Origin of the sequence: Streptomyces sp. NPDC060028 (assembly GCF_042736725.1) — a bacterium.
Taxonomy (GTDB): Bacteria; Actinomycetota; Actinomycetes; order Streptomycetales; family Streptomycetaceae; genus Streptomyces.
Window position 1 is genome coordinate 1 of record NZ_JBHWVJ010000060.1, and the last position, 47,174, is coordinate 47,174.

General features: G+C 71.7%; 39 protein-coding genes and 2 pseudogenes. 13 read left to right on the top strand and 28 right to left on the bottom strand.

Going from position 1 to position 47,174, the window contains the following annotated elements:
• Positions 1–200: 200 nt before the first annotated feature.
• From ACFWBF_RS25935 to ACFWBF_RS25965, 7 genes and pseudogenes are all read right to left on the bottom strand, one after another.
• Positions 201–884, bottom strand: a complete 684-nt coding sequence (locus ACFWBF_RS25935; RefSeq protein WP_385606084.1) for a hypothetical protein — start codon at positions 882–884, stop codon at positions 201–203.
• A 453-nt stretch (positions 885–1,337) separates the two neighbouring features.
• The gene (locus ACFWBF_RS25940) at positions 1,338–2,522 is read right to left on the bottom strand and encodes a zinc-dependent alcohol dehydrogenase (RefSeq protein ID WP_385606086.1); all 1,185 of its coding nucleotides are present in this window, start codon (positions 2,520–2,522) and stop codon (positions 1,338–1,340) included.
• Positions 2,523–2,672: 150 nt separating this feature from the next.
• Positions 2,673–3,937: pseudogene (locus ACFWBF_RS25945) on the bottom strand (aminotransferase class I/II-fold pyridoxal phosphate-dependent enzyme).
• A 39-nt stretch (positions 3,938–3,976) separates the two neighbouring features.
• Positions 3,977–6,184: a prolyl oligopeptidase family serine peptidase gene (locus ACFWBF_RS25950; protein ID WP_385606088.1), complete on the bottom strand. Its 2,208-nt coding sequence runs from the start codon at positions 6,182–6,184 to the stop codon at positions 3,977–3,979.
• A gap of 40 nt (positions 6,185–6,224) precedes the next feature.
• Positions 6,225–8,006 carry an N-acetylglutaminylglutamine amidotransferase gene (locus tag ACFWBF_RS25955; protein ID WP_385606090.1) on the bottom strand — a complete coding sequence of 594 codons (1,782 nt, stop codon included), beginning with the start codon at positions 8,004–8,006 and terminating at the stop codon, positions 6,225–6,227.
• A 247-nt stretch (positions 8,007–8,253) separates the two neighbouring features.
• Complete coding sequence (locus ACFWBF_RS25960) at positions 8,254–8,958, bottom strand: DUF6766 family protein (RefSeq protein ID WP_385606092.1); 705 nt, start codon at positions 8,956–8,958, stop codon at positions 8,254–8,256.
• 82 nt (positions 8,959–9,040) lie between these two features.
• A complete protein-coding gene (locus ACFWBF_RS25965; RefSeq protein WP_385606094.1) occupies positions 9,041–9,496 on the bottom strand; it encodes a hypothetical protein in 456 nt (151 codons plus the stop codon).
• 405 nt (positions 9,497–9,901) lie between these two features.
• Here ACFWBF_RS25965 and ACFWBF_RS25970 point away from each other — a divergent pair, with 405 nt between their 5' ends.
• Entirely contained in the window at positions 9,902–10,180 is a 279-nt protein-coding gene (locus ACFWBF_RS25970) for a GlsB/YeaQ/YmgE family stress response membrane protein (protein ID WP_385606096.1), read from the top strand.
• Positions 10,181–10,295: 115 nt separating this feature from the next.
• Here the strand turns inward: ACFWBF_RS25970 and ACFWBF_RS25975 are convergent, their stop codons facing one another.
• Positions 10,296–11,531: a peptide ligase PGM1-related protein gene (locus tag ACFWBF_RS25975; RefSeq protein WP_385606098.1), complete on the bottom strand. Its 1,236-nt coding sequence runs from the start codon at positions 11,529–11,531 to the stop codon at positions 10,296–10,298.
• Positions 11,532–11,581: 50 nt separating this feature from the next.
• Complete coding sequence (locus tag ACFWBF_RS25980) at positions 11,582–12,478, bottom strand: SDR family oxidoreductase (RefSeq protein ID WP_385606144.1); 897 nt, start codon at positions 12,476–12,478, stop codon at positions 11,582–11,584.
• A gap of 216 nt (positions 12,479–12,694) precedes the next feature.
• Between ACFWBF_RS25980 and ACFWBF_RS25985 the strand changes: the two genes are divergently transcribed.
• Positions 12,695–13,903, top strand: coding sequence for an amidohydrolase (locus ACFWBF_RS25985; RefSeq protein ID WP_385606100.1), 1,209 nt, complete (start codon positions 12,695–12,697; stop codon positions 13,901–13,903).
• Between the two features lie 73 nt (positions 13,904–13,976).
• Here the strand turns inward: ACFWBF_RS25985 and ACFWBF_RS25990 are convergent, their stop codons facing one another.
• The gene (locus ACFWBF_RS25990; protein ID WP_385606102.1) at positions 13,977–14,456 is read right to left on the bottom strand and encodes an MSMEG_6728 family protein; all 480 of its coding nucleotides are present in this window, start codon (positions 14,454–14,456) and stop codon (positions 13,977–13,979) included.
• A 322-nt stretch (positions 14,457–14,778) separates the two neighbouring features.
• Between ACFWBF_RS25990 and ACFWBF_RS25995 the strand changes: the two genes are divergently transcribed.
• From ACFWBF_RS25995 to ACFWBF_RS26010, 4 genes are all read left to right on the top strand, one after another.
• Entirely contained in the window at positions 14,779–15,108 is a 330-nt protein-coding gene (locus ACFWBF_RS25995) for a plasmid stabilization protein (protein ID WP_385606104.1), read from the top strand.
• A 144-nt stretch (positions 15,109–15,252) separates the two neighbouring features.
• The gene (locus ACFWBF_RS26000; RefSeq protein WP_385606106.1) at positions 15,253–15,705 is read left to right on the top strand and encodes an SRPBCC family protein; all 453 of its coding nucleotides are present in this window, start codon (positions 15,253–15,255) and stop codon (positions 15,703–15,705) included.
• Complete coding sequence (locus ACFWBF_RS26005) at positions 15,698–17,287, top strand: phytoene desaturase family protein (RefSeq protein ID WP_385606108.1); 1,590 nt, start codon at positions 15,698–15,700, stop codon at positions 17,285–17,287. Before ACFWBF_RS26000 ends, ACFWBF_RS26005 begins: the two co-directional genes overlap by 8 nt.
• 158 nt (positions 17,288–17,445) lie before the next feature.
• Positions 17,446–17,838, top strand: coding sequence for a hypothetical protein (locus ACFWBF_RS26010; RefSeq protein WP_385606110.1), 393 nt, complete (start codon positions 17,446–17,448; stop codon positions 17,836–17,838).
• 66 nt (positions 17,839–17,904) lie between these two features.
• Here ACFWBF_RS26010 and ACFWBF_RS26015 read toward each other — a convergent pair whose 3' ends face one another.
• The gene (locus tag ACFWBF_RS26015; RefSeq protein ID WP_385606112.1) at positions 17,905–19,020 is read right to left on the bottom strand and encodes a glutamate--cysteine ligase; all 1,116 of its coding nucleotides are present in this window, start codon (positions 19,018–19,020) and stop codon (positions 17,905–17,907) included.
• 186 nt (positions 19,021–19,206) lie between these two features.
• Positions 19,207–19,586, bottom strand: a pseudogene (locus tag ACFWBF_RS26020) (DUF3626 domain-containing protein); the annotation flags it as partial.
• Between the two features lie 84 nt (positions 19,587–19,670).
• Between ACFWBF_RS26020 and ACFWBF_RS26025 the strand changes: the two are divergent.
• Positions 19,671–20,000, top strand: a complete 330-nt coding sequence (locus ACFWBF_RS26025) for a DUF6185 family protein (RefSeq protein WP_385606114.1) — start codon at positions 19,671–19,673, stop codon at positions 19,998–20,000.
• 94 nt (positions 20,001–20,094) lie between these two features.
• Positions 20,095–20,796, top strand: a complete 702-nt coding sequence (locus ACFWBF_RS26030) for an AAA family ATPase (RefSeq protein WP_385606116.1) — start codon at positions 20,095–20,097, stop codon at positions 20,794–20,796.
• A gap of 16 nt (positions 20,797–20,812) precedes the next feature.
• Here the strand turns inward: ACFWBF_RS26030 and ACFWBF_RS26035 are convergent, their stop codons facing one another.
• The 4 genes from ACFWBF_RS26035 to ACFWBF_RS26050 form a co-directional block, all read right to left on the bottom strand.
• On the bottom strand, positions 20,813–21,007 hold the full coding sequence (locus ACFWBF_RS26035; RefSeq protein WP_385606118.1) for a hypothetical protein: 195 nt from the start codon (positions 21,005–21,007) through the stop codon (positions 20,813–20,815).
• 66 nt (positions 21,008–21,073) lie between these two features.
• A complete protein-coding gene (locus ACFWBF_RS26040) occupies positions 21,074–22,126 on the bottom strand; it encodes an alpha/beta hydrolase (RefSeq protein WP_385606120.1) in 1,053 nt (350 codons plus the stop codon).
• A gap of 111 nt (positions 22,127–22,237) precedes the next feature.
• Complete coding sequence (locus ACFWBF_RS26045; protein WP_385606145.1) at positions 22,238–24,712, bottom strand: penicillin acylase family protein; 2,475 nt, start codon at positions 24,710–24,712, stop codon at positions 22,238–22,240.
• A 173-nt stretch (positions 24,713–24,885) separates the two neighbouring features.
• Positions 24,886–25,695 carry an SDR family NAD(P)-dependent oxidoreductase gene (locus ACFWBF_RS26050; protein ID WP_385606122.1) on the bottom strand — a complete coding sequence of 270 codons (810 nt, stop codon included), beginning with the start codon at positions 25,693–25,695 and terminating at the stop codon, positions 24,886–24,888.
• Between the two features lie 163 nt (positions 25,696–25,858).
• Here ACFWBF_RS26050 and ACFWBF_RS26055 point away from each other — a divergent pair, with 163 nt between their 5' ends.
• Entirely contained in the window at positions 25,859–26,479 is a 621-nt protein-coding gene (locus ACFWBF_RS26055) for a TetR/AcrR family transcriptional regulator (protein ID WP_385606124.1), read from the top strand.
• 166 nt (positions 26,480–26,645) lie between these two features.
• Here the strand turns inward: ACFWBF_RS26055 and ACFWBF_RS26060 are convergent, their stop codons facing one another.
• The 3 genes from ACFWBF_RS26060 to ACFWBF_RS26070 form a co-directional block, all read right to left on the bottom strand.
• Complete coding sequence (locus tag ACFWBF_RS26060) at positions 26,646–28,952, bottom strand: Rv1355c family protein (protein ID WP_385606126.1); 2,307 nt, start codon at positions 28,950–28,952, stop codon at positions 26,646–26,648.
• A gap of 68 nt (positions 28,953–29,020) precedes the next feature.
• The gene (locus ACFWBF_RS26065; RefSeq protein ID WP_385606128.1) at positions 29,021–29,722 is read right to left on the bottom strand and encodes a hypothetical protein; all 702 of its coding nucleotides are present in this window, start codon (positions 29,720–29,722) and stop codon (positions 29,021–29,023) included.
• A 61-nt stretch (positions 29,723–29,783) separates the two neighbouring features.
• Positions 29,784–29,906: a hypothetical protein gene (locus ACFWBF_RS26070; RefSeq protein ID WP_385606130.1), complete on the bottom strand. Its 123-nt coding sequence runs from the start codon at positions 29,904–29,906 to the stop codon at positions 29,784–29,786.
• A 241-nt stretch (positions 29,907–30,147) separates the two neighbouring features.
• On the opposite strand from ACFWBF_RS26070, the gene ACFWBF_RS26075 reads away from it, so the two are divergent.
• The gene (locus ACFWBF_RS26075) at positions 30,148–31,755 is read left to right on the top strand and encodes an alpha/beta hydrolase (RefSeq protein ID WP_385606132.1); all 1,608 of its coding nucleotides are present in this window, start codon (positions 30,148–30,150) and stop codon (positions 31,753–31,755) included.
• Positions 31,756–31,908: 153 nt separating this feature from the next.
• A complete protein-coding gene (locus ACFWBF_RS26080; RefSeq protein WP_385606134.1) occupies positions 31,909–34,602 on the top strand; it encodes an ATP-binding protein in 2,694 nt (897 codons plus the stop codon).
• Here ACFWBF_RS26080 and ACFWBF_RS26085 read toward each other — a convergent pair.
• Complete coding sequence (locus ACFWBF_RS26085; protein WP_385606135.1) at positions 34,597–35,577, bottom strand: GNAT family N-acetyltransferase; 981 nt, start codon at positions 35,575–35,577, stop codon at positions 34,597–34,599. The two genes, ACFWBF_RS26080 and ACFWBF_RS26085, sit on opposite strands and share 6 nt — an antisense overlap.
• Positions 35,578–35,722: 145 nt before the next feature.
• Entirely contained in the window at positions 35,723–36,682 is a 960-nt protein-coding gene (locus ACFWBF_RS26090; RefSeq protein ID WP_385606136.1) for a LysR family transcriptional regulator, read from the bottom strand.
• Positions 36,683–36,771: 89 nt separating this feature from the next.
• On the opposite strand from ACFWBF_RS26090, the gene ACFWBF_RS26095 reads away from it, so the two are divergent.
• Entirely contained in the window at positions 36,772–37,695 is a 924-nt protein-coding gene (locus tag ACFWBF_RS26095) for a zinc-binding dehydrogenase (RefSeq protein WP_385606137.1), read from the top strand.
• Between the two features lie 549 nt (positions 37,696–38,244).
• The gene (locus ACFWBF_RS26100; RefSeq protein WP_385606138.1) at positions 38,245–39,333 is read left to right on the top strand and encodes a BTAD domain-containing putative transcriptional regulator; all 1,089 of its coding nucleotides are present in this window, start codon (positions 38,245–38,247) and stop codon (positions 39,331–39,333) included.
• Positions 39,334–39,461: 128 nt separating this feature from the next.
• On the opposite strand, the gene ACFWBF_RS26105 is transcribed toward ACFWBF_RS26100, so the two are convergent.
• The 7 genes from ACFWBF_RS26105 to ACFWBF_RS26135 all read right to left on the bottom strand — a co-directional run bounded on the left by ACFWBF_RS26105 (position 39,462) and on the right by ACFWBF_RS26135 (position 46,967).
• Positions 39,462–40,115 carry a cutinase family protein gene (locus tag ACFWBF_RS26105; protein WP_385606139.1) on the bottom strand — a complete coding sequence of 218 codons (654 nt, stop codon included), beginning with the start codon at positions 40,113–40,115 and terminating at the stop codon, positions 39,462–39,464.
• A gap of 160 nt (positions 40,116–40,275) precedes the next feature.
• Positions 40,276–40,629 carry a UBP-type zinc finger domain-containing protein gene (locus ACFWBF_RS26110; RefSeq protein WP_385606140.1) on the bottom strand — a complete coding sequence of 118 codons (354 nt, stop codon included), beginning with the start codon at positions 40,627–40,629 and terminating at the stop codon, positions 40,276–40,278.
• Complete coding sequence (locus ACFWBF_RS26115; protein WP_385606146.1) at positions 40,626–42,116, bottom strand: ATP-binding protein; 1,491 nt, start codon at positions 42,114–42,116, stop codon at positions 40,626–40,628. The genes ACFWBF_RS26110 and ACFWBF_RS26115 overlap by 4 nt, the downstream gene beginning before the upstream one ends.
• A gap of 11 nt (positions 42,117–42,127) precedes the next feature.
• Positions 42,128–43,804 carry an FAD-dependent oxidoreductase gene (locus ACFWBF_RS26120; RefSeq protein WP_385606141.1) on the bottom strand — a complete coding sequence of 559 codons (1,677 nt, stop codon included), beginning with the start codon at positions 43,802–43,804 and terminating at the stop codon, positions 42,128–42,130.
• 136 nt (positions 43,805–43,940) lie between these two features.
• Positions 43,941–45,296, bottom strand: coding sequence for an erythromycin esterase family protein (locus ACFWBF_RS26125; protein WP_385606142.1), 1,356 nt, complete (start codon positions 45,294–45,296; stop codon positions 43,941–43,943).
• Positions 45,297–45,405: 109 nt separating this feature from the next.
• On the bottom strand, positions 45,406–46,551 hold the full coding sequence (locus tag ACFWBF_RS26130; protein WP_385606147.1) for an RNA polymerase sigma factor: 1,146 nt from the start codon (positions 46,549–46,551) through the stop codon (positions 45,406–45,408).
• On the bottom strand, positions 46,548–46,967 hold the full coding sequence (locus tag ACFWBF_RS26135; RefSeq protein ID WP_385606143.1) for a YciI family protein: 420 nt from the start codon (positions 46,965–46,967) through the stop codon (positions 46,548–46,550). The genes ACFWBF_RS26130 and ACFWBF_RS26135 overlap by 4 nt, the downstream gene beginning before the upstream one ends.
• Between the last annotated feature and the right edge of the window lie 207 nt (positions 46,968–47,174).

Below are 47,174 nucleotides of genomic sequence, written 5' to 3' on the forward strand. Positions count from 1 at the left end.
CCACACACCACCAGAAGCTGCCAACCAGTCAACCCAAAGACCGTTGCAGTACTAGCCTCTGCCGATGCCTCTTGAACGTCCCGCGGAGCCCTGCGAGAGCGAGGCGAGCCTGAGCGCCCCGCACCTCGGGAGTGTCGGGGCACGGGGCGCTCGTGTCTGCGGGGACCGTCGGGTCGACGGTCCCCGCAGACATCTCGGGGCTACCGGGTGGTGACCGTATAGGTGTCGGCCGCGAGCTGCTTCACAGGTGCGGCCTCCTGGCCCGGGAGGGTGTTGAGCTGCTCCGGTCGCAGCTTCGGGCCGGTCGGCGATCCGAGCCGCACGTCGCCCCCCTTGACGGCTTCGACGGCGGACACCTTGGGTGCTGCCGGGGCCTTGATTGCCGAGCCGGCCGGCGCGAAGGCCGAGCCGATCCAGTGGTTGCCGGAGACAACCCAGCCGCCGCGCCACGCACCGCCGTCCCACACGTAGCCGCCGCTGTTCGTGGCGTACCAGTGATCACCCCCGCACCGGCGGTAGAAGTCCGCGCTGATCCACAGTTGGCTGGCCGCGATCTGGTTGCCCCACCAGCCCGACGTGGCGCACAGGTACCAGACGCCGCTGGGCATGTCGAAGACGAGTAAGTCGTTCTTCGCGTTGATCCACCCCGCGGACTTGGACGCGAGGCTGTTGCAGTTGTTGTTGTAGGCGAGTGCGCCGGTGGCGGAGTAGCCGCCGTTCTCGGCGCCGTCGCTGACCTCGGCGTACGAGGACGCGCACAGGTTCGCGGTCTGGTAGGTGAACAGGTGCTGCCACTGCGCGCTGGCCTGGCCGGTCAGGCCGAGCGTCAGACCTAAGGCCGCGGCGGTGGCGGCGGTGACACGTGCGACGGTACGTGATTTCAAGGTGCGCTCCATTGCTCGCAGGTACACGGACCGCAGGCGGGTACGGCGCGCTGCATGAGCCATGAGGATGCACCAAAGCTGACGGGTGCTCATGTTTCTGGGGCGGGAATGGCCGGGTCCGGGCACGGGAGTGGCGGATTCCCCCGTTTTGCGACCCTGAGCCCTTTTCTTCAACCGCCCGCGCGCGACGCCGGTCCCGCCACAGGGCGGCGGCAGTCCCGACACCGAGGGTCGTCAGCCATGCGCCGAGCCCCGAGCCGGCTCCGTTCGTGAGGGCGATCGTCACGACGAACGACGCAGCCGTCGAGGCCGTATTCCGTTGGGCGAGTCCCGCCAGACTGCGTGGCTGGGGGACGCGCTCCGCTCCGTTCCGCGGCCTTCGGCGGACGAACCCGCCTCCTGACGCGAGCGCGACCGCGGCCGCGGCCGCGCCGCCGGGTCCAGCCGCTCAGGTCACGGAGTGAAGAGGACCTTGACCGCGCCGTCCCGCTTCTTCTGGAACATCTCGTACGCGTCCGGCGCCTGTTCGAGGGTCAAGCGGTGCGTGGCGAAGTCGTCGACGCCGAGGGGGTCCCCGTCGGTGAGCAGGGGGAGGATGTCGCCGACCCAGCGCCAGACGTTGGCCTGGCCCATGCGCAGTTGGAGCTGCTTGTCGAACATGGTCAGCAGGGGCAGCGGATCGGCCGCACCGCCGTAGACCCCGGACACGGAAATGGTGCCGCCGCGGCGGACGAGGTCGATGGCGGTGTAGAGCGCGGAGAGCCGGTCGATCCCTGCTCGCTTCATCATGGCCGCGGCCAGGGAGTCCGGCAGGTGGGTGGTCATGCTCTGGGCCGCGGCGGCGACACGGCTGCCGTGGGCCTCCATGCCCACGGCGTCGATGACGGCGTCGGGGCCCCTCCCACCGGTGAGGTCCCGGACGGCGTCCGTCAGGTCGTCTCCGCACTCCTGGAGGTCCAGGGTGTGGATGCCGCGCCGACGGGCCCGTTCCAGGCGTTCGGGAACGAGGTCGATGCCGATGACCGTGCCGGCGCCGCGGTGTGCGGCGATGCGGCAGCTCATGTCACCGATGGGGCCCAGGCCCAGGACGGCGACGCTGCCGCCCGAGGGAACGGACGCGTACTCGACCGCCTGCCATGCCGTGGGCAGGACGTCGGACAGGTAGACGAAACGCTCGTCGGGCGGCCCGTCCGGGACCCGGATCGGCAGGTTGTTTCCGAACGGGACGCGCAGGTACTGGGCCTGGCCGCCCGGGATCTGACCGTAGAGCTTCGTGTAGCCGAAGAGGGAGGCTCCGGTGCCGTGCTCGTGGACCTGCGTCGTCTCGCACTGGGACTGCAGCCCCCGGTCGCACATGAAGCACGACCCGCACGAGACGTTGAAGGGGATCACCACCCGGTCACCCGGCTTCAGCGAGGTGACCTCCGGCCCCACCTCCTCGACGATGCCCATGGGCTCGTGTCCCAGAATGTCGCCGGGGTCGAGAAAGGCTCCAAGAATTTCGTAGAGGTGCAGGTCCGAGCCGCAGAGGCCGGTGGTCGTGATCTTGACGATCACGTCATCGTGGTCTCGGATCGTCGGGTCGGGCACGGTGTCGACCCGTACGTCCCGCTTGCCGTGCCATGTGAGTGCCCTCATGACGCCTCCTTGCGTCTGTGCTGCTTCACCGTGCGCGTGCCCCCGGCCGTGCCGGCGAACCGGAATGCCCGGGCTTTCCTCCGGAGGTGATCGGCAGCGGCGCCGCGGGCCTCAGGACGCCGGCCTCAGGACGCCGTACGCCGCAGGCGGTCACTCTTCGCGAAGCACCCGGACGCTCTTGACCTCCGTGTCGACCGCGTCCGGCACGACCATGCCCGCCTCCACCCCGGTCCGCAGGTAGGGCAGCACATCCCCGGTGAGGCGCTCGCCGGGCAGCGCCGCCGGGATGCCCGGCGGCTACGGGGTCAGCATCTCGGCCGCGATCCGGCCGGCCGCCTTCTCCCAGGGGACCTGCTCCGTTCGGCCGAAGAAGGCGTCGCGGGGCAGCGCCGCCTGCTCCAGGCGCAACCTCGACGGCGGGGGGACGTGTACGGGCTGCCCCGTACGCAGTTCCGCGGCATGGGCGGCCAGGTCGGTCAGGGCCGCCAGCAGCACCTCGGCCGTGTCGCTGTCGTCCGCGTGGGTGAGCTGCGCGCTGATGCGGCGGTGGTCGGCGATGTGGAGGTTGATCCGGTGGTTCTCCCGCAGCCAGTCGGCGGCGCGGTAGCCGGTGACCTCCCAGGCGCTGATGTCGATGATGATCTGGAGGGGGTCCATGTCTGCTGCCCGGCCCGGCCCGCAGAAGTCGTCGCGGCCGTGCACGTGCATGCCGTCGATACGGGAAATGCGGTCGCGGGTCTTCTGAGCGAGGGCGAGCGCATGGTCGTAGAGGGCCTCGCCGTGTTCGGCCATCTGCCGGCGCCAGCCGTCCAGCGCGGCGGGTTTGACCAGGTCGCCCTGTAGGTGGAACACGGAACTCTGCTCCAGGCCGGAGCCCATCTTGTGCACGGAGGTGACGCACACGTCGGCCCCGGCGTCCATCGCCCAGGTGGGAAGGCCGGAGTGGAAGGGCAGGTGGGCGCCCCATGCCTCGTCGACGATCAGCGGGCGATCCCTGCGGTGGCAGACCGCGGCGATGGCGGCCAGGTCCGAGCAGGTGCCGTAGGGGGTCGGCGTGGTCACCAGCGCTCCGCGGGCGTCGGGGTGCTCGGCGAAGGCTGCTTCGAACGCCTCGGCGGACGGCGGGTGGGCGACGTGGCGCTCGGCGTCCCACTGCGGGTCCACCCAGACGGGCTCGATGCCCGAGAGGATCAGGCCCGCGCTTGTGCCTCCTCCAGGACGCCATGGGAGGACGTACGGTCGTCCAGGCCGCTGGTGGCGAGGATGTCGGACCGGAACACCGCTTCGCCGAGCACGGCCCGCACCCTGGGGTCGGCGCCCCGTCCCTGTTTGTGCCCCGGGGGCGTGAAGGGGGTCTGGCCGGTTTCGTGGTAGGCGGCCAACGCATCGAGTACTGGTGCCTTCGACTGGTCCATGCCGCACGCCTGCCCTGTGAGCACCGACGAAAACGGACGTCAGGTGCCCTGGTCACGGGGCTGGGCCGGGCCGAGGTGCTGTTCCAGCCAGTCCGCGGCAGCGCGCCGGTAGAGCCGCCGGTTGTCCGCCCGCAGGAACTCGTGGCCCTCGTCGCGCAGCGTCAGCTGCCGCGCCGGGACGCCGCGGTCACGTGCCGCGCGGACGAACTGCTCCGACTCCGTCGGCGGCACGTTGGTGTCGTGCTCCCCGTGGACGGCCAGCACGGGGGCCCGCAGCTGATCGATGCGGCTCATCGGGGACAGGGCGCGGAGCAGTTCCCGGTCGTGTTCGGGGTGGCCGTACTTCGCGGCGGCGGACTGGGCGATCCACGGTTCCGTACCGGCGAAGAACGTGGCGAAGTCCGACATCCCGCACACGGCGACCCCGGCACGGAAGAGTTCCGGATGCCACACCAGGGAGGCCATGGTGAGGTACCCGCCGTACGAGCGGCCCATCACCCCGAGCCTCAGGGGGTCGGCGTATCCGAGCGAGACCACGTGCGCCGCGCAGTCGGCGACGTCGTCGATCGCCGCGAACCGGCCGGCGCCGAGGTCCGCGTCCACGAAGGACCGGCCCCAGCCGGACGAGCCGCGGACGTCGGGGGCGAACACGTCCAGGCCCCTGCCGAGGAGCTCGTGGTACAGCGGGCTGAAGACCGGCCGTTCCTGTTCCTCCGGTCCGCCGTGGAGGTGGATCACGCAGGGGGCCGGCCGGCCCGGGTCGCGGTGGGGCGCCCGGTAGTACCAGCCTCCGAGCTGCAGTCCGTCGCGGGCCGCGCAGCGCAGGGGCAACGGCCGTACGGGGGGCCGCCCGGGTGGGACCGCGTCCTCGTCCCGGGCCGACCAGCCGGTGCGCGTGGGCGCGAGGGTCTCGTCCAGTTCCCAGATGCCGGGCCTTCGCCGGGATCCCGACAGGGCGGCGAAGAGTCCACCGCGCGCCAAGGACGTGATGCGGGTGACCACTTCGTGGGGCAGCACCGGACGGTGACGCGGTCCCAAGTCGTCGTCCGTGGGGCCGAGCGGGAGCCCCACGCTTTCCAGCTCGGAAGCGCCGTGCACGTTCCAGGCGAGGACGGCCCACCGACCGTGGTCGGGCACGCTCAACAGGTCGAGGGCGGACGTCTCACGCTCGGCCGCGAGGGTAAGGCCCCGGGCTGCGCCCTCCTCGTCCAGCCGTACCCGCAGGAGGGCCGCGAACTCCCGTTCCCTGTCGCTGCGCAGCCACAGCGTCCGCGCGTCGGCGGAGAAGCGGCCGATCCAGGGATCCCCGTCCGCCACGTGCAGCGCGAAGGTGGTGCGGCCCGAAGCGGTGTCGAGTACGAGGGCCTCCCGTCGGCCGCGCGGGCCCCGGCGGACGAGCGCGAAGCGGCCGTCCGCGCTCATGTCGCACACGCGCAGGGAGGCGGCTCCCTCCTCGCTGAACAGCAGAACCGGCGCGGTGGCTCCGTCGGGGTCGACCAGGTAGGCGGCCAGCCCGCCACTGCGGGCCGCTCCGAGCACGGACGGTGCGGGGCCCCGCCGGACCAGCCGTTGTGCGGCCCCTCCTTCGAGCAGGGTCGCGGGGCCGTCGCGTTCGGACCACGCCGAGCCCGGTGGCCTCGCGCCGGCCCACGATGCCCCGTCCGCGGCCGCGTCCGGCGTCAGGTGTCCGGGTCCGCTGTGCTCCGAGCCCGTCGGGGAGGGCTGTGCGACCGTGACGGCGAGGGCGGCGCCGTCACGCGTCCAGCACCCGAGGTGAGCCGAACTTCCCGGCTCCGTGCCCGCCAGAACCTGGCGTCCGCTTCCGTCCGACCGCACCACCAGGACCCGGGTGTGTTCGCCGCCGCCCGGCGCCGAGGTGTAGGCGATCCAGCGCCCGTCCGGAGACCAGGAGACCTCGGTCACCGGGTCGGGGTCGCCGTCCAGTACGTGGGCCTCGGCCCCCCGGGCGGGCCCGCTCCACAGCTGGGGGACCCCGGCCCGGTCGCAGATGAACGCCACGTGCTCGCCCGTCGGGTCGGCCGACGGGTACCAGCACCCGTGGGCGGCCAGGAGGGTCGGCGGGTCGGCGCCGCGATGGCTGGGCATCCGGACCGGCGCGGGGGCCGACGCAGGGCCCGCCGCCGGGTCCGACGGGGGCGCTGCGGCCGATGCGGCACCGGGGGGTTCGGCTGCCCGGCGGGGCGTTTCGTGCACGTGCTCCAGGGGTTCCGTGTGCTCCAGGGGCATGGGCCGCCTCTCCCAGGTTCCGCTTCCGGATGTCGACCGCTCAGTGGATACCGTGCGCTTGGAGCCAGATTTCCAGCGACGCCACCTGCCACAGGGTGTTCGCGCCCCGTCTGGCGCGATGGCGGTTGGGCTCCGCGAGCAGCCGGTCCACGAGGCGCGCGTCGAAGATCCCGCGTCGGCGAGCTTCCGGGGCCGTCAGGGCATCCCGTACCCGGGCCAGCACGGGCTCGGCCATGTGCCGGACCGCCGGCACCGGAAAGTAGCCCTTGGGACGGTCGACGATCTCCCGGGGCAGAATCGTCCGTCCTATGTCCTTGAGTACGGCCTTGCCGCCCTGCGCGAGCTTCAGCTGCGGGGGGCAGGCCGCGGCCAGCTCGACGAGTTCGTGGTCCAGGAACGGCACCCTCGCCTCCAGACCCCAGGCCATCGTCATGTTGTCGACCCGCTTGACCGGGTCGTCGGGCATGAGTGCGTGGACGTCCATGCGCAGGGCCGCGTCGAGCGCGGTGTCGGCTCCGGGGGCGGCCATGTGGGTGCGGACGAACTCCATCGAGGCATCGTGGTCGGCGGTGAAGTCCGGGTGCAGCATGGCGGTGAGTTCGGCGTGCGTCCGGTCGAAGTACGTGGTCGCGTACGCGTCGCCCGCACCCGGCCGGGCGGCGGAGGCGATCTGCGGGTACCAGTGATAGCCGGCGAACACCTCGTCCGCGCCCTGGCCGCACAGCACCACCTTGACTTCCTTGGAGACCTGTTCCGACAGCATGTGGAAGGCCACGGCGTCGTGGCTGACCATCGGCTCGCTCATGGCACCGATCGCGGCTTCCAGCGCGGACGGCAGCCGGTCGGACGGGATCATGAACTGGTGGTGGTCGGTCGCGAACCGGCGGGCGACCAGGTCCGAGTACCGGAACTCGTCGCCCTCCTCACCGCGCTCCGACTCGAAGCCCATCGCGAAGGTCGCGAGATCGGCCTGCCCCTGCTCCGCGAGCAGCGCCACGATCAGGCTGGAGTCCAAGCCGCCCGAGAGCAGCACGCCCACGGGGACGTCCGCGACCGTGCGCCGCTTCACCGCCGTGCGCAGCGCGTCGTGTACCGCCTCCCGCCAGAGCGCCGGGTCCTCGCCGAGCTCGGAGTGCCGGGTGTACGACGGCTGCCAATAGCAGTGGTCGCTGTGGGTACCGTCGCTCTCGATGACGCGGACGGTGGCCGGCGGGATCTTCCGGACGCCGGCCAGTACGGTGCGGGGCGCCGGGACCGTGCCGTGCCAGCTCAGGTACTGGTGGAGCGCCACCGGGTCGAGGGACGTGTCGACTCCCCCGCCCGCCAGCAGGGCGGGCAGGGAGGAGGCGAAGCGGAGTCGGTCCCTGTCCCGGGCGATGTAGAGGGGCTTGATGCCCAACCGGTCACGGCCCAGGACGACGCGGCCCGTGTGGTGCTCAACCATGGCAAAGGCGAACATGCCGACGAGGGACTCGACGCACTCCCAGCCCCACTCGGCGTACGCCTTGACGACCACCTCGGTGTCGGAGTGGGAGAAGAAACGATGCCCCAGCCCTTCCAGGCGGCCGCGCAGCTCGCGGTGGTTGTAGATGCAACCGTTGAAGACCGCGGTGAGACCCAGCTGGGCGTCGGTCATGGGCTGAGCACCACGCTCGGACAGATCGATGATCTTCAAGCGCCGATGTCCCAGGGCCACCGATCCCTGCGACCACGCCCCTCTGCCGTCAGGCCCCCGCGGCTCCAGCGCATCGGTCATGCGTTCGACCGCGGCGAGGTCCGGTTTACCGCCGTCGAAGCACACCTCCCCGCTCAGGCCGCACACGGGGCACCCACCACGGGCAGGGCGCCTCGGGAGCGCCACCTCCTGGGGACCTCGCTCTCGGTGGAGGACCTGGTCACGTACGTCATCACTACACTCCTGTGCCAGTTCGGCCGACGATGGGAGGGCCGACCCGAACCGGCGATCGACATATCGACATAGAGGGCACCTGCCCGTCCGTGCGTCCCTTAAGCGGTCGCTCGACGGAACCGCGCCGCCGATGCCACCGGGCCGGCGCGGTCCGGATGTGTCAGCCCTCGACTCCGGTCGACGTGTGGGCGGCGCCCACGGGCTTGGATTCGGGTGAGCCCCGCTGGCGCAGGTAGACGGAGAGGATGACCATGGCGGCGACCGCCAGGAGCTCGGACTGCCAGTTCTGCAGGGTGCGGCTCCAGAAGTCCGGCAGCGTCAGGTACCTGCCCCAGCCGACGGGCTCCTGGAGCTGCCGCAGCCGCTGCTCGTCGAATGCCGCGGTGCCCGCGATCGACTGCGCGAACCAGGACCCGAAGAACAGGAGCGCCATGACGAGGCCCAGCGAGCGGGAATACAGCCGCTGCCGCCAGTCCTTCGTGCCGGCCCAGCGGGGTGACTCGGCCTGCGCGTGGTCACCCAGGCGCTGCTCCTTTTCCGACTCGGTACCGGTCTTGTGCAGTTCCTTGGATTCGGGAGAGCCACGCTGGACCAGCCACACGGTGCCGAAGATGTAGAGGGTGAACTGCAGGAACTCCGACTGCCAGTTCTCGGTCACGTCCACGGCGAAGTCGGAGGTCGTGACGTACTCCGCCAGGCTGATCCGCTGGAGGCCGTCGATGGTCAGCTGGTCGTTGAACTCGGCGTGTCCGGCGACGGCCTGCCCGACCAGGACCAGCAGGAAGGCCGACCCGAAGGCCAGGGTGAGACTGTTGTCCCGCCAGAAGCCGCTCCGCCGGGGCCTCTCGTCCGTGTCGGCGCTCATCGGTACATCGCCCCGATCGCGGTGAAGTAGCCGAGCCCGCCGACCACCACGACCAGGCAGGTCACGAAGAGGAAGCGCATCCTCAGCCGCCCTTCAGCAGACACTGATAGGGCTGTTCCCCCTGCGGGGTGCAGCCGCCCGCCACGACCTTCCATCCGCCGCTGAACTGCGACAGGAACAGCGTGTCGCCGTCGAGGCGCAGCATGGCTTGGCGTCCGTACACTCCGGTCGTGCGGACCGCCCCCGCCGTCGGCAGGTCCTCGGTCCCCATCGCCTCGGCGCACGCCTTCTTCTCGTCCTGCTCCAGTTGCCCGAGCGTCTCGGGTGCCAGCAGGCGGCAGGCCGCCTCGTGGTCCCCGGAGGCCAGGGCGCGCTCGAACCGTTCACCGGCGGCCCGTGCCCCGTCCACCCGTGCCGCGGGCGCTCCGCACCCGCCCACGAGGACCCCGACGGCGCCTGCACACAGGACGGCGCGCGCGGCGCGCGCCACCGTGGAACTCACCGGCGAACCCGCTCCGGGCAGCAGGATCGGTTTCACACGACTTCTCCTCCCCGAGGGCACCACGGCAACGGCATTCCCTACGTATGCCCCGCGCGCGCTCGCGAATCCGACCCGCTCGCCGCGGACCACCCGACCAGCCCCCCGCCGGAGGGGGCGGGGGGCCTACGTCGCCGGGCGGGATCCGCCGCCTGGCGGCGTCGCACGCTCCTGGTTGCGGATCCACTACGCCTTCTGACGCCGAGTTGCGCCGCGGGGGTGGCCCCGCCGTTGCCGATGTGCCGGGCCGGGGCCCCGGGGACGACACGGACGCGATGCCCACCCTCCCCCGTCGACGGGGTGTCCGGTCCGTACGGCAGCTCCGCGCGGCGCACGTTTGAAAGCGCGAGACGCGTGTAGAAGCAACTTGACACTGGCCTCATCTCGCGACGTAGGAGACGCATCATGGGCATCATTGCTTGGATCCTCATCGGCCTGCTGGCCGGCTTCATCGCGAAGGCACTGATGCCGGGCAAGGACCCGGGCGGCATCATCATCACCATGCTCATCGGCATCGCGGGCGGCCTGCTCGGCGGATGGCTGGGCAAGGTCATCTTCGGCGTCGACTCCATCGACGGCTTCTTCGACCTCTCCACCTGGATCGCCGCCATCATCGGCTCCGTCATCCTCCTGGCCCTCTACCGCCTGGTCAGCGGAAACCGGCACTCCCACCGGCATGCCTGACCGCGGCTGACGGGCCTGACGGGCCACGGCGAACGGAGTGTGCCGCGCCGGTCCAGTGACGTGGTTGACGGGCCGCCCGCCTCGCTCTCACCGGCCGGGCGGGCGCCCGTACAGGTCAGGCCTTCTCGAATTCCAGGGCCTCCGCCAGAGCGTCTTCCAGCTCGCGCACACCGCTGCCGTGCGCGGCGATGACCGCGTAGCGCCAGGAGTGGCGGTCCGCCGGTGCGTCCGCGTAGAGCACCACTCCCTCGCCGCGCTGCGGGTCGAAGGCGACACGGTGCTCGCGCAGCCGGGCAAGGGCTTCATCGAAGCCGACGGAGCGCCGGGTCCGCCTCTTGGAGACCGCCCACGCCGGACGTGCGAGGCCGGCCGCCGCCGTCAGCCGGGTGACCATGGTGTGCGGCGTGGTGGTCGCCGTACGGCGGACGTTGCTCTCGCTGGCGTACGTGACGCCGTCCGTGCTCATGAGAGCGTCCAATCCGAAGGGGCCGAGATACCCATGGCCGGCCAGGTGGCGGCCCAGCCTCGTCCCCCACTCCTCCAGCTCGGTTGCCGCATGCGCACAGGACGGCGGTAGCGGGGAGACGTATCCCGTGAAGGAGCCCTGCTCCGTTCGCATCGCACCGCTGAACAGGGCGCGTGTTCCAGAAACGGTGTTCTCCATCTGGATGCTGACCGACTCGGCCACCGGTACGCACTGCTCGACCACCCACGTGCCGTGGGGGCCGCCGACGGCGTCGAGCGCCAGGGCTGCGCCTGCGCCCCGCACGTCCTCGCGCGAGAGGAAGCGCAGACCGTGTCCCCCTGCGGAACGGTCGGGCTTGACCACCACCCGCTCGTGTTGCTCGAGGAGCTGCCGCACCACCTCCGCCACTTCCGGGCGACGGCACACCCGCCCCTCCGGCAGGCGCATACCCACCGCCCCGGCGGCCTGGCGGAAGCCGGCCTTCGTGTTCAGGAGCATGGTCGTCGGCAGGGCGGCGACGGCCTGCTCAACCGTGGCGTAGGGGTGCACCGTCACCCCGAGATCCCGGGCGAACGCCAGGGCGGACGCGTCCTGGGCCGTGGGCAGCAGGGCCGTCCCCGGTTGACCCGCGTGGGCCCGTACGCGCCCGAGAAGACCGGCCTGGCGGACCGCTTGCGCCAGCGGGACGGCGCCGCACGGCGGCACCTCGATGACCGTCGCCTGTTCGCTCGGCACGCCCGTCAACTCGCTCACGTACCGACGGAACTCCCCGCTCAGCGGTCCGGGTGTCACGAGTACGTCGCCGGCCCGCAGCAGCCATGCCTTGCGTGGCGCCTGCTGCGCCCACTGGGCCAGAACCTGGGCCTCTTCGAGATCGACTGCCAAGTCCGAAAGAAAGTTGGCGAAAACCACCAAGGGACCCGCGTCAGGCTCGCTCACCACTGTTCCTCCCGAGGAGTGTCGCGGAGTTCGTCGGCGCGGCCGCCGGCGCCCAGCAGACCGGTCGCTTCGATGGGCTGCGTACGGTCCAGGCGCGGCAGCTCGGTGCGGGCGATGTGCGTGACGACGGGCGGGATGAATGCCCGCACCGGTTGGAGCGCACGTAGCCAGGCAGGCACGTAGACGTATGCTCTGCGCCGTTCCGCGGCGGCGGCCAACCGGTCCGCGACCTGTGCTGCCGGGTACACCTTGCGCGCGGGCGGAGGCATGTGGGCGCGCAGTTCACGCAGGGCGGCATGACGGTCGGCGTCCCGGATCATGTCGGTGTCGGTCCAGTTGATGTAGGCGATCCCCACGGCGACACCCCGATGGGCGAGTTCCGCGCGCAGGGCGTGGGCGAAGGACTCGACACCGGCTTTGGAGGCGCAGTAGGCGCTCATGAGGGGGGACGTCCCCAAGGCCGCCAGGGAGGCGACCTGCAAGTAGTAGCCGTGTGTGTCGAGGAGGTCGGGCAGGAAGCAGCGTGCGGTCGCCGCACTGCCGATCAGGTTGACCTCGATGACACGGCGCCAGACCTGCGGATCGGAGTCGGCGAACGGGCCCCCTTCGGCAATGCCGGCGTTGCCCACCACCACGGACACCGGCCCGAGGCGGGTGCGGACCCGTCGGGCGGTGTCGGCCATGGCCACGTCGTCGGTCACGTCGACCTCCCAGCAGGCCGACTCGTTGCGCAATGAGGCGGCCACCTCCTCCAGACGCGCTCCCTCCAGGCCCAGCAGGGCCAGACGCGCACCCCGAGCGTCGAATGCCCGGGCCAGGGCCGCGCCCAGCCCGCGCGCCGCCCCCGTCACCACCACGGTGCGGCCCCGCAGGGGCCGGCCGTGCGTCCGCATCCTCATCTGGTGCCTCCGCCCACGCTCCGTGTCCCGCCGCCGCGGCGCGTACGGCGGCAGCCGGGACGGCGCGCAGCCCCGTCGTCCGGTGCTCCGGCTTCCAGGATGCTCCTGCCGAGCGGTCGCCCGCAGAGCGAGGGTCCGACGGCGTGACGCAGACGCGCGTGAGCGGCCGCCCTTTGGACATAAGCGGGCAGGAGACTGCGAGGAGGAGACGTGGACGATCCACCCGATGACCTGTACCCGCGACTGCGGCGGGAGTGCACCCGCCGGGCGGACGATCTGTGGGCGGTAAGCCGTGCCCTGCACGCGGATCCTGAGCTCGCCTACGAGGAGCACCGCGCGGCCCGGCTCCTCACCGGCGAACTCGAGCGGGCGGGGTTCACCGTCGAGCGGGGGACCGCCGGACTCGACACGGCTTTCGTGGCCCGCGCGGGAAGGGAGCGGGGGCGAGGGGGGCAGGGGCGATGCGTGGCGCTGCTGCTGGAGTACGACGCGCTGCCGGACCTGGGGCACGCATGCGGACACAACCTGATCGCCGCGGCCGGACTGGGGGCGGCACTGGCGTTGCGCGACGTTCTGGACGAGGTCGCGGGCACGGTGCTCGCCGTGGGGACTCCGGCGGAGGAGCGCGGCGGGGGCAAGGTCGCCCTGGCCGATGCCGGGGTGTTCGACGGCGTGGACGCGGCGCTGATGTTCCATCCCGGCGTGCACGACTGGTCATGGGCGCCGCTGACGGCACAGACCCAGGTACGGGTCGGCTTCCACGGCCGGGCTGCCCATCCGACGGGCGACCCCACCGGCGGGATCGATGCCCTGGCCGCCCTCATCCAGCTGTTCAACACCGCGGCCGTGGTGAGCAGGCGCCTGCCGTCGGGCTCGCATGTCCAGGGGATCGTGACCGACGGAGGCAGCGCGACCAACATCGTGCCGGCGTACGCGGAAGGCTTGTTCGGACTACGAGCGGCCACCGGCGCCGCGCTCGACGCACTGGTCGCCGACATCGGAAGCTGGGCCGAGGGGGTGGCAGCCGCCACCTCCACCACCGTGCGGGTGACGCGCCTGGGCAAGGGCTACGCCCACTTCCGGGACAACGACGTCCTCTCGGAGCGCTTCAGCCATCACATCGCCCGGTCCGGCATCCACCTCACCCGGCCCGTCGACGGCGTGTTCCTGGGATCGTCCGACATCGGCGACGTGAGCGGCCGCGTCCCCGCCATCCATCCGTTCGTCGCGATCCTGGGCGACGGGGCCTCGGACCACACCCCCGCCTTCGCGCGGGCCGCGGCGTCGGGGCGCGGCCGCGAGGTGATGCTGGCGGCCGCCGAGGCCCTGGCCTGCACGGCCGCCGACGTCCTCACCGACGCCGGACTCGCCGCCCGGGCGTGGGCCCGCCAGCGCGAGAAGGCAGCGGCAGGCCTCTGACTCCCGGGCCGCGGCGCCCCGTACCGTCCACCGGGGAACCGGCACCGCCGCCGCGGCCTGCGCCCACCGCCGGTCACGACGCCCCGTCGGGCTCCCGGTCGGACTGTGGCCATACGTACGGCAGGTCGTCCGGTACACCCGGGAAGCGCTCCCGGTAGAAGTCCGGGTCCTTGCGCACCAGCGCGGACTGGTGGCTTCGATGGAAGTCCGGTGCGCCCAGCCACGGTGGCAGCTCCCCGTCGGCAGCCAGCTGCTCCTGCGTCCGCGGGCCACCCCCCGGCTGCCACGCCCCGAAGTCCCGGACAAGGGTGGCGGCGCAGGTGTCGGCGCGTTCCGCGGCAGTCCACACCCCGCAGACCTCCAACCCGTACCGGACGAGGGCCTCCTCGTACCCCGCCCACATCCGCACCGCCGGGTGCCTGCGCCAGCCGTAGCCCGGAACGATCAGGCCGCGCAGCACCTGCACGGCCTCGACCCGCTGCTTGCCGAGCCTTCGCACGTCCAGCGCGGCTGCCGAGGCGTCGAACGACGGAAACGGAAGGAACGTCTGCATGGGGTCTCCCTGCGGGACGGTGACGTGAGCGGTACCTGAGTGCCCCGCTACGACCGCGACCTGGTCACTTCCATCATGCGCAGGGAGGCGTCGGCATCGGCCAGGTCTGACAGGGCACGAGCAGCCACGAACGGCCACGAGCGGCCTAACGGACCTCTACGGATCTCGTCGGACGGCGTTCGTTGCGTCCCCCGGGCGCGGCAACGGACGACGCGGCCTGTCCCTGCGACGAGCACGTGTGGTCCGGGCCGTGTGAGATGCGGCGCGATCGGGGTACGCGCACCATGACCGTGACACCACACCCCCGATGAAAGGTTTCGTCATGCCGCGAGGATCCAGCCCCAAGCGCGAGCGCCAGTACGAGCACATCAAGGAGTCGGGTGAGCAGCGCGGCATGTCGCATGACCGTGCGAAGGAGATGGCCTCCCGCACGGTGAACAAGGAACGCGCACGGTCGGGGGAGAGCAAGACGGCGAGCCGCAGCTCCACCCAGGGCAAGTCCGCCTCGCAACGCGGCGGCGAGAGGTCCCGCGGTGGCGGCAGCTCGTCCGACCGCACCAAGGACGAGCTGTACCAGGAGGCGAAGAAGCGCGGCGTCGAGGGCCGCTCGACGATGACCAAGCTGCAACTCAAGAACGCCCTCAGCCACTGACCGCGGGGTAGGTAGGGAAGCGGCCTCCTGCCGTGGGCCGCTCCCCCGCTCCCCCGCTCCCGCGACCTGCCGCGCGCCGCACCGCACCGCCCACCCCAGCCGTACCCCACCCGCATCCCTACCGTTTCGGCAGGAGGAGCCCCCATGGCCGTCCGTCATCAGCTCATCCGACGTCCCCCTCGCGCCGTGTGGGCCGTACTCGCCGATCCGACCCTCTACGGGGAATGGGTGGTGGGCCCGTCCGAGTCCACGCCGCTCGACCCCACCTGGCCCGAACCGGGTTCCCGGCTGCGCTACACGGTCCGGCTGGGCCCCTGGTCCTCCGAGGGCGTGACGACCGTCCGTCACCAGGAGACCGGGAAGGAGCTGGAGTTGGAGGCGTCGTTCAAGGCCCTCGGCACGGCGAGGATCTTTCTCCAGCTCAGGCCGTGGGGCGAGGAGACACTCATCATTTGCGACGAACACCCCCTGCGCGGCCTCGGCGGCACCCTCCACAACCCTGCGTTCGAAGCACTGCTCCAGCTCCGGCACCGGGGCATGCTGGCCCGCCTGGCCAGGGTCGTGGAACGGAAGCCCGCCGCGGTACACCGTGCCTGACGCGGTGGTGATCGGGGCCGGGCCCAACGGACTGGTGGCCGCGAACCTGCTGGTTGACGCCGGGTGGAGCGTGGAGGTCCTGGAGGCCCAGGAGGAGCCCGGAGGGGCCGTACGCAGCGACCGCGGGGTGCACCCGGACTACGTCTCGGACCTCTTCAGCGCCTTCTACCCGCTCGCCGCCGCCTCCCCCGTCCTGGCCCGCCTCGACCTCGCCGCCGAGGGCCTGCGCTGGAGCCGCGCTCCGCGCGTGCTGGCCCACCCCCTGCTGGACGGCCGGTGCGCGGTCCTCGAACGCCGCGTGCAGGACACCGCCGCCGGGCTCGCGCAGTTCGGCGCCGGCGACGGCGACTCCTGGGAGAGCATGTACCGGACGTGGAGCCGGGTGGGGCCGGACCTCGTACAGGCTCTGTTCACGCCCTTCCCCCCGGTCCGCGCCGGGCTCCGGCTGGCCGCCAAGCTCCGCGCCTCAGGGGGGCTGCGGCTGGCCCGCAACCTGGCCCTGCCCGTGCGCCGCCTGGGCGAGGAGGAGTTCGCCGGCGAGGGCGGCCGGCTCCTGCTGGCCGGCAACGCCCTGCACGCCGACCTGGCCCCCGAGGCGGCGGGCAGCGGCGGCTTCGGCTGGCTGATGTCGATGCTCGGCCAGAGCCACGGTTTCCCGGTGCCCGTCGGCGGCTCCGGCGCCCTCACGGCCGCGCTCGTGAGCCGTCTGCGACGCCGCGGCGGAGTCCTGCGCTGCGGGGAGCGGGTCGCGTCCGTCGTCGTACGCGCAAACACGGCAGCGGGGGTCAGGACCGCGGGCGGGGAGACGATCGACGCGCGCCGGGCCGTACTGGCCGACACCTCGGCGCCCGCCCTGTACCGGGACCTCGTCGGCGAGGAACACCTTCCCTCCCGCCTCCTGCGTGACCTGGAACGCTTCCAGTGGGACTTCGCGACCTTCAAGGTCGACTGGGCGCTGACCGGCCCGGTGCCGTGGACGGCGCCGGGGGCGGCCGGCGCCGGCACCGTCCACGTCGCCGACGGCATGGACGGCCTCACCCGGTTCGCCGCACAGATCGCCATGGGACACGTCCCCGACGAGCCGTTCGCCCTCTTCGGCCAGATGACCACCGCGGACCCGAGCCGCTCGCCCGCCGGCACGGAATCGGCCTGGGCCTACACCCACCTCCCGCAGCACATCAGCTCCGACGCGGGCCCGGACAACATCACCGGCAGGTGGGACACCCGCGAACAGGAAGCCATGGCCGACCGCATCGAAGCGCAGGTGGAACGATTCGCACCCGGCTTCCGTGCCCTGATCGGCGCACGCCGCATCCTGGCTCCCACCACCCTCCAGGCCATGGACGAGAACCTCCACGGCGGCGCCATCAACAACGGCACCACCGCCCTGCACCAACAGCTGTTCTTCCGGCCCACCCCCGGCACCGGCCGCCCCGAGACCCCGGTCAAGAACCTCTACCTCGCCTCCGCCGCCGCTCACCCCGGAGGCGGCGTCCACGGCGCACCCGGCGCGAACGCCGCCCGGGCTGCCCTGCGCCCCCAGGCACTGCGCGCCCCCCTCCACCGCGCCCAGCGCATCTGACGCCCGGCCTCGCAGGGCCAATGCGGTCCGGCCCGCCCCCATCCGCGCGGCCGCCACCGCGGCGCCGCACGCCGACCGCCCGATGCGCCTAGGCTTGAAGAGGTACCACCGGACGCAGGCCCTATTTCCCCGTAGCCGGAAGGCAGGCAGGCCACACCATGGCTAAGCAGCCGAAGTCATCCCATCCCAAGCACGGCGAAGGCCCGAGCCCGCACAAGGGCACCGAACAGCACGGCTGGTCTCCCGACGTGGACGAGACCCGTCAGCAGGACAACCCGAGCGCTCACCGTTCCTTCCACCCCGACGAGTACGCTCCCGCCAAGGGCGCCGGCCGCAAGGTCGCCAAGGAGGAAGCGGGAAATCCGCACGGCAGGCCCACGAAGAGCATGAGCCGCCGCGGCGAGGACCAGAGCACGGCGGGCAGCGACGAGGACGGCATGCACGACACGGGCCCCAGGGGCCGCTCCCGACGCCCCAGCGGAACCAAGGACGCATCCGCCTCCACCGGCGTCGACCCGCAGGATCCGCCCGGAACCCGCAGCGCCGGCTGACCTCAAGCCGTCAGGCAGTCAGGCAGTCAGGCAGTCAGGCAGTCAGGCAGTCAGGCAGTCAGGCCTTCAACGCTGGATCGTCATCTCCGCACACCGGGTGACGACCGACGCGAGAGTCTGCCCGCCGGCGCGCAGCCGGCGCTGGATACGGGCGCCGTTCCCCCCTTCGTGCAAGTGCGCAATGCCTTCCCGGACCCGCTCGTCGTCGCCGTGGTCCTCCAGTGCTTCGCGCACGTGCTGGTACAGCGCCTCGACGGCGTGTTCGGCGGACGTCTCCCGCATGCTTACGGGGTGCAGCAGGGGTCCTTCCAGGCCCGAGCGGCCGGCCCGCCAGGAGGCCAGTCGCAGCAGACTCGTACCGATGCGGGCCGGAGGCTCCCCGTCCTGCCAGGCGCGGGCCGCGGTCTCGACCAAGCCGCGTATGAGGGCGGCGAGCAGGACGGGCGTGGAGCCGTCCAGGCAGACGTCGGCGACCCGGACCTCCACGGTGGGGTAGTCGGCCGACAACCGGGCGTCGAAGTAGATCATGCCCTCGTCTCGCAGCACCCCGGTGTCGATCATCGTGCGGACCTGCTCGTGGTAGCGGTCGGCGGAGCCGAAGACGTCGACCGGGCCGGCGGAGGGCCACCGGTTCCACACCCGGCTCCGGTAGCTTCCGTACCCGCTGTCCTCGCCCTGCCAGAACGGCGAGTTCGCGCTCAGCGCCACCAGGACGGCCAGCCAGGGCCGGATGCGGTCCAGTACGGCGACGCCCTCCTCGTCCGAGGCGACCGACACGTGGACGTGGCAGCCGCACGTCAGCTGCTCCTGCGCCGTCAGGCCGAACTGCTCGCCCATCCACCGGTAGCGCGGGCCGACGTTCAGCGAAGGCCGCACGGACAGCGGCGACGTCGCGACCGCCGCCACCACGGCGCCGGCGCTCGCCGCGTGGCGGGCCGCCTCGCCGCGGATGCGGAAGATCTCCTCCTGGAGCTCACCCATCTCCGTGACCGGTTTGGTGGCGAACTCGAGCTGCTCCTTCTGTAGTTCCTTCTCGAACTCGTGGTCCCCTCGGCCGCTGGGGCCGGGACGCTGCCAGGCAAGGTGGTCCGCGGCCGCGAGAACCGCCCCCGAAACGGCGAGCGGGGCACCGCTGCGCGCATCCACGAGCAGCAGCTCTTCTTCCACACCTACGCTTCGCATGTCGCCGCCCGTCGATCGAACCTTCAGATGCCCGACGCCTACCCTGCCTCCCCGCGACCATGCCGTAGCCCGCCCGTCAACGAAGGGCATCGAGTGCGCCCACCTCCGTCGGCGCCCCGCGCCGCCGCGCTGGTTCGTCGCCGGGCTGCGAGGGCGCTCCGAAGCGCGCCACGTAGTGTGGTCTACGCCCAGGTCGATGTACTCCTGCCCGCGGTAGCCGGGATGGCGCCGGAGCTCTTCGACAGCGAGGTTGAATCCGGGGTGCCATTCGACCGGGCAGGGGAAGGCGCCGAGCCGAGGCTTCCACAGGCGTGCCGCGATAGCAGGGGTCCAGGACCACGGCCTCCACGTCGCGGCGCAGCCAGACCGGCCCGCGCCACCGGTCACCGCCGGGGTGGGCGGTCAAACCCCCCGTTGCTCGTGCCTGTGACGAACTGCGAGCGATATACACCGTGCCTGGCCAGGGCATCCAGGATCGGCTTGCCTCGCACCAAGCGGTCCGGATGGAAGCTGGGGGTCACACGCAGCGACGGATCCACAGGACCGCCGCACGACTGCTCGCATATCCGTATCGGCTGTCAGGGTGGACCTGCGCAAGCTGCGCCGCACTGCCTTGAGCCCAGGGGGGTCGGCAAGGAGATGCTGAGGCGGTGATCCGTCTCAGACGCTCCACGCTTCTCTTGCTCCACCTCCTTCTGCCGGCCCTCTTCGCCGTGCTGGCGGGGACGGGCATCGCGTACGCGGACGAGGCTCCTCCACCTGCCAACCCCTGCCGGCCGGACCAGCTCAGGGGAGCGAAAGTCACCGCATCGGCGGAATTCGGCCACCGGGGCCGCGATGTCAGCATGCTCATCGTCATGCACGTCTACCAGATGCGCCTCGCGTCGGTGGCCTTCTTCCTGGCGCAGCTCCTGGCGCTTGCCACGATCTGGAAAACGATCCGCGAAGGCGGTCCGACCGCACCTCCCCCGTCCCGATAGCTGCGACGCCGAGGACATCGCGGCGGAGCGCCGACCGGCAGCTCGCGTAGCCTCAGGTGTTTCCACGACCTCTCATCCGGACGGCTTGTCACCTGTGAGCACACCCATCGGCACCGAGCACGCGACGGAACGGTCACAGGACCCGTGGGCAGTCGTCAACCAGCCTGGCACCAGCCCATACCCGAGCCGCCGAGTCGTCCCTCAGGGGCTCGTCGACCTGCGAGGCCAGGCCGGCCGGGACATCGAGCTGTCCTACCCGTCCAACGCAGCGGTCGTGGTCGCCGGACTTCCCGGCAGCGGGAAGAGCACCTTGCTGCGCGCATGGTCCCCTGCCGCCACCGTCCTCGATCCTCGCGCCACTCGCACCGCCTACGAGGCGCGGATGCCCGACTGGCTTCCCTACGGGGCATACCGGCCGTGGGCACGGCTGAGCCACATGCACCGGATACGTTCCGAAATGCGACTCACACACCCGCTGCTCATACACGACTGCGGTAGCAGGCCGTGGCTGCGCCGATGGCTCGCGCACACGGCCCACCGATCCCAGCGCCCCCTGCACATGGTGGTACTCGACGTCGGCCCCCAAGAGGCACTGTCCGGTCAGCACGCCCGTCGCCGACTGGCTCCGCGGCGTGTCTTCGCAGTCCACCAGCGGGGCCTGTCGAAGCTGCTGGCGCGCATCGCACACGACGGCCTGCCCACGACCACGGGCATCAGCTCCATGGTTCTGCTCGACCGCAGCCTGCGAGACCGCGGCGCCGCATCGGTGCAGTTCGGCCACCGCCCGGGCTGTTGAACCTTTCGGCCGGGGGCTAAGGGGTCGCCCTGATCGCGCCCGCGGCGGTGCCGGCCCCCATGAGGGTGGACAGGGCGTCCTGGATCATCTGGCGGCTGTCCGCGTAGGGGTTGGTCCCTGCGGCGAGGACGGATCGCATGGCGTCGGCCATGCCGAGTTTGGCGGTGGCGCCGGACGGCGTCGATGTGGGCGACATCGTCGTCCGTGCCACCGCACAGGGTTAAGCCTCAGCCGGCCGGCGCCGACGTCTACGCCGACGCCGCACCGCGGCCTGCGGTCAGGAGGCGAAGGCCCTTTCCAGCCTGGGGATCAGGTCCCGGAGATCCTCTTCCCAGCAGCCCGCGTTGTGGCCGCCGTTGCACAGGGTGCCCCAGGCCGAGCCATCGCCGTAGTCGACGTAGTAGTAGGGCATGCCCAGGGCGTCCATGCGGTCCTTGACGTGCTTGGACGCGCTTTCGAGCCAGAACTCCGGTTCGGTGGCCGAGCCGCGTCCGTTGCCCACGTAGATGGAGACGCCGACCCCGGCGAGTTTGTCCATGTGCTGTGACGGGTCGACCGCGTTCCACCGCCAGTCGATGTTGAATATCGGGTAGGGCGAGCCGAACAGGGCGTCGCTGTCCACGCCGGGCTTGTACGGGTCGTCCGCGGGGTCGCAGGCTCCGGATGAGGAGCCGCAGATCACGCCCTGCGCGTCGATGAGGGAGGCGACGACCGCCAGCCTCAGGTCCATGGAGGCGGCCGACAGATCGATGTCTCCCGACAGGGACGCGGTCTGGCTGAACAGGTCGGGACGGTCCTGGGCGTAGTGCATGGCCCCGAACCCGCCCATGGAGACACCGGCGATGGCCCTGGCCTTCTTGGTGGCGATGGTCCGCAGGTTCGCGTCGATGAACGGAATCACCTGCTTGAGGTGGAAGTTCTCCCAGTTCTGGGCACCGGCCGGAGTGTTCTGGTTCAGCCAGTTGGCATACCAGCCCCGAGCGCCGCCGTCCGGGATGACGGTGATCATCGAGTTCGAGGTGGTCAGCGCCGGATAGTTCTGCTGCACCGGGTCGTCGGGCGAACCGTGCAGGAAGTACAGCACCGGGTAGCGCCTGGCCGGGTCGTCGTAGTAGCCGCTCGGCAGAATGATTTTGATGTGGTGCCTGCCCGCGACCTCGGGCGTGGTCACGGTGATGTAGAAGTTGGTGGGACCGCCCGCCGCGGTGTCGACCTGGGTCAGGCCGAACCCGTTCGCCATCGGCGGCGGTGACGCGGGGCCGCCGGCAGCCTGTGCCGAACCTGTCGGCACGGCCATTCCCACCATGGCGACCATCAATGCCACCACCATTCGCCACCGACTCGACGTACTCGATGCCCTGGATGTTGTCGATGTTCTCATTACAGCTTGCCCCCTCGTGAGCCTTGTCTTTTGAGGTTCCCGCGTGCCCACACTTCGGTCTCAGTCCAGGACCTTGACCTCCAATACCGATGAGGCCGCGATTTGACCCTCCGTGAACCGTTCCGTCACCCACTGGCTTGCCGAGAACAGCTTTGTCTGATCGGCGTAGTGCGGAGAGTTCGGGTTGGCCGACTGCGAGTAGGCCAGTACCGAGGAGGCCTGGGGCGGGCCGTCGGCGGTGAACCGCACCAGCTGGATGAAGCTGGACCCGAAGGTGATGTCGAGTTTGCCGTCGACCTGACCAGGAGTGACCACGTTCAGCACGCCCAGTTCGGTGATCGAGCCGTGGATCGGGATCTGCTCACCGTTGCGGGTGATCTTCTGAACGTCGGACAGGGGCGCGTTCAGCGCAATACCCGCATTGCGCAGCGCGAGAACTGCCCGGCCGAAGGCGTCGCGGACGGCGGAGCTGCCGGAGTCCAGCGAATTGGGCGTGTGCACCGGGTCCTTGGGGTCGAAAGGAACCCGCCAGGGAAGTTTCTCGATCGCCTGTCCACCGAGCAGGAAGGCCCAGTAGTTCTCGAAGAGCCAGGAACCCCGGCTGCCCGCCGTGTAATTGTGGTCCTTCCAGGCGGCCAGGATCGGACAGGCCTCGCTCACGTTGACCAGGTTGCCGTCGACCAGGATGAGCCCGAAGGGGAGGCTCCGGCACATCGCCACGGTGGCGTCGAGGGCCAGGTCGGCTGCCCTGCTGTTGTCGGAGAACAGCAACTGCCCCATGTTCTGCGGTGTGAAGCCCCTGCCCGGCAATCCGTCGGTGCCGTTGATCCGGTGCTGCGCGGTCAGGATCAACTCCTGGGTACGCAGCGATCGGGGCGCCGCCGTGTCCCCCATCACCCTGGGATACGACAGCGGCTGCTCGGGGTTGGCCAGCCAGGGACTGTCGTTGGCGTTACCCACGAAGTCGGACCGGATCAGGCGGGGCTGCTTGTGCGGGTCCAGCAGTCCCGGTGCGACCGCGTTCGGGTCATCGGGCCAGTCGCACGCGCTGCGCTTGCCGTCGAAGATGGAGATCGGTGGCACGTTCGGCAGCCGTAGCCCCTGGTTGAACAACAGTTGGCCGGTCAAGGTGAGGCACGACGCCGCGTGCTCGTCGGTGATGTTCGGGGTGGCCTGGATGTCCGCGTACAGCGCGTTGCCCTTGCGGTCGGAGGCGACGGTGTTGAAGAAGGGGACGCCCTCCGTGGTCTCCAGGGTGTTCACCACGTCGTTGACGTCCTTGGCCTGGTCGAGGTGGAACCAGGTGTTCAGCGCCCGCAGGTTGTCCATGTTCACGTCGCGTACCGCGTGCGCGCTGACCACCCAGGGCAGCGAGACACCCTGCATCGATGTGGTGATCGGGCCGTAACGGGTGGACCACAACGTCCTGGTGACCTTGCCGATGGAGCCGTCCGCGTTCAGCACGTCGACACCGACCTGCTGCGAGGTCATCTGCTGCCAGGTGCCGTCAACCAGGTAGTTGGTGGGGTGCTGCGGGTCCACCTGCACGTCGAACAGCCCGAACGGAGCCACCGTGGCGACCGTGTGGCTCCAGGCGACGTCGTCGTTGTGCCCGATGTTCACCGCGGGGAACCCGAGGAGGCTGGCCCCGGAGACGTTCATCTGCCCCGGGATCGTCAGCTGGCTCTGCCACATCCGGTTCTTGCCCTGCCACGGAAAGTGCGGGTTGGCCAGCAACATGCCGGTGCCCCCGGACACCCCCTGCGAACCGACCGCCAAAGCATTGCTGCCCATGCTCTGTTGACGGCTGACAGCCATCGCGTCGCGGATCTTCGCCGCCGTCTCCTGGGGTGAGGAGGCCGACGGCGAGGCGGCCGAGGCCCCCGGGGGTGCGGCGTTCACCTGGCCGTCCAGCAGCGGATCGGCGCTGCCCATGATGATCTCGGCGTGCGCGTGCCGGTAGACGTCCAGCTCCGTGATCGGCCGCACCCAGGCCGCACCGCGGCAGGCGGGGTCGGAGATGTTGTTCACGCCGGTCTCGGCCAGGTACCTGTTGTATCCCTGGACATAGCCGCGTATGGCCTCTTTGACCTGCGGCTCCGGCCCGTTGGGGGCGGGCTGGTCGATCAGCCGCTCCACCACCCGGTTGTCGTTCATCCGCTGGAAGTACAGGTCGCTGTTGAGATTGGTGGTGGTGTTCTGGTTCTCGCCAGGGCTCGCGGTGCCCTTGGGGCCCAGATAGCGGGACCTCTGGGCATTGACCATCAGATAGGTGTCGGCCAAGGTGCAGATGTTGTCCTTGGCCGCGGCGTATCCGTAGCCCGTTCCCAGCCCCGCCCAGTCGGAGGCGATGATGTGCGGGATTCCGTATTCGGTGTAACGGATCGTCGGCTTGTCCGGCCCCTGTCCGGCGGCCGACGAGCGGGTGGTCGGTGACCCGGTGGTCGGTGACCCGGCGGCCGCCATCGTGCTCATCACCGCCACCGCCGTCATGACCGCCATCGGCAGCCTTGCCGTGAATCTCCTCCGCGCCATCTGGCCGTCCTTCCGCTGTGGTCCAGGCCGTTGTCTGAACGCGGCCACGCTAAGGAGGACCGATGAAATCTCGATGATGGCGCGGCGCTCGTCCATGCACGGGCGGCCGCTCCGGGCTTGCCGCGTCGAGCAGGAGTTTCGCGGGCACCCCGTACCTGCGCGCCGAGTTCCCGTTACGCCGCCGTCCGCTGCACGTTCTTCTCCGCGTCTCGGACGCCGCGCGAGAGACGCTCGGCGATCGCCGCGACCAGCGTGCGCGGTCGGCGGGGTGCCAGGTGGGCGTTCACCGCGTTGCTCAGGCCCGGCGTGACGTAGGCGCGGTCGGCGTCGAGGGCGCGCAGTGCGGACCGGACGACCGGTTCGGGCATGCTGAACGCCCCGGTGACAGCGGCCTTGCGGGTCCCGATGACGTCGAAGAACCCGGTTTCCACGGGCCCCGGGCAGAGGGCGAGCACGCGGATGCCGCGCCGTCGGTACTCCTGGCGGAGCGCGAGACTGAGGTCGAGCACGAAGGTCTTGGAGGCGCCGTAGACGGCGAAGTACGGCGTCGGCTGGAAGGCGGCGGTGGACGCCACATTGATCACCGCGCCCCGGCCCCGCGCGAGCATGCCGGGCAGCAGCTCATGCGTGAGGTCGACGAGGGAGACGATGTTGACCATCAGCTGGTCGTGGTCGCGCCGCCCGTCGATCTCTTCGAACCGGCCGCAGGTGCCGAATCCGGCGTTGTTGACCAGCACGTCCACGGTCAGGCCGCGGTCTGCCAGCTCGGCGCCGATGCGGCGGCCGGCGTCCGGCTCGGCGAGGTCCTGGACCAGGACGTGGGCGCTCACCCCGTGGGCCTCGCCGAGCCGGTCGGCGAGGGCGGCCAGGCGATCGGCCGAACGGGCGACCAGGACGAGGTCGTGGCCGCGCGCGGCGAGCTGCGCGGCGAATTCCGCACCGAGGCCGGAGGATGCGCCGGTGATCAGAGCAGTGGTGCGCACGGTGGTTCTCCTTCTGTCGTGGGCCAGACCCGAACCGACGGCCCATCATCTGTGACAAGAGAGTATCGGATATTGACAGAACTGCAACACTCTTGTGTCAGTTGTGGAAGGACCCGCGCCCCCGCTGTAACGTCTCCGTGTACGACAGGGCTGGAGGTATGACATGAGCAAGACGGTGGGCCGCCCGCTGCGGGCCGACGCCGAACGCAGCGTCCGCGCGATCCTGGCGGCCGCGGAGCACGTCTTGGCCGAGAATCCGGCCGCGTCCATGGAGCAGGTCGCGGAGGCGGCCGGAGTCACCCGGACCACCGTCCACCGGCGGTTCGCCAACCGGCAGGCCCTGGTCGACGCCTTGGCCGCCGAGGGGGCCTTGAAACTCGCGGAGGCCATCGAGGACGGCCACCCCGAGACCGCTCCTCCACTGGTCGCACTGCACCGTGCCACTGCCAACGTGCTGCGGGTCAAGGGCGCTTGGGGCTTCGCCCTCGGGCCGGCCGTGGCCCACAGCGAGCAGGCCGCGCGGACACACGAGGAGATCGCCCACCGCTGCACCGAACTGCTCCGCCGGATCCAGGCCGAGGGCGTGATCGCCCCGGACGCCGACCTGGAGTGGGTACGCCGCGTCTTCTACGCCCTCATCAGCGAAGTTCTGCACGGCGGGGACGTTGCCACCGACGGCGCTCGCGACCCTGCCGCCGGCCCCGACGCCGCCCCCGACCCCGACGCGCTCGCGACCCGTATCGTCGACACCCTCCTCCACGGCGTAGGCCCGCGCCCGTCCTGACCGGCCGGGATCCGGGCTCGGGACATCGCGCGGACCGAAGGCCCTGCGGCGGTTTTGGGCGCCGGCCCGGCCGGGAATGCACCCCCGGCCGACCGGGTTCAGCGGTCCCGCGATCGGGTGGGTCCTGACGGTGATGACACCGTCGTGGCCGCCCGGTCGGTCCGGTTCAGCGGGGCGCGTCGGGTTCGTCGAAGCGGAGTACGGTGTCGACCTCCCGGCGCAGGGCGTGGGCCGTGGGCGGTGGAGCGTAGGAGAGGCGGAACAGGAGCAGTTCGGTCTCGTCCGGGTGTTGCGGGACAAGGGCGGAGAGGCGCCGGCGCAGGGCATGCAGGGTGGCCGTCTCCGCCGCGTCGAATCCGGTGCCGTCGCCGCGCTCGACGCGGGCGAAGAGGTAGAGCAGTACGGTGACCGGCTGGAATCCGAGGCCCAGGGACGTCGCAGTGAGCCAGAGCCGTTGCAGGGCCCTGCCTCCGGCGAAGTGGGCATGCGGGCCGGTCCCGGTGAGGGTGAGGCAGCCGATCGCCGAGGAGGCGGCGACGCTGTTGCGCGCGCCCTCCTCGAAGGCCCGGCCGCCGCCCACCTGCCGGACGAAGGAGAGGTGGGGCCAGTGACGGGCGAGGGACAGGCCCGCCAGGTCGGCGCCGTCCGCTTCGAGGGTGGCGATGTCGATGCCGTCGCGGGTCTTCTGCACCTCCTCGGGGGTCCAGCGCAGTTCGCTCATCATTTCCTGGTGCAGGCGCGGGGACAGCATGCGCAGGCGGTCGCCGGCGCCCAGGATGCGCCCGGCCTCCTCCAGCTCCGGCCGGTCGGTGATCAGGTGCAGACGCGCGCCGCTGTCGGCCGCGCAGCGCACCAGGGTCCGCCGGTGGGATGCGTCCAGGGGGCGGGCCGGGCCGGGCCTGCGGTTGGTGGTTCGCCGATCGATCCAGTCGACGAGTTCGGGCCGTGGTGTGTTCGGGGCCCTGGAGAAGGTGAGTTCGCACACGAGCCCGGGGTCGGCCGGGTCGGGGAAGGGGCGAACGTGACAGGCCCAGCCCGCGGCCCGGGCCGCGAGGTCGATGTTCTCGACGGCCGCCCCGGTCGCGAGCTCGGTGGCGGTCCCCCGGAAGTCGAGCAGCGTCGGCGGCTGCGTGTCGTCGGTGCGGCAGTACAGCACCGGGCCCCGGGCGACGAACTTCCAGGGCTGGACGTTCCCGCCGGAAGGGGCCCGGGTCCCGTACGCCACCAGGCGGCGGATGCCTTCCTCGCCCAGGACCTCGCCGGGGCCGGGCAGGACGAGCGGGGAGGTACGCGGGTGCTCCGCGGAGCCCGCCGCCGGGCGTCCCGAGATCGGCACGGCGGGCATCGGGCGGGGCTGGGTCCAGTCGCGTACGAGCTCCGCCAGGTCGACGAAGAAGCGCCCCGAGCCGGTGAACTGCCCGAGCAGGACCCGGCGGGCCGTGTCGGTGATGACGGCGGCGCCCAGGGCCACCCCCGAGGCGAGCTGGGGCCACGAGGAGAGGGTGTGCCCGATCTCGATCAGCGAGGGGGCCATGCGTGCCGAGAGGTTTTCCGGGCCGAGGATCCGCAGGACGTGGGGCACCTTCTCGCGGACCGGCAGCCCCTTGAGGTCGGCTGCGGCCACACCGTCGAGCAGGCCGTGCAGCACGGGCCGGTCCGGTTCGAGGTCGAAGCGCTCCACGTCCAGCATGCCGCGCTCATTGGTCTCCATGAGCACCGCGATTCCGTGCGCCCGGGCGCGCTCACGCGCGAAGACCTTGATGTAGAGGTCGTCGCACTCCTCGATGAACAGGTCGGCGCGGCCGTCTCCCGTCAGGAACGCGTCGACGTTGTCCTCGCTCAGGCCTTCGGGCCAAATGGCGATGTCGAGGTAGGGGTCGATCTCGTACATCTGCCGTGCGGCGAGGACCACTTTGGGCAGGCCGATGTCGGTGACCGAGGCGCGCAGCCGGTTCAGGTTCGAGAGGGAGAGCCGGTCGAAGTCCGCGAGCCGGAAACGGCTGCCGACGCCTTCCTGGGCGAGGGTGAACGCGCTGGCGGCGCCCACGGAGAGGCCGGCCACGGCGATCGTCCTGCCGGTGAGGTCGGCCTGCTCCGCCGCTGTGATCTTGTACTGGTTGCGGGACTGGCGCAGCTCGCGGTACTCCCGCTCCGGCAGCACGTGCGCGAGCCGGCCCGACCACGGGTACCAGACCCATGTCCCGTACTCCAGGGGCGGCTGCCCGTCGAGATGCCCTTCCACCGCCGTCGCGAGTTCTTCGGCGCTCGGACTCCAGGCGGGGTGGCGGGTGGTGAGCAGCTCCGCCACCTGTTCGGTGAGGGTGTCCCGCACCGGCGTCGCCTCACCGCGGGCGAGTATCCCGGTCAGCTCGGCCCGTTGCCCGGGGTCGTCCGCGGCGAACAGGCGAGGACGCCAGGGACCCGCGTCGTCGGCCGCCCGGGTGGCGGAGTGGATGTGCGCTTCCAGACTCATCGTGCACCTTCGGCAGGTCGTGGTCGGGGTGGTTACCGGAAGAGAGGGGCGGCGGGCGGCGGACGGCATCAGGGCTGCGGCGAGAGCAGCGGGAGCTCGAACAGCTGCACGCCGAGCTGGTCGGCGCAGGCGCGCAGGACCTGCTCGGGTATCCCCTCGCGCGAGCGCCTCAGCGCCTGGCCCAGCAGGTCCAATGTCCGCGCCAACCGCGCTTCCCGGTGGTGGAACGCTTCGATCCTGTCGAGGGAGTAGTACGAGGTGATGCCGGGGAAAGGGACATCGGTCAGGGGCAGGTCCCACCGCCACCGGTAGCCGCAGGGCGCGTACGTCTGCGTCAGCCGGGCCGAGCAGCTGCCGAGGAGCGCGGTGGCGCCCAGGGTTTCGGCGGCGGCGATACCGGCGACCATCAGCACGGTGACGAGATGGCGTCCTCTCCAGTGCGGCGCCACCCACGCGCCGGCGACTTCCGCCACCACCTCTCCCCGGGCGCGTGCCCGGGCGCCGCCGGAGGCGACTTCCGGACTGCGGAGGTGGATCTCCGAGGGCAACTCCCCCGTGACCCCGTGGTGGATGCGCACTCCGCCCACGAGGCGGCCGTCGTCGTCAACGGCTGCCACACAGCTCAGCGCATCGGCGCCGACGCGTGGATCGCCCTTTCCGAACCTCACCATCGACTCGTGGCCGAGCCGGGCGTACGCCCTCTCCTGCTGCGCGAGAAAGTCCTGGTAGAGGGGGTCGTCGAAGTGGATGTCGAACAGCTTGAGGTGCATGTGGACGCCTTGAGGGTGTAGGGGGCCCGGCGCGCGGCGGTCCGTTCGTCCCTGCGGAAGGTCAGCGGCCGTTCGTGTCGCCGCCCTCTCGACGGCTGCGGCGGCGCCGGCCGAAGGCGCCGGCCAGCCCGACCAGGCCTCCTGTGAGCGCGCCGGCCACGAGGATGCGCAGCAGGTCTTCCATCGGGTACTCCCCCTCTTGGGCTCATCGATTACGAACCGGGACACTATCGACGGGCATGCGGCCTGGCTTGGACAAATCTGACCTCGCCGCGCACGGGACCACCGCGGGCTGTACAACCCTGGTTGTAGCCGGACGCTTCCTCTGGGGGTAAGGGGGAATCAACTCCTGGTGGGCCGACACGGGCGGCGGCCGGAGGCTACGTTGGCGCCCTTCCACAACGACCATGACGGAGGATCGCCGCATGCGGACCCGGTTGGCAGCTGACCCGCGCAAGCGAGTGGTGTGGGGGATAACCCTCGTCCTGCTCGCCGTCACCGCGCTCCTCGGAGTGGCGCCCGGGGCCGCCACGGCAACGGCCCTCGCCGCCCCGCCCGTGCCCGTCCTGTCCTGGGGTCCCTGCGCCGACCCGGGGGACGGCTTCGAGTGCGCGACCGCCCGGGTGCCGCTGGACTACCGCCGGCCCACCGGGCGTACGATCCCCCTCTCCGTCACCCGACGGCTCGCGGCCGACCGGGCCCACCGCACCGGCGTCCTGCTGCTGCACCCCGGCGGACCCGGCAACTCCGGTGTGGACTTCGCCCGTAACAGCTACGACGCGCTGCCCGCCTCCCTGCGTGACGCCTTCGACGTCGTCGGGTACGACATGCGCGGAGTGGGGCGCAGCGGACAGGTGGAGTGCTGGAACGACAAGGAGTACTCCGCCGCCGTCGACGCCGCACGCGGCGTACCCGGCCCGGGGGCCCTGCACGGCGCCATCCGGCAGGGCCTCGACTTCGCCACCGCCTGTCAGCAACGGTCCCCGGACCTCGTGCCGTTCATCGGCACCGCCTCGAACGCCAAGGACATCGACCTGCTCCGCCAGGCCCTCGGCGAGGAGAAGCTCTCCTTCTACGGCCGTTCCTTCGGCAGCTACGTCGGCACCGTCTACGCCGCGCAGTTCCCCCGGCGCGTCCGCGCCATGGTCCTGGACGGCGCCTACGATCCGCAGCACTACGCCGACGCGCCGTACGCCTACGACGCCGGGCAGTTCGTCGCCCTGGACGCGGCGGTCGGCCGGTTCCTGGACTGGTGCGCGCAGAACGCCGCCACCTGCGGATTCGGCGAAGGCCGGCCGCGGCAGGCCTTCGAGCAGCTCAAGCACGCGCTGGACGCCGACCCCGTCATCACCGCGAGCGGGCGCCCGGCCACGGGCTACACCCTCGCCTACCGGCTGATGTTCAACATCAACGCGGGCAAGGAGATCTGGCCCGAACTGGGACAGGCCCTGCGGGCGGCCCAGGCACACCAGGGGTCGTTCCTGCTGTCCCCGCCCTCACCCGCGTCCTTCGACTTCCTCAACGTCAACATGGCCGTCGAGTGCGCCGACCGCGTCTATCCGACCAGCCCCCTGCTCCTGGGCGCGCTGGTCGGCGCCCACGTCACCGCCGCTCCGCTGCTGGGACCCCCCATCGGCCTCGGGCCGCCCACCTACGACCACAACCACGCGCCCACCTGCGCCCAGTGGCCGGCGGAGCGCCCGAGCCGCTTCGAGGGCTCCTACCGGGCGGCGGGTTCCGCCCCGATCCTGGTCCTCGGCACGACCGGGGACCCGGACACCCCGTACCAGGACGCCGTGGCCCTCGCCGGGACGCTGGACAACGGGCGGCTGCTGACCTTCGCCGGTGAAGGACACACCGCCTACAACCGGAGCGCGTGTGTCAGCGCCCTCGTCACGAACTACCTCGCCGGCCTGGCGCTGCCCGCACCGGGCACCGTCTGTGCGGACGAGACGCCCCCGGAACCGCTCGGCCGCCGCACCGCGGGCGTCGAGGTCGACGAGACGCGCGATGTGATCCCCACACTGCGCTGAGGACCTGCTCCTGAACACCGGCACCGAGCACCGGCACCGAGCACCGGCACCGAGCACCGAGCACCGGCCGGATCCCAGCCGCTCGCCGCCCCGGCACCCTGACCAGTGATAATGGCCCGGACACGCCAGGCGAGAAGGTCACGGGGGCACAGCGTGCGGGGGCGGAATGCGGAGCGGGACCGGATCGAGCAGTTGCTCGCCGCCGCTCGTCAGGGGACGAGCGGCGCCCTCCTCGTGCACGGTGAGGCCGGGATCGGCAAGACCGCGCTGCTCGAATACGCCGCCGGGCGGGCGGACGGTGTACGCGTGCTGCGCGTCGAGGGCATCGAATCGGAGATGGAACTGGCCTTCGGCGGCCTCCACCAGCTGTTCCTGCCCGTGCTGGACCTCGTCGACGCCCTGCCGCAGCCGCAGGCCGCGGCCATGCGGGCGGTCTTCGGGCTGACCGGCGACGGCGTGCGTGACCGCTTCACCGTCGGGCTCGCGGTCCTCACGATGCTGTCGGAGGCCGCGGCCGACGGCCCGCTGCTGTGCCTGGTCGACGACGCGCAGTGGCTCGACCAGCCGTCGGTGGACATGCTGACGTTCGCCGCGCGCCGACTACGGGCGGAGGGCGTCGTGATGCTCTTCGCGGTCCGCGACGGGGCGCCCGGCGCCGCCGTGAAGGGGCTGCCCCGGCTGCTCGTCGAAGGTTTGGACCGCGCGGCCGCCGCCGAGTTGGTGCCGGGCCTGCCGCCGTACGTGACGGACCGGCTCATCGAGGAGGCGCGCGGCAATCCGCTGGCCCTGATCGAGCTGTCGACCGCACTCACCCCGGCGCAGCGCGCCGGGCGGCTGGGCCCGTTGGCGCTCCCCGAAACGGCCGCCGGGCTGCCGAGCCGGATCCAGGACGGCTTCCTGGAGCAGATCCGGCGGCTTCCCGAAGCCACCCAGGTGGTGCTGCTGGTCGCCGCCGCCGACGACACAGGGGATCTCGCCGTGGTGCTGCAGGCCGCGCAGCCGCTCGGTGGGGCGGTGGAGGACCTCGAACCCGCCGAACGCTCCGGGTTCGTGCTCCTGTCCGGGGCAGTGCTCCGCTTCCGGCATCCGCTGGTGCGGTACGCCGCCTACCGGGGCGCCCCGCTCGCCCGGCGCATCGCCGCGCACCGGGCGCTGGCGCAGGCGCTGGGCGCCGCCGGCCAGGCTCACCGGCGGGCCTGGCATCTGGCCGCCGCGTCGACGGGCCCGGACGAGCGGGTCGCCGAGGAGCTGGAACGGGTCGCCGAGTGGGCCGGGAGCCGGCAGGCGATGGCGTCCGCGTCAGCCGCCTACGAGCGCGCCGCCCAGCTCACCGCGGATCCACACCTGCGTGCGCGCCGGCTGGTCTGCGCGGCGCGGAAGGCCGGCGATGCCGGACAGGACGAGCGGTGCGGCGCGCTGACCGACCAGGTGCCGCTGCCGCTGGAGGACCCGGGCGTGGCGGCGAACTTCGCGCGCGCCCGGGCGGTGGTGGAGTTGGGCTACCGCAGGCCCGAGACGTCCGCCCGGATCCTCCTCGACAGCGCGGAGGTGACCGGCGCCGGCCGTCCGGACACGATGGCGTCGCTGCTGACCGACGCCGTCCACGCGGCGTTCTGCGCGGGGGACGCCACGCTGATCGAGGAGATCGCGTCCCGCGCCCCGCATCTGCCGGTACTGGCCGTGCCCGCCCGGCTGTTCGGCGGTGACGTGCCCGGCGCCCTCGACGCGCTCGACGCGTTGCGCGCGCTCGGGAAGAGCGGCCAGGACCCTGCCGGCGGCGTCATGGACCGGCTGATGACCGGGATCTACTCCCGGCTGACCGGCGACCACGAGGCCGCACGGGAGGCCGCCGCGGGAGCGGTGGCCCACTGCCGCGGCGAGGGCATCAGCGGGTGGCTGCCCACCACCCTCCACCTGCTGGCCCAGACGGAACTGGCCCTCGGCCGCCATGACGAGGCGTCCGCGCACGCCGCCGAAGGGCTCCAGCTCGCCGAGTACTACGACCTGGCCCACCGGGCCGCCCATCTGCGCGCCGCCCTGGCGATGCTGGCGGGCGTCCGGGGGCAGGAGGAGCAGGGCCGCGCCCTGGCCGGCGAAGCCCTGGAGTACACGCGACCGCGCGGGGTGGGACGGGGTACGGCGGACGCCCTGTGGGCGCTGGGCGTGCTCGAACTCGGCCTGGGCCGGCCCGAGGCGGCCCTGGAACCCCTGGAGTCGGCGCTGCGCGATGCGGCCCATCCGCTGCTCTGCCTGCCTCTGCTGGCGGACCTCGTCGAGGCGGCGGGACGCGCCGGCCGCCCGGAGCGGGCGGCGCAGCCGGCACGGCTGCTCGGGGCATGGGCCGCCGCACTCGGACAGCCCGCCCTCTCCGCCCTGGCCCACCGCTGCCAGGCACTGACCAGCTCCGACGCCGCGGCCGAGGAGCACTTCACCGCGGCGCTGGCCCTGCACGACGGCGGCAGCGACTACGACCGGGCCCGCACGGCGCTGCTCTACGGGGAATGGCTGCGCCGCCTGCGGCGCCAGATCGACGCCAGGGACCAACTGCGCGCCGCGCTGGAGGCCTTCGATCGGCTCGGCGCACAGCCCTGGGCCGGCCGCGCCCGGCAGGAGCTGGGAGCAGCGGGCGGCGAGACCGGGCTGACCGCCCGCGAGGACGGGCCGATCAGCCTGCTGAGCCCGCAGGAACGCGAAGTCGTCCGGCTGGCGGCATCCGGTGCGAGCAACCGGGAGATCGCCGCCCAGTTGTTCCTGAGCCCCCGCACGGTCGGGCATCACCTGTACCGCGCCTTCCCCAAGCTGGGCGTCAGCTCGCGCACCGAACTCGCCACGCTGCTGGCTTCATGAGGCCGCGGTCTGCGGCGCCGGTGCGGTTGCCGGCACCGCGTAGATCATCCGGGTCTGGGCGGTCCGGTAGCCGGCCCGGGCGAAGGCGGCGGCCATCGGGGCGTTGTCGGTGTCGGTGGTGGCCGTGATCAGTTCGGCGCCCGCCTCCACCTGCACCCGGGTGATCTCGGCGAGCACGTCGTCGACGTACCCCTGTCCGCGCAGCTCGGGGACGACGCCCAGGTAGCCGACGTTGCGGCTGTAGGGCGTGGCGGACGGCAGGGCCAGCCCGGCCACCTGCCCGTCGGGAGTGCGGGCCAGGCGCCACCACGAGCGCTCGCCCGGGCAGCTGAGGTAGAAGTCCATCTCCTCGCGGGCGGTGGCCTCGGCTCCCATGGCCACCAGGTTCCGGCGCGTCTCGCCGTCCAGGCTGCCCACCGCGATCCGTCGGAAGACGTCGAGGAACTCCTCGTCCGAGCCCTCGGTGAAGGTGAGGCGCCCGCCGGAGGCCGGGAGCCCGGCGTCGGGGGTCCACTCCAGGCGCAGCCGTTCCACCTCGGCGGTGAGCCCGGCCGCCCGTGCGGCCTCCTGCCGCCAGTCCAGGGCGGCGACGACGTCCGGGTCCTCGCGCCAGCCGTTCGGAAGTGTCAGGTTGTACAGCGGGGGCTTGGTCGCGCCCTGCTCGGCGAAGGCCCGCAGGCCCGCGGTGATCAGCCCGGCAGCGACCGCCGCGCGGTCGACGACCGAGGGGTCGACGTGCAGGCAGTCCAGTGCGACCGGGTACTCGCTGGATGCCTGTCCCCACCACAGGGCGCGGGCCACGACCCGGCCGCCGTCCTCGGCGATCCAGGTCCACTCGGGCCTGTACATGCCCTCCGCCAGTTCTTCGAGGTAGCGGTCGGCGGGAATCCAGCTGATGGGCTCGTCGACCGTCACGGCGGTGACGAGGTCGAGGTCGGTTTCGGTCGTGGAACGGAACAGCATGGGTGTGCTCATTTCTGGTGCGTTGATCAGTTCGTCGATCTCTCCGAGCAGCCGGCCTGCCAGGCTTGACGTCGCGGACGAATGCCACCGGGTCTGTGGAGACATTAGGTCGGCCGCTACCTGACGGGCATCAGTCATCCCGACGTAACGTCACCGGTCATCGGCCTGCCGGGCATCGGTCGGCGCGGACGTGGCAGTGGGGTTCGGGCAGCCAGTCGCAGGCCGGGTCGTATTCCAGCCAGCGGCTGCGCCCGGCTTCCGCGGCGAAAGCGCCTACGAGTGCGTCGAGCCGGGAGTGCCCGCCGTTGCCGCGCCACAGCAGCGACCAGGCGTACAGCGGCGTCGGGTCCACCAGCGGAACGCTCCGGATGCCGGGAGTCCGCGGGAGCGGTCCGTCGGCCGGCATCAGCGCGAAGCGGCGGGCGTCCGCGGACAGGCCGGCGAGGAAGTGGTCCGGTCCCAGGTTGGGGCCCTCGGCGCGGTCGCCGACGCCGAACCGCTCGGCGAAGCGGTGCAGGAAGTCGAGCCGGCCCAGCGTGCCGGGGGTCCACAGCACGCTGTCCCGCAGCTGACCGGGCCGGAGCGCGGCCTCTCCCGCCAGGGGGTGGTCCGTGCCGAGGATGACGTCCACCGGCTCCAGCCGCACCAGGCGGTGTGTCAGCCCCGCGGGCACGGGCGGGTGCACCCGCCCGAACGCGGCGTCGATGTCCCCGTGCAGCAGCGCGGCAGCCGCCGACGGCAGGTCGCGGCCGTGTCCCAGCTCCATAGGCGGCGCACCGGTGCGCGCCGCCACCTGGGCCAGCGTCCGCATCGGCGCGTACAAGTGGCCCCATACGTCGACCCGTAGCGGCCGGGGTTCGTCCCGTACGGCGGCCACGGCCTGGTCGGCGGCGGCCAGGGTCTGCCGGGCCGGTTCCAGGAAGCGGTGCCCGGCGACGGTGAGCCGCACGCCGTGGGCGCCGCGGTGGAACATCTCGGCGCCGAGTCCGGACTCCAGGCGGGCGATCCTCTTGGACAGGGCCTGCTGGGAGATCGACAGGGTCTCGGCCGCGCGTCCGAAGTGCAGTTCCTGTGCGGCGAGCACGAAGGCGCGCACCTGCGCCAGGTCGAGATCCACGCCCCTCACCTTAGGCGACAACCATTGGTTGTCGCCTTGTCCCGTGGGTTGTTGGACCGCTCGGCGCCGCGGCCGCTTCCATGATCCGCATGCAGAGACTGATTCCCACAGGAGATCCGGCACGTCCGGTGGAGTTCGCCGACGATGCCCAGCCCGTCCCGGCGGCCGACGAGGCGCTGGTCAGGGTCGAGGCGTTCGCGCCGAACCGCGGCGAAACGTTCTTGCTGGAGAGGCCGAGGCCGGGACTGGTTCCCGGCAAGGACGTGGCGGGGCTCGTGGTGCAGGCGGCGGCCGACGGGTCGGGGCCGTCGATCGGCACCCGGGTCGTGGGCCATCCGGCCAAGGGCGGCTGGGCCGAGTACGTCGCCGTGCCCACGCACTCGCTCGCCGTACTGCCCGACGGCATCGACTCCGTCCAGGCCGCGGCCCTGCCGCTGGCCGGGATCACGGCGCTGCGGCTGCTGCGCACGGCCGGCAGCGTGACCGGCAGGCGCGTCCTGCTGACCGGCGCGTCGGGCGGAGTCGGTCACTACGTCACCGAACTCGCCGCCGCCGCGGGCGCGGACGTCACCGCGGTGACCGCCACGGCCTCGCGCGGCGAAAGGCTGCTCGCACTGGGCGCGGCAGCGGTCGTGCACGATGTCGCCGAGGCGCGGGGCCCGTTCGACCTGGTGCTGGAGTCCACCGGCGGCGCCGTCCTGCCGCTCGCGCTGGCCAAGCTGGCCGCCGGCGGCACACTGATCTGGTTCGGCCAGGCCAGCCGTACTCCGGTGACGCTGAACTTCTTCGACTTCTTCGCCGGTCCGGAAGGCGGCTCGATCCGGCACTTCCACTACGCCGGAGCTCCGTACGGCGGGGATCTGGCCACCCTGGTGCGCCTGGTGGGCCTCGGACGGCTGCACCCGGAGATCGGCCGGGTCGGCGACTGGGGGCAGACGGCCCGGATCCTCGTCGATCTGCGGGAGCGCCGGATCCGCGGCAAGGCCGTCCTGACCACGGGAGCCGCACGATGAGCGCCGCGGTCTTCGCCACGGACTTCGTCGCCGCCCGGCTGACCCGGGCCACCGGGGCCGGGCTCGATCCCCACGCGTAGCTGCGCGTCGCGGGCGAGCCGGCCTCCGTCGACGGCTGGAGCGAGCCGCGCAGGCGGCGCCAGGGTGGCGAAGTGGAACCAGCGCGCCGCCGCCTGGTGGTACTCGCCGGCCGCGACCGGTGAGACCGCCAGCCGGGCGCGGGGTGCACCGCGTCGGCCTCGTCGGGCTCAGCCTGGGCGGCTACCACGTCGCGCGGAGCGCCGCGATGCGAACCCGCGTGGCGGCCGCCGCAACCGTGAGCGGCCCCTTCCGGCTCGACCGGGACGCCGTGCCTCCCCTGGTGCGGGACCTCGTCATCCGGCGCGCCAAAGGAGCCGAAGCGGCACGCGACTTCGTCGGCCAGGTCGACCTGAGGGACTCTCTCCCGGTGTCACTCCGGATCGTTCCGGATGCCTTACCCGGCGCTCCCGCCACTACCTTGTCGACGGCGTCCGCCAGAACGACCAGCCCGGAGCCCGGGGAGCAGCGATGCCGACGACCGCCACCACCGGCCGGCCAACCACCGCCGCCGCCGCCGCCAACGTGCTCCGGCATCAGGAGCGCAAGCTGCTCCACGCGGTCGGCTGCGGTCTGCGGGACGACGAGATCGCCGCCGCCCTGGCCATCCCCGAGGATGCCGTGGCCGGAACCCTCGCGCGGATCCTCGTGAAACTCGGGCTGCGCGACCGGGCCGCCGCCATCGTCCACGCCTTCGACTGCGGCCTGGTCGTCCCCGGCCGCGGCCCCCGCACGCAGGCGGGGAGCCCGGTGGCGCGGACCGCCGCCGCCGTCCGAGCGGCCCGTCCGAAGGTGCAGATCTCCGTGCTCGGACCGCTGCGGGCATGGCAGGACGGGCGGCCCCTGAACCTGGGGCATCTGCGCCAGCAAGCCGTACTGGCGGCGCTGGCGCTGCGCGCGGGGCGGACGGTCAGCCAGCGGGAACTGCTCGACGGCGTATGGGGGATGGAGCCGCCGGTCACGAACGTGGTGCCGGTGTACGTCTACCGATTACGCAAGACCCTGCGCATCGGGGACAGCCCGGATTCGGTGATCGAGCACAACCGGTGTGGCTACCGGCTGGTCTCCGGCGCGGTCGAAGTGGACGTGGCGCGCATGGAGAAACTGGTCGCCGACATGGCTGCGGCCGATCGGGCGGGCGAACCCACCGAGGCGCTCCGCCTGTGTTCTCAGGCGCTGGACCTGTTTCGCGGGGAACTTCTGGCCGGCCTGCCCGGACCGCTCGCCGAACTGGAGCGGCTGCGGCTCACCGAGCGCAGGATCGCCCTCGCGCAGCGGAAGTTGGAGTGGCAGCTGCGGCTGGGCCAGCACTCCGAAGCGATCGCCGAGCTGTTCGCCTTGTCCACGGCGCACCCCCTGAACGAGCCGGTGGCCGCGATGCTGATGCGCGCCCTGTACCGTCACGGCCGGCAGGCCGACGCACTGACCGTCTTCGACCGCGCCCGCCGCCGTCTGACCGACGACCTGGGGGTACCTCCGAGCCGGATGCTGCGGCGGACGTACCAGATGATTCTGCGCGGGGACGAAGCCGGCCTCGGCCTCACCAGGACCGCGCAGTGACGCGAGTACGGGCATGTCGGCCGGGCCGCACAACCGGATCACCACCTGTCAGCGGCCGGTTGCCGTTCTCGGCCGTTGACAGATGGTGAACGCATTCGGCTACGCGCCCAGCCGACGGGCTTTCGCGGCTACCAGGGGTACCAGGCGCCGTTGTACCACTGCTCGCTGGCGCCGTCGTTGTGGTGATCCATGTTGAAGTCTTCGGGGTAGTTCCTGACGTGGTTGTTCGGGTAGGTCCAGATGCCGGCGGACTCGTCGCAGACGTAGTCCCAGTGGCAGATCGTCTTGACGGGCACGTTGCCGAAGAACCTGTCGGCGCCGGCGAGCGGAGCGCCGATGACACCGCCGAACGGCACGGCTCCGCCGTTGGCTCCGGGAGGGCCCTGGCGCTTGGGGTCCGCGATGAGAATGGCGTTGACGTTGTCGAACGTCTGCCAGTTCTCGGTGACCCAGATGTGCACCACCGCCGCGCCCAGGGAGTACCCGGCCATCTTGACGTGCTGACCCGGGCACGCGGCGCGTTGGTTGCGCACCAGCCGGTTCAGCTCATTGACGCCTGCGCGGGCGCTGGCACCGTTGGGAATCTGGGTGGGGTAGCCAACGTGCTGCTGGATGTTGCCGGAGAAGCCGTCGTTGTTCCAGGAGCTGCCCGTGCCCCCGACGACGATCGTGTAGGTGCCCTCGCACGAAGCCGCCGCTTGTGCCGTGGCCCCCTGTGTCGCCGAAAGCCCGACCGTCATCAGAAGACCGGCCAAAACGGCCGCGATCCTTCGTGTTCGCATTCCATCCTCCGCATGTAGTTGGCCTGCGCGTGTGCTTTCCGATGCGGTACGCGGTCGGCCAAGGTCACCGGACGACAGTGGCAGCGGTCGATGACATCCCGATGAAACGGGCTGTCGCCGGATCGTGGCGCTGCTGGAGCCGTACGGCTGCGAAGGACGCTCAAGGGTGCAGCAGTCGCGTCCAGTCCTGCGGAACCCGGTCGGCCGGTCCCGGCGCAGGCTGGTCCGCCGGGTGGGCACCGGGCTGCGTCAGCTCGGGGCCGGAATCGTACAGTTCGTTGCCGTCGTAGTCCCAGAACCAGTCCTCCCCCGGTTCGAAGCTCTGCACCAAGGGGTGACCGGTGGACTTCCAGTGCGCGGTGGCATGTTGAGCGGGTGAGGAGTCGCAGCAGCCGATGTGGCCGCACTGGGCGCAGCGTCGCAGGTGGAACCACCAGCCGCCCGCCGCGTCGCACTCGACGCAGCCGGTGCCGCTGGGCGGGACGCTCGGGTCGATTCCGTCGATGGCACTCACGCCGGCTCCTCGGTGGTCTCGGTTGCGGTTGCGGTTGCGGTTGCGGTCCCGGTCCCGGTCTCGGTCCCGGATTCCTGGACGGTCAGCGGCAGCAGTACCTGGAAACGGGTGTCGCCCGGCGCGGACTCGACCTGGAGGCTGCCGTGGTGCTTGCTGACGACGATCCGCCAGGAGATGTCCAGGCCGAGACCGGTGCCTTCACCGACCGGCTTGGTGGTGAAGAAGGGGTCGAAGATGCGGCTGCGGATGTCGGCCGGAATGCCGGGCCCGGTGTCGCGGAACTCCACCAGCAGCCGGTCCCCCTCGCGAGCGGTGCGGACCGTGAGCGTGCCGTCGCCACCGGTGCTCCCGATGGCGAAGACCGCGTTGTCGATGAGGTTGGTCCACACCTGGTTGAGCTCCGCCGGGTAGGCGGGTACGTCCGGCACCGAGCGGTCGTAGTCCTTGACCACCCGGACCCGGGGGCCGATCTTGCCGGACAGCATCAGCAGGGTGCTGTCGAGCAGTTCGTGGACGTCGACGACCCGGTGCGGGGCGCGGTCGAGCTGCGAGTACTGCTTGGCCGCGTCCACGAGGTGGGAGATGCGGGTCGTGGAGTCGTCGATCTCGTCCAACAGCAGCTCGGTCTCGACCGTGTAGTTGAGCCAGCCGACGGCTCCCGGCAGGATGTCCTCGGCCACGGTCGCCGCGACCTGCTCCAGCCAGTCCGTGTCCAGTCCGGCCTGCACGAAAGTGGGCGCGATCCGCCAGCCGTCCGGGATGCCGTGGCCGTCCAGCCAGTCGGCCAGTTCGTCTTCCCGGTCGGAAGCCTCCATGGGGCTCAACGTCGGTGCTTTGGCGACGCGTTCGGCGGTGCGGTCCTGAATCTCGATGAGGCCGGCGAGTGCCTCGCGGGAGTAGGGGCCGCGGGCGATGACGGCCAGCTTGTGCCGCATCTTGCCCACCCGTTCCCGCAATGTGGCGGTGGCCCGGACGGCCGCCGCGGCCGGGTTGTTGAGCTCGTGGGTGAGACCGGCGGACAACGATCCCAGGGCCAGCAGCCGTTCACGCTGTCCGATGGCCCGCTGCGTGTTCCTGGAGCCGAAGAACAGCCCCTCCAGCAGGTGCGCGGCCATCGGGAACCACTCCTGCATGATGTCCGCGAACGACTGCGCGGGCAGCACGAAGAAGCGCGTCGGCTCACTCACCCGCATCGAGTTGTTGTACGTCTGCGGCACCCGGTCGCCCAGATAGGCCTGCATGGCCCCCGCGTACACCCCGCGCTGCGAGGTCCGGCTGACCTCCACGTCGTCGCCGCCGACCCGGCGGGACAGGACGACCGTGCCTTCGATCATCACGTAGAAGCAGGTGGCCGGCTCGCCCTCGGTGTACACCGGACCGGCCTCGAAGCGCTCCACCACCCCCTCGCTGCACAGCCGTCCGAGCTGCTGCGGGGAGAGCTTCTCGAAGAGGAACAGCGAGGCGATCTCGTGCGGGCTGCACGGCATGACCTGCCCGCTCACGACTGCTCCAGGTACCGGTGGACGAGCATGACGGCCATGGCTCCCTCTCCGACGGCGGACGCGACGCGCTTCGCGGACCGGGCGCGCGCGTCGCCCGCGACGAACACGCCGGGAATGTTGGTCTCCAGGTGGTAGGGCGGCCGGTCGAGTTCCCATTCGGCCGGCGGTCGCCCGTCCGGTGTGAGGTCCGGCCCGGCCAGGATGAAGCCGTGCTCGTCGCGCAGCACCGTACCGTCCAGCCAGTCGGTCAGCGGAGCCGCGCCGATGAACACGAACGTCCACTGGGCGTCGACGAGTTCGGTCGCGCCGCTGTCCACGTCGCGCAGCGTCAGCTGTTCCAGGTGCCCGTCGCCGTGTGCCGCCTCGACGACGGTCCGGGTGCGTACCGTGATGTTCGCCGTCTCCTCGATCTGCTGGATCAGGTAGTACGACATCGATGCCGTCAAGGACTCGCCGCGCACCAGCATGGTCACCGACTTCGCGCCCCGCGCGAGGTACACCGCCGCCTGCCCGGCGGAGTTGGCGCCGCCCACGATGTACACGTCCTGCTCCAGGCAGGAGGACGCCTCGGTGAGCGAGGAACCGTAATACAGTCCACAGCCGGTCAGGTCTTCGCAGCCCGGTGCCTGGAGCTGCCGGTACGACACGCCGGTGGCCAGGATGACGCTGTGCGCGGCGATCTCCGAGCCGTCGGAGAAACGGACGACGCGTGCCGCTCCGTTGGCCTCCAGCCCGGTGACCTCGCGTGCGGTGAGGATCTCGGCGCCGAACCTGCCGGCCTGGCGGCGGGCGCGTTCGGTGAGCTGTGCGCCCGATACGCCGTCGGGGAAGCCGAGGTAGTTCTCGATGCGGGAGCTCTGCCCGGCCTGCCCGCCGGTCGCCGACCGCTCGATCAGTACGGTCCGCAGTCCCTCGGAGGCTCCGTACACGGCCGCTCCGAGCCCGGCCGGGCCGCCGCCGATCACGACGAGGTCGTAGAAGTCGGAGGCCGGGGTCGTCGCGAGCCCCACGTGGGCGGCGAGGTCGGACGCCTCCGGCTCCACCAGCACGGTGCCCTCCGGAGTGATCACCAGGGGGAGCCGCTGCCCGTCGGCCCCGGCCGCCTCCAGCAGCCGCCGTCCCTCCGGCTCGTCGGAGGAGTACCAGCGGTACGGCACCTGGTTGCGGGCCAGGAACTCCCGAACGTGCGAGGAGCGCGCCGACCACCGGTGCCCGACCACCTTGGTGGCGGGTACCGGCCGGTAGTCGCTGGAGCGCCAGGCCGCGAGCAGGTCGTCCAGGACCGGGTAGAGCTTCTCCTCCGGCGGATCCCACGGCTTGAGCAGATAGTGGTCGAGGTCGACGACGTTGATCGCGTCGATCGCCGCGTTGGTGTCGGCGTACGCGGTCAGCAGCACGCGCCGGGCGCCCGGGTACACGCTCATCGCCTGTTCGAGGAACTCGATGCCGTTCATCTGCGGCATGCGGTAATCGGCGAGGACCACCGCCACCAGGTCACCCCGCAGCTTCAGCTCGTGCAGCGCCTCCAGCGCGGACTCGCCGGACTCGGCGCGCACGATCCGGTACGAGGCGCCGTAGCGGCGCCGCAGGTCACGGGCGATGGCACGGGAGACTCCCGGGTCGTCGTCCACGGTCAGGATGACGGTCCGCGCTGTTTCGGCGACCTCTGGCATACGTCTCCCGCCCCGAGCGGCCTGGACTGGCGGCACAGCGAGCGGCCTGCGCCGGTTCCCGTCATCGTATGTTCGATCGGCCGGGTTCGCCTCGGTCGACGCGACGGACCGGCGGCCGGGCACCCGGGGCCGGTGATCAGAGCGGGGTGGCTTCGTGGACCTGGTTGAGGTGGATGAGGATGTCGTAGGCCTGGCTGATCGCGAGGGTGGGGAGCGGGTCGTTCTTGAAGGACGAACCGGCCTCGTAGACGGGGCGGGGTGTGTTCAGCCAGGTGCGGGCCGCCGCCGGCAGCGTGCGCAGGTCGAGGTAGTAATCACGGTGGCGGACCCGGTCGAGGGTGTACTCCTGCATGTCGGGGGTGGCCGGAGGGACGGTGACCTTGCCCCAGGCCCCGCCGAGGGTGGTCGCGGTGAGGAATGACCCGCGGTCGAAGGTGAAGCCGATCGCGGCATAGTCCCGGCCGAGGGCGTTGCGCAGGAAGACGCCCTGGGTCGTCGGGTACATCACGGGGTCGCTGGACAGATAGCCCACGTGGCCGTTGTGCGCCGACAGCAGCATCTTGTGGCCGGTGCGGCGCTGCCACCAGGCGGTGTTGTCGGCCATGACCCGGTCGCGAAGGTGCTCCGCGGCGGACACCGACGCCGGATCGGACAGGTCGAGGGACGCGAAGGCGAACGTCTGGGCGATGTTGCGGGCGTGCTGTTCGGCCCACTCGTAGGCCTCACCGCCGGTGCCCTTGTCGGCGGTGACCAGGTCGAGTGCCCGCTGGGCGGTGGTGGCGTTTTGGCGTCGTTCGGCGAGGGGCTTGCGCAGGTAGACGAAGACGTCGTCGAGGGGGCGCAGGCCCGCATAGAGCTCTTCGAGGCGCGGAAGGTCCTGGGGGTGGTTCGCGCGGACGTGGGAGGTGACCCGGTCGAAGACGGCGTCGCCGAGCTTGGGCGCTCCGACGTCGTTGCCCATGAAGTGGACCTTCCGGTCGGGGTGCCGGTCGTTGTGCCGCCGCATCCAGGCGATGAGGCTGACGAACTCCTCGCGTTCCCAGGGGGATCCGGTCAGTGTCTCCTTGGCGATCTGCCGGGCGTCGCCGGCTCCGCCCTGGAGGTACTCGTTGATCCGCAGGCCGGCCGTCCAGCTCATCTCCAGGGCGAAGGTGGTGAAGCCCTTCTCCTCGACGAGGTGACGCAATACGCGTTCCTTCATGGCGAAGAACTCGTGCGAGCCGTGGGTGGCTTCTCCCAGTCCGACCACCTTGGCATCGCCGATCATGGCCGCCAGCGCCCGCAGGTCGGTGGTGGCGCCGCCGGGTTCCGTCGACCGCAGGGGGTGGGCGGCGCGCTCCAGCGCGCGGAGCGCGTCGGCCTGCCGGCCACCGTCCGTCGCCGTGGTGGCGGGTGAGGCGGAGGCTGCCGGGGCCAGCAGGGCGGTGGCAGCGAGCCCGGCCGTTGCTGCGAGCAGCCCCCGTCGGCCGATCGCCTGCTTGTGCGCGGTCATGCTGATCACTCCTCGTTTCGGTGTTCCACTGGGGCGAAACGATCATGACCTGGGGCGGGAGGGTGCCGCGCTGGGGCTCTCCTCCGACTTGACCGGGGGAAAACCCCAGTCAGCGGCCTCCGCGGGCGTTGAGCCGGGCCGCCTGGCGCGTCAGGTGGTCGCGCTCGGCGAGGTTGGGTGCCTTCCGGGCCGCCTCGACGTACAGGCGGGCCGCCGTCGCCAGGTCGCCGTCGCGCTCGTGGAGGTACGCCGCCACCGCGGCGTGGCGGGGCAGTGAGTCGTCCAGCGTCCCGAGCGCCGCCAGCCCGGCGCGCGGCCCGTCGGCCTCGCCGACCGCCACGGCGCGGTTGAGCCGGACGACCGGGCTGTCGGTCAGGCGCACGAGCTCGTCGTACCACTCGACGATCTGCACCCAGTCGGTCTCCTCTGCCCGGGGCGCGTCGCCGTGGAGTGCCGCGATCGCGGCCTGGGCCTGGAACTCGCCCAGCCGGTCGCGGGCGAGGGCCGCCTGCAGGATCTGGACGCCTTCGGCGATCGACGCGGTGTCCCACCGGTTGCGGTCCTGTTCGGCGAGCGGTACGAGGCTGCCGTCGGGCGCGGTCCGGGCGGCGCGCCGGGCGTGGTGGAGCAGCATGAGGGCGAGCAGCCCCGCCACCTCGGGGTGGTCGACCCGGGCCGCGAGCTGCCGGGTGAGCCGGATGGCCTCGGCGGCGAGGTCGACGTCGCCGGAGTAGCCCTCGTTGAAGACCAGGTAGAGGACGCGCAGCACGGTGGCGACGTCGCCGGGCGTCTCGAACCGTACGTGGGAGACGGTGCGCTTGGCCCGGCTGATGCGCTGCGCCATGGTCGCCTCGGGCACCAGGTAGGCCTGGGCGATCTGACGGGTGGTCAGCCCGCCGACGGCGCGCAGTGTGAGCGCGACCGCGGACGACGGCGTGAGTGACGGGTGGGCGCACAGGAAGTAGAGCTGGAGCGTGTCGTCCACCGCGGGCGTGGGCCCGGGCGCCGGCTCCTCGTCGACGATGTCCTCACGCCGGCGGCGGGCGGTGTCCGCCCGGGTCGCGTCGAGGAACCGGCGCCAGGCCACGGTGACCAGCCAGCCCTTGGGGTCCCGTGGCGGGTCGGCCGGCCAGACGCGGACCGCCTCGACCAGTGCGTCCTGTACGGCGTCCTCGGCCGCCGCGAAGTCGGCTCCGCGGCGGACGAGGATCCCGAGCACGCTCGGCGTGAGGCTCCGGAGCAGGGCCTCGTTCATCGATGAGGACACTCCGTGATGGTGGGCGACGCGGCCAGGAACGGGCGCACCTCGAGCCACTCGTGGATCGGCTTCCCGCCCGCCCCGGGGGCCGCGGACAGGTCGCCTGCCAGCTCGACGGCGCGCTCGTAGCTGTCGACGTCGATCACCATCCAGCCGGCGATGAGGTCCTTGGTCTCGGCGAACGGGCCGTCGGTGACCGGGGGGCGGCCCTCGCCGTCGTACCGGACCCACGCCCCCTGGGGGGCGAGCGCCTGACCGTCGACGAACTCGCCGCTCTTCTCGAGCCGGGCCGCGAAGTCGTTCATGTACTGCACGTGCGCCGAGATCTCCTGCGGCGTCCACTGGTCCATGGGTACGTCGTTGACCGCAGCCGGGGCGCCGCGGTAGTGCTTGAGCAGCAGGTACTTGGCCATCGTGATTCTCCTCGTGCGGGTGCGACCCATTCTGGCCGCCTTCACTGCAGGGACGGAGCCAGGCACGGATTCTCGACATCGCCGCCCGAATTCTTTTGGTTCTCGTATGTGCAGGGGTGGGGGGGGGCGGGGGGGGGGCCCGGCGCCCCCCACCCCCCCCCGCACGCGGGGGGGGTGGCCGGCCCGCCCCGAGGACCGGGGAATAAA

Excerpts from the sequence above, each read along its gene's own strand:
- ACFWBF_RS25950 (WP_385606088.1), bottom strand. The coding sequence starts at position 6,184 with ATGCCCCTGGAGCACACGGAACCCCTGGAGCACGTGCACGAAACGCCC.
- ACFWBF_RS26130 (WP_385606147.1), bottom strand. The coding sequence starts at position 46,551 with ATGAACGAGGCCCTGCTCCGGAGCCTCACGCCGAGCGTGCTCGGGATC.
- ACFWBF_RS25995 (WP_385606104.1), top strand. The coding sequence starts at position 14,779 with ATGCCGCGAGGATCCAGCCCCAAGCGCGAGCGCCAGTACGAGCACATC.
- ACFWBF_RS26015 (WP_385606112.1), bottom strand. The coding sequence starts at position 19,020 with ATGCGAAGCGTAGGTGTGGAAGAAGAGCTGCTGCTCGTGGATGCGCGC.
- ACFWBF_RS26045 (WP_385606145.1), bottom strand. The coding sequence starts at position 24,712 with ATGGCGCGGAGGAGATTCACGGCAAGGCTGCCGATGGCGGTCATGACG.
- ACFWBF_RS26135 (WP_385606143.1), bottom strand. The coding sequence starts at position 46,967 with ATGGCCAAGTACCTGCTGCTCAAGCACTACCGCGGCGCCCCGGCTGCG.
- ACFWBF_RS26060 (WP_385606126.1), bottom strand. The coding sequence starts at position 28,952 with ATGAGTCTGGAAGCGCACATCCACTCCGCCACCCGGGCGGCCGACGAC.
- ACFWBF_RS26065 (WP_385606128.1), bottom strand. The coding sequence starts at position 29,722 with ATGCACCTCAAGCTGTTCGACATCCACTTCGACGACCCCCTCTACCAG.
- ACFWBF_RS25990 (WP_385606102.1), bottom strand. The coding sequence starts at position 14,456 with ATGCAGACGTTCCTTCCGTTTCCGTCGTTCGACGCCTCGGCAGCCGCG.
- ACFWBF_RS26040 (WP_385606120.1), bottom strand. The coding sequence starts at position 22,126 with ATGGTGGTGGCATTGATGGTCGCCATGGTGGGAATGGCCGTGCCGACA.
- ACFWBF_RS26010 (WP_385606110.1), top strand. The coding sequence starts at position 17,446 with ATGGCTAAGCAGCCGAAGTCATCCCATCCCAAGCACGGCGAAGGCCCG.
- ACFWBF_RS26120 (WP_385606141.1), bottom strand. The coding sequence starts at position 43,804 with ATGCCAGAGGTCGCCGAAACAGCGCGGACCGTCATCCTGACCGTGGAC.
- ACFWBF_RS26000 (WP_385606106.1), top strand. The coding sequence starts at position 15,253 with ATGGCCGTCCGTCATCAGCTCATCCGACGTCCCCCTCGCGCCGTGTGG.
- ACFWBF_RS26115 (WP_385606146.1), bottom strand. The coding sequence starts at position 42,116 with ATGCCGTGCAGCCCGCACGAGATCGCCTCGCTGTTCCTCTTCGAGAAG.
- ACFWBF_RS26070 (WP_385606130.1), bottom strand. The coding sequence starts at position 29,906 with ATGGAAGACCTGCTGCGCATCCTCGTGGCCGGCGCGCTCACAGGAGGC.
- ACFWBF_RS25960 (WP_385606092.1), bottom strand. The coding sequence starts at position 8,958 with ATGAGCGCCGACACGGACGAGAGGCCCCGGCGGAGCGGCTTCTGGCGG.
- ACFWBF_RS26100 (WP_385606138.1), top strand. The coding sequence starts at position 38,245 with ATGCCGACGACCGCCACCACCGGCCGGCCAACCACCGCCGCCGCCGCC.
- ACFWBF_RS25970 (WP_385606096.1), top strand. The coding sequence starts at position 9,902 with ATGGGCATCATTGCTTGGATCCTCATCGGCCTGCTGGCCGGCTTCATC.
- ACFWBF_RS26105 (WP_385606139.1), bottom strand. The coding sequence starts at position 40,115 with ATGCGAACACGAAGGATCGCGGCCGTTTTGGCCGGTCTTCTGATGACG.
- ACFWBF_RS25940 (WP_385606086.1), bottom strand. The coding sequence starts at position 2,522 with ATGAGGGCACTCACATGGCACGGCAAGCGGGACGTACGGGTCGACACC.
- ACFWBF_RS26085 (WP_385606135.1), bottom strand. The coding sequence starts at position 35,577 with ATGAGCACACCCATGCTGTTCCGTTCCACGACCGAAACCGACCTCGAC.
- ACFWBF_RS26095 (WP_385606137.1), top strand. The coding sequence starts at position 36,772 with ATGCAGAGACTGATTCCCACAGGAGATCCGGCACGTCCGGTGGAGTTC.
- ACFWBF_RS26055 (WP_385606124.1), top strand. The coding sequence starts at position 25,859 with ATGAGCAAGACGGTGGGCCGCCCGCTGCGGGCCGACGCCGAACGCAGC.
- ACFWBF_RS26075 (WP_385606132.1), top strand. The coding sequence starts at position 30,148 with ATGCGGACCCGGTTGGCAGCTGACCCGCGCAAGCGAGTGGTGTGGGGG.
- ACFWBF_RS25980 (WP_385606144.1), bottom strand. The coding sequence starts at position 12,478 with ATGCGGACGCACGGCCGGCCCCTGCGGGGCCGCACCGTGGTGGTGACG.
- ACFWBF_RS26125 (WP_385606142.1), bottom strand. The coding sequence starts at position 45,296 with ATGACCGCGCACAAGCAGGCGATCGGCCGACGGGGGCTGCTCGCAGCA.